Source organism: Caulobacter sp. CCUG 60055, assembly GCF_022750545.1.
In the GTDB taxonomy this organism is placed as follows: Bacteria; Pseudomonadota; Alphaproteobacteria; order Caulobacterales; family Caulobacteraceae; genus PUIC01.
The window spans coordinates 279850-337196 of record NZ_PUIC01000001.1; the positions used below are offsets into that span (position 1 = coordinate 279850).

The window sequence follows — 57347 nt, forward strand, 5'->3', positions numbered from 1 at the left end:
CGGGCCGGCCGAGCGGCTCGCCGTCGCTCTCGAACACTTCCGCGACAGCCTGGCCTTCTACGGCGAGAGGCTCGGCCTGAAGATGTTCCGCAAGCACCTGGGCTGGTACGTCGAGGCGGCGCCCTGGCCGGGCGACGCGGCTCGGCGCCGGGCCGCCAAGGCCGACCTCTGCCGCCTGGAGGCGCCGGCGGCCGTCGAGGCCGGCCTCACGGCGCTTTGGCTGGACGGCGACGCCGCCAGGCTGGCGGCGTGACCGAGCGGCGTCACCGCCCGGCCGAGGCCGACGCCGACAGGGGGCTGCGCGCGGCCGCATTCGACCTCAGCCCGGAACCGGCCCTGGTGGTCGGCGCCGACGGCGCCCTGACCGCCGCCAACGAGGCGGCCGAGGACCTGTTCGGCCAGGGGTTGGCCCTGCTCTCGCGGGGGAGCTTCCGCGACGCCCTGCCGCCGGGCTCCACCTTGGTCTCGCTGATCGACCGCGCCGTCGAGGCCGGGGCGCAGGTGCGCGAGCGCGGGCTGGAGATCAACCTCTTCGGCCATCCGGCCTTCGAGGCCGACGGCGCGGCCACGCCTCTGGCCGACGGCTGCGTGCTGCTGACCCTGCATGTGCGGGGCGGGGCCGGGCCCGGGTCGGAGCGCACGCCCGACGCCGCCGGCCTGCGTTCGGTGGTCGGCTTCGGCCGCATGTTGGCCCATGAGATCAAGAACCCCCTGGCCGGCATTCGCGGCGCGGCCCAACTGCTGAAGAGCGGCGCCAAGGCCGAGGATGCGCCGCTGGCCCAGCTCATCGTCGACGAGACCGACCGCATCCGCCGGCTGGTCGACCGCATGGAGGCGTTTTCCGACGACGCCGCGCCCGTCCGCCTGGCGGTCAACATCCACGAGGTGCTCGACCGGGTGCGCGCCCTGGCCGCCAACGGCGTCGCCGACGGCCTGATCCTGCGCGAGAGCTACGACCCGTCCTTGCCGCCCACCTATGGCGACGAGGACCAGCTGATCCAGATCTTCCTGAACCTGGTCAAGAACGCGGCCGAGGCGGCCCATTCCCGCGGGGACGGGCGCGGCGAGGTGACGGTGTCGACCGCCTACCGGCACGGCGTCCGCGTCCGCGCCGCCAGCGGCCAGGCCCTGCGCGGCGCGCCCCTGGAGGTTCGCGTCCAGGACAACGGCCCCGGTGTGGCGGCGCATCTGCGCGACCACCTGTTCGAGCCTTTTGTCACGTCGAAAACGTTCGGCGCGGGCCTTGGCCTGGCTCTTGTCGCGAAACTGGTCGGCGCCCACGGCGGGCTGATCGATTTCGAGTCAGCGCCCGGCCGGACGGTGTTCCGCGTGCTGCTGCCTATCGAACCCTGAGGCGATCCCGGAGTAACGGTCGGCCATGTCCTCGATCAATCGCAAGATCCTCATCGCCGACGACGACGCCTCTATCAGGCTGGTGCTCAGCCAGACGTTCACGCGGCTGGGCTATCAGGTGCGGGCCACGGGCAACGCCGCCACCCTGCTGAAATGGGTGTCGGAAGGCGAGGGAGACCTGGTCATCACCGACGTGGTGATGCCGGACGAGAACGTCTTCGACGTGCTGCCGCGCATCCGCAAGGAGCGGCCCAAGCTGCCGGTGATCGTGATGAGCGCGCAGAACACGCTGCTCACCGCCGTCAACGCCGCCGACGCCGGCGCCTTCGACTACGTCTCCAAGCCGTTCGACCTCGACGACATGACGGCGGCGGCCAAGCGGGCGCTGTCGCGGCCGGCCGACGGCGAGGCGGCCAAGGCCCAGGCGCGGGCCGTGCGCGACGAGCGCCTGCCGCTGATCGGCCGTTCGGCGCCGATGCAGGAGGTCTACCGCACCATCGCCCGGCTGGTCGGCACCGACCTGACCGTGCTGATCACCGGCGAATCCGGCACCGGCAAGGAGCTGGTCGCCCGCGCCCTGCACGACCTGGGCCGCCGCCGCGACGGCCGCTTCGTGGTCATCAACCTGGCGGCCACCCCGCGCGAGCGGGTCGAGACCGAGCTGTTCGGCTACCATCGGGGCCTGGGCGGCGACGGCGACGTCGGCAAGCTGGTCGAGGCGGACGGCGGGGCGCTGTTTCTCGACGAAATCGGCGACATGCCGCTGGACGCCCAGACCCGCCTGCTGCGGGTGATCGACGGCTCGGAGACGGCGGTCAATCCCCGGACCGGCCGCCGGCCCAATGTCCGCATTATCGCCGCCACCAACCGCGACCTGCGCGGCCTGATCCAGCAGGGCCTTTTCCGCGAGGACCTGTTCTTCCGCCTGAACGTGGCCCCGGTCCGCCTGCCGCCGTTGCGCGACCGTACCGAGGACATTCCCGATCTGGCGCGCTCGTTCCTGCTCAGGGCCAACCGCGAGGGCCTGCCGGCCAAGACCATCGACGCCGGGGCCCTGGAGCGCCTGAAGGCCCACGCCTGGCCGGGCAACGTCCGGGAGTTGGAAAACCTCGTCCGCCGGGTCTGCGCGCTCTATTCCGAGGAGCTGATCACCGCGCGCATCATCGAGCGCGAACTGCATGACCACGCGCCCCCCGCCGCGTCGGACGAGGGGCCGGTCACGCTGTCCCAGCTGGTCGAGCGGCATCTGGCCGTCTACTTCGCCGACCAGCCGGACGGCGCGCCGCCGCCAGGGCTCTACGACCGCATCCTCGCCGAGGTCGAGGTCCCGCTGATCCGGCTGACCCTGGCCGCCACGCGCGGCAACCAGGTGCGCGCCGCCGAGATTCTCGGCCTCAACCGCAACACCCTGCGCAAGAAGATCCACGATCTCGGCGTCGAAATGGTCAAGCCGAAGCGCTGAAGTTTTTACGCAACATCTCTGTTGCCTGGAGGGCTCAGTCTCCCCTAGTGTTCACGCCATGGTGAACGGGCGTCCGCGAATCGACGAAGCCGGATCGGATACGCCTCGCTGGCGGGTCTGGCTGGAGTCCCGTTACCTCCTCGGCGTCGGCTACGTGCTGGCGGCGGTGCTCACCGCCGGGGCGGTGTTCCTGGCCTCGTCGGCGCCGGGAACCGGACCGCTCGGACCGGCCAGCCGCACCGTCCTGATCATACTGTCGGCCAATCTGGTGCTGATCCTCGCCCTGGCCGGCCTCGTCGGCTGGCGGGTGTTCAAGCTGTTCGCCGCCAAGGCGCGCGACGCGGGCGCGCGGCTGCACCTGCGCTTCGTCACCCTGTTCGCGCTGGTGGCGGTGGTGCCGGCGGTGGTGGTCGCCTTCTTCTTCGGCCTGCTGGTCAACCAGGGCGTCGAGAGCTGGTTCACCAAGCGTGTGAGCACGGTGGTCGAGAACAGCGCCAAGGTGGCGCGCTCGTACTACAACGGCCAGATCTCCTCGATGCAGCACGACGTCGAGCTGATGTCGGGCGACCTGAACACCGCCGCTCCCGGCATCAGCCAGGCCCCGATCAAGTACGGCCAGTTCCTCGCCCTGCAGGCCTCGTACCACAGCTTCCCGGCCGCCTATGTGATCGACCGCGACGGCCGCATCCTGGCCCGGGCCGAGGTGGACGAGCCGCCGCCCTATCGCGCCCCGCCGGCCAAGACCATCGCCGGCGCCGACGCCGGCGAGCTGCGGATCGGGGCCATGGAATCGGCCGACCTGCTGCGGGCGGTGTTCCGGCTGCGGGCCTATCCCGACGCCTATCTCTATGTCGTCCGTCCGGTGGACAGCGGCATCTTCTCCTACCTTCGCCAGGCCGAGGGCGCGGTGACCGAGTACCGGGACACCGCCCAGAACCGCAAGCGCATCCAGATCGACTTCGCCCTCAGCTATCTGGAGACTGCGCTGCTGGTGCTGGTCGGCGCGGTCTGGCTGGGCATGTCGGCGGCCAACACCATATCGGCGCCGGTCGGACGGCTGGTGAAGGCGGCCGACCGCGTCGCCGCCGGCGACCTGACCGCGCGGGTGGAGACCCGCGACGACCCCGAGGAGATCGCCGTCCTCACCCGCGCCTTCAACCGCATGACCTACGACCTGCAGACCCAGCAGGAGGAGCTGCGGGCCGCCAGCGCCGATGCGGAATCCCGGCGGCAGTTCATCGAGACCGTGCTGGCCGGCGTCAGCGCCGGCGTGGTCGGCCTGGACTCCAACGGCCGCATCTCGGCGGCCAACCGCCAGGCGGCGGCGCTGCTGGGGCTGGACGGACCGGTCTACGGGCTGTCGCTGGCCGAGGCGGCGCCGGAGTTCGTCGCCGTGGCGGCGCGGGCCGCCGAGACGGGCGTCGACGCAGAGGAGGAGGTCGACCTCGTCCGCGACCGCGAGATGCGCCGCCTGCGCGTGCGGGCCAGCGGCCACTCGTCCGACGGCCTGGTGCTGACCTTCGACGACATCACCCGCCTGATCACCGCCCAGCGCAACGCCGCCTGGCGCGACGTGGCGCGGCGGATCGCCCACGAGATCAAGAACCCGCTGACGCCGATCCAGCTGTCGGCCGAGCGGCTGCGCCGCCGCTACCGCAAGGACATCCAGACCGACGTCGAGACCTTCGACCGCTGCACCGACACCATCATCCGCCAAGTGGGCGACATCGGCCGCATGGTCGACGAGTTCTCGTCCTTCGCGCGGATGCCGGCGCCGACCTTCGCCGAGTGCGACGCCGCCGAGATGCTGCGCCAGGCGGTGTTCGCCCAGCGCGTCGCCGTTCCCGAGGTGGCCTTCGACATCGTCGAGCCGCTGCAGGAGATGCGGATCGTCTGCGACAGCGGCATGATCGGCCAGGCCCTGACCAACGTGCTCAAGAACGCCGGCGAGGCGGTCGAGGCGCGCCGCGCCGCCGATCCCGGCGTGCAGGGGCGCGTCGCCGCCGCGCTGGTCGTCGACGACGGCGGCCTGCGCTACGAGATCGAGGACAACGGCGTCGGCCTGCCGGCCAAGGAGCGCCACCGGCTGACCGAACCTTATGTGACCACCCGCGAGAAGGGCACGGGCCTGGGCTTGGCCATCGTCAAGCGCATCCTGGAGGACCATGGCGGGGGACTGACTCTGCAGGATGCGGCGACGCCGCCGGGCGCGCGGGCCATCCTGCGCATCCCGACGGTCAGGCATGAGGATGGGGCGGCCGCCGGCCGCGACAGCGAAGAGACCGCGCGCGCCGCGGTCGAAGGGTGAGGGGATCGATGGCCGCAGACATTCTCGTGGTCGATGACGAAGCCGACATTCGCGAACTGGTCGGCGGCATCCTGTCGGACGAAGGCTATGCGGTGCGCACCGCCGAGCATTCGGAGGCCGCCCTGGCGGCGATCAAGGCGCGTAAGCCGGCGCTGTTGATCCTCGACATCTGGATGCAGGGCGGCGGCATGGACGGCCTGGAGCTGCTCGATCTGGTCAAGGAGCTCGACGGCGACCTGCCGGTGATCATGATCTCCGGCCACGGCAACATCGAGACCGCCGTCAGCGCCATCAAGCGCGGGGCCTACGACTTCCTGGAGAAGCCGTTCAAATCCGACCGGCTGCTGCTGATCGTCGAGCGGGCTCTGGAGGCGGCGACGCTGAAGCGCGAGAACCGGCGGCTGCGCCAGCAGGCGGTGGTGCCGGACGGCTTCGTCGGCCGCTCGGCCGCCGCCCAGCACCTGCGCCAACTGATCGGCCGCATCGCGCCGGCCAACAGCCGGGTGATGATCTCGGGGCCCCCGGGCTCGGGCAAGGAGCTGGTCGCCCGGCTGATCCACGGCGCCAGCCCGCGCGCCAAGGGCGAGTTCGTCGCCCTGGGCGCGGCCGACATGACCCCCGAACGCATGGACCTGGAGCTGTTCGGCGAGGAGGGCGACGGCGGCCGTCCGCGCAAGATCGGCGTGTTCGAACGGGCCCACGGCGGCACCCTCTATCTCGACAAGGTCGGCGACATGCCGCGCGAGACGCAGGGGCGCATCCTGCGCGTGCTGGTCGACCAGCGTTTCCGCCGGGTCGGCGGCGACCAGGACGTCCAGGTCGACGTGCGGGTGATCTCGTCCACCTCGCGCGACCTGCGCGAGGAGATCGTCGCCGGACGCTTCCGCGAGGACCTGTTCCATCGCCTGAACGTGGTGCCGATGCAGGTGCCGGGGCTTTCGGAGCGGCGCGAGGACATCGCCGAGCTGGTCGACTACTTCATCACCCGCATCAGCGAGGCCACCGGCCTGCCGCGCCGGCGGCTCAACGACGACGCCATCGCCACGCTGCAGGTCCACGCCTGGCCCGGCAACGTGCGCCAGCTGCGCAACAACATCGAGCGCCTGCTGATCCTGGCCACGGGCGATCCGTCCGAGGCGATCACCGCCGACATGCTGCCGGCCGAGGTGACCGGGGCCGGACCCGCCGCATCGGTGGGGCCGGATCGGGTCATCGCCCTGCCGCTGCGCGACGCGCGCGAGGTGTTCGAGCGCGAGTACCTCAACGCCCAGATCATGCGGTTCGGCGGCAACATCTCGCGCACCGCCAACTTCATCGGCATGGAGCGCTCGGCGCTCCATCGGAAGCTCAAGTCCCTGGGCGTGGCGCCGACCCGCGCGGACGAGGACGAGGATTGATGTCGCGTATCGCGTATGTGAACGGCCGCTATGTCCCGCACGGCCAGGCGGTCGTGCACATCGAGGATCGCGGCTACCAGCTCGCCGACGGGGTCTATGAGGTCTGGGCCCTGTTCGGCGGGCGGCTGGTCGACGCTGACGGGCATTTCGAACGGCTCGGGCGTTCGTTGACCGAGCTGCGCATCAGGCCGCCGATGACGCGCCGGGCGCTTGAGATCGTCCTGGCCGAGACGGTGCGGCGCAACCGCGTCCGGGAGGGGCTGGTCTATCTGCAGGTGACGCGGGGGACCGCGCGGCGCGACCACGCCTTCCCGAACCCGGCCCCGCCGCCCAGCGTGGTGGTCACCGCCAAGGCCGTCGACTGGGCGGCGGCCGACGCCCGCGCCGCCGTCGGGGCCAGCGTGGTCACCACGCCGGAGAACCGCTGGGGGCGTTGCGACATCAAGACCATCGGCCTTTTGCCCAATGTCCTGGCCAAGCAGGCGGCGCGCGAGCGGGGCGCCATCGAGGCGTGGTTCGTCGACGACCTGGGGCTGGTCACCGAGGGCGCCTCGTCCAACGCCTGGATCGTCGACAAGGACGGCGTGCTGCGCACCCGCGACACCAACGCCAACATCCTGCGCGGAGTCACCCGGCGGGCGGTGTTCGAGCTGGTCGCGCGCGAGGGCCTGACCCTGTCCGAGGCGCCGTTCTCGCCCGAGGACGCCAAGGCGGCGAGGGAGGCGTTCATCACCGGGGCCGGCTCGCTGGTCACCCCGATCGTCGCCATCGACGGCGTTCCGATCGGAAACGGGCGTCCGGGGCCTGTCGCGACGCGCCTTCGCGCTCTATATGTGCAAAACGCCCGGGCGCTTTGACGTGACCGGGCGGCGAGCCGGTGCGCGGTCGACGGCCATAGGGGACGCGGCGGGCATCAAGTTTGTGTGTGGAGGCGTTGTGCCTCCGATCAAGAACAAGAGAGGCGCAAGCCTATGTCGAACGACAAGAAACAGAATCTCCAGGACACCTTCCTCAACAGCGTCCGCAAGTCCAAGACGCCGCTGACCATCTTTCTGGTCAACGGGGTCAAGCTGCAGGGCGTGGTGAGCTGGTTCGACAACTTCTGCGTGCTGCTGCGCCGCGACGGGCAATCGCAGCTGGTCTACAAGCACGCCATCTCGACCATCATGCCCGCGCAACCGGTTCAGCTGTATGAACCGAGCGAAGACGGCGAAGATTGAGCGAAAAGTTCATAGATCGGCGTCCGGCGGTCCAGACCGCCCTCGTCGTCCATCCCGCCCGCGCCAGAGAGGCGGCCTTGCGCGATCCGCGTGCGCGGCTCGACGAGGCCGTCGGTCTGGCCCAGGCGCTCGACCTGAAGATCGAGGTGGCCGAGCTTGCGCCGCTGCGCGCCGCCATGCCGGCGACCCTGTTCGGCCGCGGCAAGGTCGAGGCCCTCGGCGCCTTGGCCGAACAGATCGGGGCCGACGTGGTGGTGGTCGACGACCAGTTGACGCCGGTGCAGCAGCGCAATCTCGAGAAGGCCTGGAGCGCCAAGGTCATCGACCGCACCGGCCTGATCCTCGAGATCTTCGCCCGGCGCGCCCGCACGCGGGAAGGGCGGCTGCAGGTCGAGCTGGCCAGGCTGGACTATGAACGCTCGCGCCTGGTGCGGACCTGGACCCACCTGGAGCGCCAGCGCGGCGGCCTGGGCAAGACCGGCGGTCCCGGCGAAACCCAGATCGAGCTCGACCGGCGCCTGATCGCCGAACGCATCGCCAAGCTCAAGCGCGAGCTGGTCGAGGTCCGGCGCACGCGCGGCCTGCATCGTTCGGCCCGCAAGAAGGCGCCTTATCCGACCATCGCGCTGGTGGGGTACACCAACGCCGGCAAGTCCACCCTGTTCAACCGCCTGACCGCCGCCGAGGTCGAGGCCAAGGACATGTTGTTCGCCACCCTCGACCCGACCCTGCGCACGGTGAGGCTGCCCGACGGGCGGCCCGCCATCCTGTCCGACACCGTCGGCTTCATCTCGGACCTGCCGCACGAGCTGGTCGAGGCTTTCCGCGCCACTCTGGAAGAGGTGCAGGAGGCCGACATCATCCTGCACGTGCGCGACATCGCCGGCCCCGACAGCCGCGCCCAGGCCGCCGATGTCGAGGCGGTGCTGGAGCAGATCGGCGCCGGCAAGGACAGCGGCCGCAAGATCGTCGAGGTCTGGAACAAGATCGACCTGCTGCCCGAGGAGGAGCAGGGCCCGACCATGGCCCGGGCGATCCGCACCCTGGACGCGGGCGACGCGCCGGCGATGGCGGTTTCGGCCGTCACCGGCGAGGGCGTCGAGCGCCTGCTGCGCCTGCTGGCCGGCATGGTCGATGACGATGCGGCGGTCGAGGCGCGGCTGTCGGCCGGCGACGGCCAGGCGCTGGCCTGGCTCTACCGCAACGGCCGCGTGGTCTCGCGCGGCGAGGACGAGGACGGCGGCGTGCTGGTGTCGGTGCGGCTGGACCGTCAGGCCCTGGGCCGCTTCGAGCGTCAGTTCCCGCAAGCCCTGCTGCGCGAAGCCGCCGAATAGCCGGCGACTGGCCGTCCGGTCAGGCCTTCTCGGCGACCTTGGCGGCGTCCCAGAGCCGGTCCATCTCGGCCAGGTCCGATTGGTCCGGCGAGCGGCCTTGCGCCGCCAGGCTGCGCTCGATGAAGGCGAAGCGGCGGGCGAACTTGGCGTTGGTCGCGCGCAGGGCGTCCTCGGGCTCGACGTCGAGCTTGCGGGCCAGGTTGGCGCACACGAACAAGAGGTCGCCAAGCTCCTCGCGGGCCTTGGCCCGATCGCCGGCGTCGATCTCGGCCTGCAGTTCGCCCAGCTCCTCGTGCAGCTTCTCGATGACCTTGGCCGGGGTCGGCCAGTCGAAGCCGACGCGGGCCGCCCGCTTGGTCAGCTTCACGGCGCGGGTGAGGGCGGGCAGGCCGGCGGGAACGTCGTCCAGCAGGCTGGCCGCGCGTCCCTTGGCGGCGCGCTCGTCAGCCTTGATGACTTCCCAGGCCTCGGTCTGCTCGGCGGAATCGCGGTGGACGGCGTCGCCGAACACGTGCGGGTGACGGCGGACCATCTTGTCGTTGATCGCCCGCGCCACGTCGGCGAAGTCGAACGCGCCCCGCTCCTCGGCCATGCGCGCGTGGAACACCACCTGCAGGAGCAGGTCGCCCAGCTCTTCCCTGAGGTCGCGCAGATCGTCGCGCTCGATGGCGTCGGCGACCTCGTATGCTTCCTCGATGGTGTAGGGCGCTATGGTGGCGAAGGTCTGCTCCAGGTCCCATGGGCAGCCGCCGGCCGGGTCGCGCAGCCGCGCCATGATCTCCAGGAGCTGGAACAGCGGGTGGTCATTCGGCGGGGGCGTTGAGGGCATCGGCGACCGGCGGCGGGACGGGTTTCTGGGACGGCGGAGCGGCGTCCCGCTCCGCCAGCCGCGCCCGGATCTCGGCGTGGCGCGCTTCGGTCAGGGGATAGCCCACCATGACCCACGCCGCCAAGAGGCCCAGCAGTCCGGGCGCGGCCGCGTACAGCACCTGCAAGCCCAGAAGGCCGGTCTGGGTGGTGGCGGCCGGGTTGTGGGAATCGAAGCCCATGGCGCCCAGGACGATGAAGCTGGCCACGGCCAGGGCCTGGCTGACCTTCACCGTGCCGGTGAGGATGGCGTAGAGCAGGCCGGTGCGGTCGACGCCCGTGCGCAGCCGCTCCTCGTCGCCGACGTCGGCCAGCATGGCCCGCAGCAGGAACGGCGCCGCCGAATAGGGCAGGCCGGCGAAGATCAGGAACGGCGTGGCCAGCCAGAAATCGTGCTGGGGCAGCACGACCACGGCGAACTGCGCCACGGCGTAGACCACCGACGAGGCGATCAGGACCACGTGCTTGCCGAACCGCTGGGAGAGCTTGACCCATATCGGGGCGCCGACGATGGCGGCGACGAAATAGACCAGCAGCAACGCCTCCGCCGTCCCCTTGGGGAAGCCCTTGGCCTGCTCGAAATAGAAGAAGAACAGCGAACCCGCCACCGCCGGCGCCAGGCCGAGCAGGAGGTCGGCGACCAGGATGCGCAGGACGGCCGGGCAGGCGAACAGGGCGAAATAGTCGCCCAGGCCGGCCTGCGCGCCATGGTCGGCCCGCGCTATGCGAGGCTCCGGCACGAAGCGCAGGGCGAGGGCCAGCATGACCGGCAGGGTGACGATGATGAACCAGCCCATGGCCTGGACGCCGCCCATCCGCCCCGTCAGGGCCGGGACGTGGTTGAGCAGCACGGGCAGCAGCAGCACCAGGATCATGCCGACGACGTTGCCGGTCTGCCAGAACGCGTAGACGCGCGAACGCTGGTTGTAGTCGGTGGAAAGGGTCGAGCCCCAGGCGATGTGGGACAGGACGCAGATCGAATAGCCGATATAGGCGGTGATCAGCCAGAACCACAGATAGGCCGGACCGACCCCGGGCTCGGCCATGAACAGCATGTAGACGGCGACCAGGACCAGCGGCGCGCCGATGGCCAGCCAGGGCTTGAAGCGGCCGATCCGCCAGTGCGTGCGGTCGAGGACCGCGCCGAACAGCGGGTCGAAGGCGATGTCGATCAGCCGGACCAGCAGGAACGCCCAGCCGACCATGCCGATGTCGAGGCCCAGCGTGGCCGTGTAGTGGTTGGGGAGATACACCACCAGGGGCAGGCCCAGGGCCGCCAGCGGCAGGGACGGACCGGCGAACGCGGCCAAGGTTGTTCGGCTGCGGCTGGTCGCCTGGGCCATGGGGTCGCCTCCACGCACTTTCTTACACGCCGTCCTGTCAGCCGGACGGTTTCCTCATCCTGCCCTGTCGCGCCCCGGCCTCGTCAAGTGAACAATGGTCAGAATCGTCAGCGCGTGGCCGGACGGTTCGGCAGCTCGCCCCGCGCAAGGCGCCCGGCGAACATGTCGAAGGCCTGTTCGGCGTCGGACCAGGTGGTGGTGGCGAACTGGTTTCGCAGGTCGGATTCGTACCAGCGATAGTTGATCGGGATGTCGCCGTTCGGCGTGACCAGACGTCCGGTGATGGTCGCCCCGCCGAGGCTGCGGCTCATCATCGACAGGCCCGCCTTGCGGCCGAGCTGGGCGAAGGTCGGGCGGCTCGGCTTGGCGTCGCTGATGACCAGCTCCAGCTTGCCGCCGTCGGGCGCGAGCCGGCCCGAGCGGTTCAGGGCGCCGGTCACCGACTTCTTCAGATCTTCGGACAGGTAGCCGAATTCGCGGGCGCCGTAGTCGTCGGCTTGCTTCTGCAGGCCGGGGCCGATGACGATGTCGATGCTCGAAACCGGCGGCGCGGGCGCGTCGGCGGCCGAGGCCGGCAGGACGCCGAGAGTGATCGCGCCCGCCGAGAAGGCGGCCGCGGCGAGGAGAGAAACAGTGCGGCGCATGGGAACCTCCATCCTTGTCGCCGCCTAAGATGGGGATCGCCGTCGCGTTCGTCCACGGGGATCGGACGGGTTCCGGGCGGCGCGACGCTTGACCTTGCGGCGCCTGAATTTGTCTTGGACTCGGGATTTGCGCCCGCCTATGCGTCGATGACCGCCACGCCGCGAGACCGAACATGAACGGCCGGACCGACCAGAGTTTTCCCGAGATCCGCGAAGCCGTCCGCAAGCTGTGCGCCGGCTTTCCGGGAGAGTACTGGCGGGCCCATGACCGTGACCGCGCCTATCCGGCCGAGTTCGTCCAGACCCTGACCCGCGAAGGGTTCCTGTCGGTCCTGATCCCGGAGGCCTATGGCGGTTCGGGCCTGGGCCTGGGCGCGGCGACGGCCGTGCTCGAGGAGATCCACCGGTCGGGCTGCAACGGCGGCGCCTGCCACGCGCAGATGTACACCATGGGCACCATCCTCAAGCACGGCTCGGCCGAGCAGAAGGCGCGCTACCTGCCGGCGGTGGCCAGCGGCGACCTGCGCCTGCAGGCGTTTGGGGTCACCGAGCCGACCAGCGGCACCGACACCTCCCGCATCCGCACCTTCGCCCGCCGCGACGGCGACGCCTATGTCGTCAACGGCCAGAAGATCTGGATCAGCCGGGCCGAGCATTCGGACCTGATGGTGCTGCTCTGCCGCACCACGCCGCGCGACGAGGCGGCCAAGCCCTCGGACGGGATGAGCGTGCTGCTGGTCGACATGCGCGAGGCGCTGGGGAACGGCCTGACCATCCGCCCGATCCGCACCATGCTGAACCACGCCACCACCGAGCTGTTCTTCGACAACCTGCGGGTGCCGGCCGAGAACCTGATCGGCGTCGAGGGCAAGGGCTTCAAGTACATCCTCGACGGCATGAACGCCGAGCGCATCCTGATCGCCGCCGAGTGCATCGGCGACGGCCGGTTCTTCATCGACCGCGCCAGCGCCTACGCCAGGGAGCGCGAGGTGTTCGGCCGGCCGATCGGCGAGAACCAGGGCGTGCAGTTCCCGATCGCCCGCGCCTACGCCCAGGTGACGGCGGCTTCGCTGATGGTCGACCACGCCGCGGCGCTGTTCGACGCCGGCCAGCCCTGCGGCTCGGAGGCGAACATGGCCAAGATGCTGGCCTCGGAGGCGTCGTGGGCGGCGGCGGACATGTGCGTCCAGACCCACGGCGGCTTCGGCTTCGCCGAGGAATACGACATCGAGCGCAAGTTCCGCGAGACGCGGCTCTATCAGGTGGCGCCGATCTCGACCAACCTGATCCTCAGCCACGTGGCCACCCACGTGCTTGGTCTGCCCAAATCGTTCTGAGCCGCGCTCAGGCGGCGCGCATCTTGCTGAGGAAGCGGCGCGCCCGTTCGGTGGACGGGGCGTCGAACAACGCCTTGGCCGGTCCCTGCTCGATGATCGCGCCGCTGTCCATGAACAGGGCCCGGTCGGCGACGTCGCGGGCGAAGTCCATCTGGTGGGTGACGATCATCAGGGTGCGCCGCTCGGCGGCCAGGTCGCGGATCACGCCCAGCACCTCGCCGACCAGTTCGGGGTCGAGGGCCGAGGTGGGCTCGTCGAACAGGATGACTTCCGGCTCCATCGCCAGGGCGCGGGCGATGGCGCAGCGCTGCTGCTGGCCGCCCGACAGCTCGCGCGGATAGGCGTCGGCGCGCTCGGCCAGCCCGACCTTGGCCAGCAGGGCCATGGCCTTCTCGCGCGCCGCGGCGGGGCGTTCGCGCCGCACCGTGACCGGCCCCTCCATGACGTTCTGCACCGCCGTGCGATGGGGGAAGAGGTTGAAGCCCTGGAAGACGAAGCCGACCCGGCCGCCGAGGGCGCGGGCCAGGGGCGTGCGGCCGCCGGCCTCGACGCCCGCCACCCGCAGCGCGCCGCCGTCCAGCGGCTCCAGCCCCGCGAGGCAGCGGAGCAGGGTGCTCTTGCCCGAGCCGCTGGGGCCGATCAGGGCGACGACCTCGCCCTCGGCGACGGACAGGTCGACGCCGTCGAGGATGACGGTCTCGCCGAAGCGCTTGATCAGGCCGCTGGCCTCGACGGCGTTCATCGGCGTCCCTCCGCCACGCGGCGCTCGACCAGTCCCTGCACGGCGGCGAGGGCGGTCGACAGCACCCAGTAGATCGCAGCCGCCGCCAGATACATGGCGAAGATCTCGAAGGTCCGCGCGGTGATCAACTGCGCCTGCCGGAACAGTTCGGGCACCTGGATGGTGGCGGCCAGCGAGGTGTCCTTGACCAGGCCGATGAAGCTGTTGCCCAGGGGCGGGGCCGCCGTGCGCAGGGCCTGGGGCAGGATGATCCGCAGCAGGGCCTGGCGCCGGCTCATGCCCAGCACCGCCGCCGCCTCCCATTGGCCCTTGTCGATGGCGCCGATGGCGCCGCGCAGGATTTCGGACGAATAGGCCGCCACGCTCAGCGTGAAGCCGATCACCGCCGAGACCAGCGGCCCGAGCTCGATCCCGAACTGCGGCAGGCCGTAATAGATCAGGAACAGTTGCACCAGCAGCGGCGTGCCGCGGATCGCCGAGACGTAGGCGCGGGCCGGCCAGCGCAGGGCGGCGAGGGGCGACAGCCGCATCAGCGCCAGGACGAAGCCGAAACCCAGCCCCAGCACCATCGCCGAGATGCTGATCAGCACGGTGTAGCCGCAACCCTTGAGCAGCAGCGGCGCGGACTGGCCGATCAGGCGGAGGGCGTCGTCCATCGGTCAGCGGGTCGCGTCGACGCCGAACCACTTGACCGACAGGGCGGGCAGTTCGCCCGAGCGGCGCATGGCCCAGATGGCCTGGTCGACGGCGGCCTTGAGGGCGGGGTCCTTGCGGAAGACCACGCCGGCGCCCTGGGCGGCGAACGGGACCCCGGCGGCGATGAACGGCTCGCCCGATCGCTTGACGAAATCGGCGGCCACGAGCCGGTCGTTCAGCACGGCGTCGATGCGCCCGGCCTTGAGGTCCTGGTACTTGGTGGGATCGTCGTCATAGGTGCGCACCACGACCTGCGGCGCATTGGCCCGCAGCCACTGCTCGTAATTGGTGCCGAGGCCGACGCCGACCTTCTTGCCGGCGAGGTCGGCGGGGCGGGAGATGTCGCGGCGGTCGTCGCGGGTGATGATCTGGATGCCCGACACCGTATAGGGCTCGGAGAAATCGTATTTCTTCCGCCGTTCGTCGGTGATGGTGATCTGGTTGATCACCACGTCGACGCGTCCCGCCTCCAGGGCGCCGAGCAGGCCGGCGAAGGGCGTGGGCTTGAATTCGGCCTCGACGCCCATCTGGCGGGCCAGGGCCCGGGCGAAATCGACCTCGAAGCCGTCGAGCCTGCCGGCGGCGTCCTGATAGCTGAACGGCGGATAGGTGCCCTCGATCCCGACCCGCAGCGCGCCCGACTTGCGGATGCGCTCCAGGGTCGAGGCCGGCTTGGCCTGGCAGGCGGCGACGAGGGCCGACAGGCCGATCAGGATTTCGCGACGGTCGGGAACGCGCATGATCTCTTCGTGAACTGCTTCGCGGAGCAGTTCTATACGTCCTGACCGCCGGCGCCAGCGCAACGGCGAAACAGCGGGCTCCGTCGTAATTCCGTCGTATCTTGCGGCGCAGCATGTTTCTGCCCGCCAGGTCTTGACAGCATCCGGCGGGCCGGTCATTTGGCCGACGTCGGCGGATCGCTGGTCGGCCGACGCCTTCACGGAAACTCAAGACCCATGCCTAGCGACAGTAGTCGACAGAGAGCGCCGCTGAGGGCGTCCGTTCGGGCCTAGTTTCCAAGGCTCGCGCGTGACGGCCGCAGCGGCTGGACACAAGGTGAGCCATGGTATTCCTCGCTGAGGACTCCAAAGGTGCGCGCCCGCTCGCCCGCTTCGTCGGGGCGGGGGCGGCGCCCTCTTGGGCCGACATCGTCGCCTTCATCCTGCTGGCGGGCGCGGCCGTGCTGGTCGTGCACGGCGCCGAGCAGATGGGCCAGCCGCTGGCGCAGCTGCAGACCGAGCCGGTGACGCTCGATCCCGCGCGCCTGCCGGAATACGCCCTGCGGACGACGCTGCGCATGTTCGCCGCCCTGGGAGCCTCGCTGCTGTTCACCTTCACGGTGGCGACGCTGGCGGCCAAGAGCCGCAAGGCCGAGCTGGTGATCGTGCCGGCCCTGGACATCCTGCAATCGGTGCCGGTGCTGGGCTTCCTGACCTTCACCGTGACCTTCTTCATGGGGCTGTTCCCCGGACGGCAGCTGGGGGTCGAGTGCGCGGCGATCTTCGCCATCTTCACCAGCCAGGCCTGGAACATGGCCTTCAGCTTCTACCAGGCCCTGCGCACCATTCCGGGCGACCTCGACGAGGTCTCGCGGCAGTTCCGCCTGTCGCCCTGGCGGCGGTTCGTGCGGCTGGAGCTGCCGTTCGCCATGCCCGGACTGGTGTGGAACACCATGATGTCGATGTCGGGCGGCTGGTTCTTCGTGGTCGCCTCCGAGGCCATCACCGTCGGCAACACCACCGTCACCCTGCCGGGCATCGGGTCGTGGCTGGCCATCGCCATCGGGCGGGGCGACTTCGGCGCCGTCGCCCTGGCGGTCGGGGCCATGGGCGTGGTGATCGTGCTTTACGACCAGTTCCTCTTCCGGCCGATCGTGGCCTGGGCCGACAAGTTCCGCTTCGAGCAGACGGCCTCCGCCGCGCAGCCGCGCTCCTGGCTCTACGATCTCGTGCGGCGCACCCACGCCATCCGCCAGCTGCTCGCGCCGCTGTCCTGGCCGGGGCGGTGGCTGGCGTCCATCGACTGGCCGCGGCCGCACGTTCCGGCGCTGCCGAGGCTGTCGCCGGCGGCGGTGCGGGTTCTCGACCTGGCCTGGATCGTCGCCGTGGGCGCGGCGGTCAGCGCGGCGGTCTGGCTGCTGGTGGTGTTCATCGCGCCGGTGCTGAGCTGGAGAGACCTGCTGTCGACTTTCGGCCTCGGCCTCGCCACCATGGCGCGGGTGGTGGTGCTGATCGCCATCGCCAGCCTGATCTGGGTGCCGATCGGCGTCTGGATCGGCCTGCGCCCGCAATGGTCGGAGCGCCTGCAGCCGGTGGCCCAGTTCCTCGCCGCGTTCCCGGCCAACGTGCTGTTTCCCTTCGCGGTCATGGCCATCGTCGGGTTGAAGCTGAGCCCGGACGTCTGGCTGTCGCCGCTGATGGTGCTCGGCACGCAGTGGTACATCCTGTTCAACGTCATCGCCGGGGCCAGCGCCATTCCCAGCGACATGCGCGAGGCGGCCTCGATCTTCGGCCTGCGCGGCTGGCAGTGGTGGCGGCAGGTGGGGCTGCCGGGGATATTCCCCTATTATGTCACCGGCGCGCTGACGGCCTCCGGCGGGTCGTGGAACGCCAGCATCGTCGCCGAGGCGGTGTCCTGGGGGAACCGCCACCTTGAGGCGGTCGGCCTGGGATCGTTCATAGCCAAGGCCACGGCGGCGGGCGACTATCCGCGCGTCGCCCTGGGCGTGGCGGTGATGTCGGTGTTCGTCATCGCTTTCAATCGTACGCTCTGGCGGCCGCTGTACCGCTTCGCCGAGCGCCGTCTCCGTCTCGACTAGAAGGGAGCCCCGTGATGAACGCGATCCCCAAGCTGCCGCTGGTGACCGTCCGCGGCGTGCGCCACCGCTACGGCAAGCCGCAGGGCGCCAGCCTGCTGGTGCTCGACAATGTCGACCTGACCCTGTCCGAGAACGAGATCGTCGGGCTGCTCGGGCGGTCCGGCTCGGGCAAGTCGACGCTGCTGCGTTCGATCGCCGGCCTGGTCAGCCCGACCGAGGGCGTGGTCGAGCTGCCGCGCCGCGCCGGCGAGGCCGACACCACGGTGAGCATGGTGTTCCAGAGCTTCGCGCTGTTCCCCTGGCTGACGGTCATGCAGAACGTCGAGATCGGCCTGGAGGCCAAGCGGGTCCCCAAGGACGAGCGGCGCAAGCGCGCCCTGGCGGCCATCGACCTGATCGGCCTCGACGGTTTCGAGAACGCCTATCCCAAGGAGCTGTCCGGCGGCATGCGCCAGCGGGTCGGCCTGGCGCGGGCCCTGGTGGTCAATCCCTCGGTGCTGCTGATGGACGAGCCGTTCTCGGCCCTGGACGTGCTGACGGCCGAGACCCTGCGCACCGACCTTCTCGACCTGTGGTCCGAGAAGAAGATGCCGATCAAGTCGATCCTGATGGTGACGCACAACATCGAGGAGGCGGTGCTGATGTGCGACCGCATCCTGGTGTTCTCGTCGAATCCGGGCCGGGTCGTCGCCGAGATCAAGGTCGAACTGCCGCAGCCGCGCAACCGGCTCGACCCGGCTTTCCGGGCCATGGTCGAGGACATCTATGTCCGCATGACCACCCGCGCCGGACCGGGCCAGCCGCGCGACAGCTCGATCCCCGGCGTCGGCCTGGGCATGGCGTTGCCGCGGGTTTCGACCAACACCATCGCCGGCCTGATGGAGACCATCGCCGCCGCCCCCTATGACGGCAAGGCCGACCTGCCGCAGCTGGCCAGCGAACTGCAATACGAGGCCGACGAGCTGTTCCCCATCGCCGAGGTGCTGCAACTGTTGCGCTTCGCCGAACTGGAAGGCGGCGACCTCAAGCTGCTGCCGGCGGCCCGGCGCTATGTCGAGGCCGAGGTCGACGTGCGCAAGCACCTGTTCGGCCAGCACCTGCTCAGCTTCGTGCCCCTGGCCGCCCACATCCGCCGGGTCCTCGACGAGCGGCCTTCGCACCAGGCGCCCGCCCGGCGGTTCCGCGACGAGCTGGAGGACAGCATGTCCGAGGACTACGCCGCCCAGACCCTGAAGGCGGTGATCCAGTGGGGCCGCTACGCCGAAGCCTTCGCCTATGACGAGGTCGCCGACCTGTTCAGCCTCGACAACCCGATCTGAGGCCGCGGCCGGTCTCGCCGTCGTGGCCGGCCGTCGTTAAGCTGCAGATTCGCGTATTCGAAGCGGCGGGGCGATGGCGGTGATCGGGCGGCGGCATGTATTGGGCCTGGGTTTGGCCGTGGGCGCGGGCGCGGCGCTGGGGCTTTCCTCCCGGCCGTCCTGGGCCGCCAAGCAAAGCGGCCTTTCGCCCATCACCGGCGGGGTCAAGCCGATCGGACAGGCCGAGCGCCTGGCGCGGGTCGCCAAGCTTCAGGGCCTGATGCGGGCGCGGGGCTTTTCGGCGGTGTTGATCGAGCCGGGCGCCTCGATGACCTATTTCACCGGCGTGCGCTGGCATCGCAGCGAGCGCCTGACCGCCGCCCTGATCCCCGTCGAGGGCGACGCCTGCATCGTCACGCCGCACTTCGAGGAGCCTTCGGTCCGCGAGACCCTGGCCATCCCCGGCGAGGTCCGCGTCTGGCAGGAGGACGAGAACCCGCTGGCCGTCGTCGCCGCCTGGCTGCGCGAGCGCAAGCTGGCCCAGGGCGTGGTCGGGGTCGAGGAGACGGTGCGCTATTTCGCGGTCGACGGGCTGCGCAAGGTCCTGCCGGACGTCGCCGTCCGCTCGGCCGCCGAGGTGGTTCGCCCCTGCCGGATGGTCAAGTCGCAGGCCGAGCTCGACCTGATGCAGGCCGCCACCGACGTGACCATCGCCGCCTACCGGCATACCGCCGCCCAGATCCGGCGCGGCATGACGCCGGCCGACATCGCCGAGATCATGAACGGCGCCACCGAGGCCTTGGGCGGCGAGCCCGAATTCGCGCTGATCCTGCTCGGCGAGGCCAGCGCCTATCCGCACGGTTCGGGCAAGCCCCAACAGGTGCGCGACGGCGAGGTGGTGCTGATGGACTGCGGCTGCAATGTCCAGGGCTATCAATCGGACGTCTCGCGGACTCTGGTGTTCGGCGAGCCGAACAAGCGCCAGCGCGAGGTGTGGGGCCAGGTGCGCCAGGGCCAGCAGGTCGCCCTGGAGGCCGCCAGGATCGGCGCCCCGGCCGGCTCGGTCGACGACGCCGTGCGGGCCTATTACGCCAAGCTCGGCTATGGCCCCGGCTATCGGCTGCCGGGCCTTTCGCACCGCACCGGCCACGGCATCGGCCTCGACGGCCATGAGCCGGTCAACCTGGTGCACGGAGAGACGACCGCGCTGGCGGCGGGGATGTGCTTCTCGAACGAGCCGGGCCTCTATATCCCGGGCGCGTTCGGCGTTCGGCTGGAGGACTGCTTCCACATGACCGAGGCCGGGCTGCGCTGGTTCTCGACGCCGCCGACCTCGATCGACCAGCCGTTCGGCTAGCCGTCGAGGCGCGCGGGGGCGGGCGCTATTCGCAGAACACCCGGACCTTGGTCTTTTCCTGGTCGACGTCGACGCTCAGGTCGTTGAGCTGCTGGATCAGGGCCTCGACGTTCTCGGGCTTGATCTGACCGACGTCGAAGTCGATCCCGTGCTCGTTGAGGGCGCGGTTGAGCGGCGCGCGGGCGTGCGTGGGGATCAGCGCGCCCAGGCGCACGCCGGCCCGCAGCAGCTGCATCGGGACGCGGATGTTGACCTTGGTCGGGCTCTCGGCGCTGTCGTCGTCGACCAGCACGCGCAGGTACTTCGGCTGGCGTTCGGAGATGGGGAAGGAGGCGTCGGCGCCGGCGGACGCCTCGCCGCCGATGGCGACGAGCAGGCGTTCGGCCTCGTCCGTGGTGATCTTGCCTTCGGCCAGCATCTGCAGGATGCGGCGACGTTCTTCGTTCATGGCGGCGGTCCTTTCTTAGAGTAAGCGGAGGGAGAAGCTGTCGGCTCCGGTGTGGACGGTGAGCAACGCGCCTCGCGAGGCGCTGACCACGCTCCAGACGCCGGCGGCGACGAGGAGCGGGCCGAAGATTCCCAGCAGGGCCAGGGCGATCAGCAGCGGGGCGGCGAGCAGGGCCAGCGGCGCCAGCAGCAGCCACAGCAGGAACAGCGGCAGCCACAGCCGGACCGGCCGTCTGCGCGGCCGCTCGACGCGGACCAGGGCGAGCATCGGCATCATCGGCCGCTCTCCAGTTCGCGCACGGCCTGATCGGCGTCGATCTCGCCCCGCGCCAGCCGGTCGAGCACGTCGCCGCGCGAGGGGCGCGGATCGGTCTCGACCGGGTCGAGGGCCGTGGCGAGGCGGCTCAGGCGGGCCTTGATGGTGGGGTAGCTGACCCCGAACACCTGCTCCATCTCCTTGATCGAGCCGTGGCTGCGCACGAACGCGGCGATGAACACCTGATCGTCGGCCGACAGCTGCGCCAACACGGGCGGCTCGAACGCCCCTTCGATGACGATGTCCTTGGCGGTCAGGCGCACGCGCTCGATCACCATCGCCGCGCCGTGGGTGAGCTCGGTCAGTTCCTGCCAGTCACGGGTCGGTCGAGGGGGGGGCGGCATGGTCATATCTCCAGACTTGACCTACCTATAAATTATAAAAATCAATTTTGGAATTCATTTTTTTAATTCCGCCCGCCGCGTCGCAGAAAGGACAGGCCAAACGGGCGTGCTTCGTCCGTCGGCCGATCGGCCGACCCCGCGCGGAAACGGTTTGAAGGAAGTTCATGGCTCCGGCCGGAGCGCGGGGCGACGCCTTGGCGTCCTGGCCTAATAGGCCCAGTTGAAGGCGAGGCCGACCGTCCTCGGGCGCAGGGGGGTCACCTGCTGGACGCTGCGCATGCTGAACGGGTTGCCGAAGGCGAAGGTGTCGGCGGCGGTGTTCGCCGGATTGTCGACGAAGAAGGTCAGGCGCATGCGCGGGCTTTCGAGGCCCATGGACAGCCGGCCGGTGAGATAGCCCCCCATCCGCGCCGACGAGGCCTGCTCGAAGGTCAGGTGCGAGGGGCCGACATAGGCGGCCTTGGCGCCGGCGACCACGGCCAGCGACCCGGTCAGGGGGCGTCGATAGTCGACGGCGGCGCTGGCGGAGACCCGCGGCACGCCCGGAAGCCCGACGTCGTCCGCCGTGGCGGCGGTCTCGTCGCGATGGGTCAGTTCGGGGTTGTTCAGCAGCATGGCGCCGCGCAGGGTCCAGCGATCGCCCAGCCGCCAGTCGCCCTCGGCCTCGAGGCCGGAGACGACGCCGTCGCCGACATTGGCCGTATAGGGCAGGCCGGACGGCAGGTACTGGTCGCTCTGGATATTGTACCAGGTGGCGTAATAGGCCGCGGTGCGCAGGCGGATGCGGCCCCCGTTCAGGACCAGCTTGGCCCCGACCTCGAAGCTCCACAGCTCGTCGGGGCTGTAGCGTCGATCGGGCTGCGGGCCCGCGCCCGTCTCCGGGAAGACCTGGCCCGCCGGGCCGCTGGTGTTGAAGCCGCCGATCCGGTGTCCCTCCGCCGCCTGTCCATAGACGATCAGGCGATCGGAGGCCTGGAAGCTGACCACCGCCTTGGGCGCGAGATTGTCGACGTCGAAGCGTCCGTCGAACCCGCGATCGGGCGCGAGGGCCGTGGCCACGGTCGAGGCCACCCGCCGCGACGCCTGCACCGCCCGCAGGCCGCCGGTGACGCTGAGGCGCGAGGTCAGGGCGTAGGTCGCTTCACCATAGACGGCGATCTCGCCGATCTCGTCGGTGCGCACCTCGCGATAGGCGGCGGCGCCCGCGCCGGGCGGCGACCGCAGGTCCGCGGTCAGGGTCTCCTCGCCGGTCGAGAAGAACAGGCCGGCCAGCCATTGCAGACGCCCCGGCCGCGTCGAGGACAGCGTCGCCTCGGTGACGAACAGCTCCATCTTGTCGTTTTCGTCATAGGCGGCCGCGCCGGCCGCGCCGGGCAGGAAGGCGGCCAGGGCCAGGGTGGCGTCGTACCGCGAGGTCAGGCTGTGATTGACCTGCGAGGCCGAGATCTTCAGGCGGCCCCAGGCGGTCTGGCCCTCGAGGGTGGCGAAGCCGTGGTTGAAGTCGTTGTCGTGCGGCTCGCGCACGCTGTTGTCCCGCTGATACCGGCTCAGCCCGCCCTGTGCGTACTGGGTGTCGGCCGAGCTGATCCCCTGATAGGCGAGGCCGAGGCTGAGGGTCCAGTTCGGGGTCGCGGCGTAGCGCAGCGCCATGCGGCCGCCGGCCCGCGAGGTGCGGTTGACGTTCTTGAGACCGAGCCCCGCGTCGTCGATGTAGCCGCCCTGGATCTCGCTGTAGCCGACGGCCCGCACGGCCAGCCGGCCGCGGACGATGGGAATGTTGAGCATCCAGTCGACGGCGTGGCTGGGGCTTCCGGACTGGGTGAGCTGGCCCTGGGCGCCGATCGCCGCGGCCCAGCCGTCGAGATCCGGCTTGCGGGTGACCATGTGGATCACCCCGCCGATGGAGCCGGCCCCGTAGAGCGTGCCCTGAGGCCCGCGCAGGACCTCGATGCGATCCATGTCCACCAGGCGCAGGTCGGGGTCGGGTGCGTTGTAGGTGATCGGCACGTCGTCGAGATAGAGGCCGACGGTCGACTGCGTGCGGCCGGTGAAGGCGCCGTCCGACAGGCCGCGGATCAGGATCTTGTCGCGACCGGACCCCAGGTTGGTCAGGGTGATCCCGGCCAGCTGCGAGGCGAGGTCCGACAGGTCGGCCGCCCCCTGGCGCTCGAGGTCGCGCCGGCTGAGCGAGCTCAGGGCGTAGGGCGATCTGTCGATCAGCACCTCGCGCTTGGTGGCGGTGACGACCAATTCGTCCACCGGCGGCCCGGCGGCGTCCGGCCGTGGCGGCGGCGCGGGCGCGGGGCGGTCATGGCGCGGCTGCACGCGGAAGGTCCTGGCGTCGATGACCACGAAGGTGCAGCGGCCGCCGGCCAACAGCTGCGCCAACGCCGCCTCGGGCGTGAACCGGCCGCGAACCGCCCGGCTGCGGCCGCCGCAGCCGCCGGCGGCGCCGGTGTCGATGGAGACGGCGGCCTGGACCGCGAAATCGATCAGCGCCTCGCCGGTCGGCTTGGCGGGAATGTCGAAGGCGCGCGGCGGCGCGGCGGCGTGGGCCAGGGCGGGAGAACAGACGGCGACGCCGGCCAGCAGCGCCGCGCTCAGCGATCTCGGCAAGGCGTCACGGCGCCGTCGATCGTTCGCGGAGCACGATCTCGCCAGGCCGACGCTCGGCGGACACCGGGAGGAACGCCTCCAGCCGTCGGACAACCGCATCCTCCCCGTCGACCATCAGCACGCCCGAAAACTTCAGCGCCGTCACCGATCCTTCCACGCGGATAGGAGTGGCGAAATAGCGGTTCAGGTCCTCGACGATCAGGCCCAGGCTTTGGCCCTGATAGATCAACCGCCGCTCGCGCCAGGCGAAGGCTATATCGGGATCGACGGTGCGCACAACCGAAACGCCGCCGCCGTCGCGGCTCAGCTGCTGGCCGGCGGCGAGGCGGACGGGCTGGGCCGCGCCGTCGTCGGCCGGGCCGACCTCGACCACGCCGCGCCGGACGGTGACGACGAAGCGGCCGCCGTGGTTGAGGACGTCGAACTCGGTTCCCACCACCCGGATCGTCCGGTCGCCGGCGGCGATCAGGAACGGCCGTCCAGGGTCCTTGGCGACGTCGAACGCCGCCTCGGCGTCGCCCATGGTCACCCGACGGGCGTCGCGGTCGAGGCGGACCTGGATGCGCGAGCCGCTGTTGAGGCGGACCTTGCTGCCGTCGGCCAGCGCGACCAGCTGCATCTCGCCCTTGGCGGTGGCGTAGTCCACGGCCGCGCCCGTCGGTTGCTGGGCCGGGACGACGAAGACCGCCACGGCGATCCCGGCGGCGAGGGCGCCCGCCGTCGCTAGGATCGGCCAGAGGGGCCGCGAGCGCCGGGCGCGGGGCCGCAACGGCGTCGCCGGCGGCGGCGCGAGCCGCGCGCGGACATCGACGGCCTGTTCGTCGAGCTCGATCCACAGCGCCTCGACGGATTCATAGGCCGGCTGGTGCAAGGGATCGGCTTCCAGCCATTGGTGGAACGCCCGCCAGTCGGCCTCGTTCGCCTCGTCGGCCTGCAGGCGCGCGAACCAGTCGGCGGCGGCTTCCCGCGCCGCCCGCATCCCTTCGATGTCCCTCTCGCCGTTCATGATTCAGCCCGGACCTTCGCGCCGATCGGAAATCTCCGCTTGAATGACGCCGCCGCGACGACAGCGTCCGCGCAGGAATTTCGGGGGTGAGGCATTTCTGTCACGCTCATTCGCCCAGGCTCTGCACGAGATGCTTGAGGGCGGCGCTGACGTGCTTCTCGACGGCGCTGCGCGAGATCCTCAATGCGGCGGCGGTTTCGGCGTGGCTGAGCCCCTCGAACTTGTGCAGGCGGAAGGCGGCCCTGACCTGCGGCGGCAAGGCCTGGAGGGCGTCGACGATCTGTTCCAGGCGCTGCTTCGCCGCCGCCGCGTCGTCGGCGCGGGGCAGGCGGGCGACGTCCTGGCCGGCGACCACGTCGACCTCGTGCCGGCGCCAGTCGCTGTCGCGGGCGAGCGCGCGGCGGCCGGCCCGCAGATTGTCGAGCATCAGGTTGGAGCCGAGGCGGTAGAGATAGGCGCCGGGATTGCGCACCGGCGCGTCCGGCGACGTGGCGGCGACCTTGAGGAAGATGTCCTGGACAAGGTCCTCGGCCGCCGCCGTCGAGCCGAGACGGGTCGTGAAGAACCGCGTCAGTTCGTCGCGCTTCTCCAGATAGGCCCTCATCAGCGGCGTAGGCGCAGTGTCGTCCAAGGCTACCGTTCCCGGCGGTTCCGCGCGGCTGAGCGAGGCGAATCCGCGTTTCGGACCTGATCTACGACATTCCTCACGCCAGCGGCAGTCGAGCGCGGCGCGGCGCGCGTTTGAGGGGCCGCGCGGCCGGCGGCGTCATGCAAGCGGGACGCCGGGAAGGCGGTTGCGCCGCCAGGGAGCCATCGTTGATCGAAGCCAGTTTTCCGGCCGTTCTGGAGCCGCCTCGCTTCGCCGAGGCGCGCGCCGCGCTCCGGCCCTGCGAGCTGACCGTGGTGGTGCCGACCTTCAACGAGGGCCGCAACGTCGAGCGCCTCGTGGAGAAGTTGAAGGCCTGCCTCGGCGACACCGCGTGGCAGGCGATCTTCGTGGACGACGATTCCCCCGACGGGACCTCGGACATCGTCAAGCGGCTCGCCGCCGGAGACAACCGCATCCAGTGTCTGCGCCGAATCCGGCGCCGGGGCCTGGCCGGGGCGGTGATCGAGGGCGCGATGGCCAGCGCCGCGCCCTATGTGGCGGTGATCGACGGCGACCTCCAGCACGACGAGACCCTGCTGCCGGCCATGCTCGACGCGCTGCGCGAGGGCCGCGCCGATCTGGTGATCGGCAGCCGGTACCTGGACGGCGCCGGTCCCGTCGACGGCCTGCCCCCTCTGCGCCGGCTGGGCAGTCAGGCCGCGTCCTGGTTCGGCCGGCTGGCCCTGACCGCCCCCGTCACCGATCCGGTCAGCGGCTTCTTCATGATCCGCCGCACGGCGATCGAGGCGGTGGCGCCCAGGCTGTCGCCCGACGGGTTCAAGATCTTGTTCGACATCATCGCCTCGCAGCCGTCGCCGCTGCGCATCGTCGAGCTGCCCTACGGCTTTCGCGAGCGCGCCGACGGGGCCAGCAAGATGGATGGGAGGGTGGCGCTCGACTATCTCGGGCTGGTCCTGGCCAAGCGGACCCACGATCTGATCTCCCCGCGCATGCTGGTGTTCGGGCTGGTCGGCGCCAGCGGCCTGGTCGTCCATCTCGCCGTGCTGCACGGGCTGTTCGACGCCGGGCTCGGCTTCGCCTGGGCGCAATTGGCGGCGGCTCTGACCGCGATGACCTCGAACTACCTGATCAACAACGCCATCACCTATCGCGACCGCTGCAAGAAGGGCGCGGCCCTGATCCTCGGCTACCTTAAATTCTGCGCCCTGTGCTCGGTCGGTCTGGCCGCCAACGTCGCCGTCGCGGCCATGCTGCACGAGCATGTGCCCGTCTGGTGGCTGGCCGGAGCGAGCGGCGCGGCGGTCGGCTCCCTGTGGAACTATGTCAGCACTTCCGTCGCGGTTTGGTGAGGTCGCCGGCCGGGCGACGCCGGCCTCCTGGCGTCTGACGGCGCTGCTCGGCGCGGCGGTCGTGCTGCGGCTGGCGGCCGCCTGGGCGATCCCGCTGACCGAGGACGAGGCCTATTACCGCCTGTGGGCGGGGCACCTCCAGGCGGGCTATTACGACCATCCGCCGATGATCGCCTGGTGGATCCGGGTCGGGACGCTGGTCGCCGGCGACGGCCCCCTCGGCGTTCGCCTGCTGCCGGCCCTGGCCAGCGTCGCGGTCACCGCCGTCGTCTACGACCTCGCCCGGCGCCTGGGCGGCGAGCGGGCGACCGCCGAGCGGGCGGCGGTCTGGTACAACGCCGCCCTGTTGATCGGCGTCGGCGGCCAGATGGCGACGCCGGACGCGCCGGCCACCCTGTTCTGGGCGATCACCCTGGCCTGTCTCGTCCGCGTCGGCGAGCGGCCCGCGTGGTGGGGCGCGGCCGGGCTCGCCGCCGGACTGGCCTGCCTGTCGAAATATTCCGCCCTGTTCCTGGGGCCCGGCGTTCTGTTGTGGCTGGCCTCGAGCGGGCAGGGGCGACGGTGGCTGGCGCGGCCCTGGCCCTGGATCGCGGCGGCGGTCGCGGGCGCGGTGTTCGCCGTGAACGTCGTCTGGAACGCCGAGCACGGCTGGCTGTCCTTCGCCAAGCAGTTCGGCCGCGTCGCGCCCGAAGGTTTCGCCCCCGCGCATCTGTTGGAGTTTTTGAGCGTCCAGTTCGTCCTGCTCAATCCGCTGTTGGCGATCTACGCCGCGCCGGGGTTGCTCAAGGCCTGGCGCGAACGCGAGGCGGCGCAGCCGAACCTCTTCCTGGTTGTGGCGACCGGCGCGCCGTTCGCCGCCTATCTGCTGCTGCACGCCCTGCACGACCGGGTTCAGGCCCATTGGCCGGCGCCGCTCTATCCCGGTCTCGCACTTTGCGCGGCCTTCGCGGCGGCCGCCCGCGAGCCGGGGAGGCGCGAACGGGCGCTGCGGATCGGCGGCGCGGCGGCCGGACTGGTCCTGGCGGCCCTGGCGGCGGCGCATATGGCCTGGCCGGCGACCGATGTGTTCGGCCCGGGCGATCCGGCCTTGGCGATGCGGGACTGGCCAGGGTTCGCGAGCCGGCTGGCGGGCGTCGCCGACCGGCGTGACGCGGCCTGGATCGGCACCGTCAGCTACGGCCTCGCGGCCCAGCTCGACGACCAGCCCGCCACGGGGCGGCCGGTCGCGCAGCTGGCCGAGCGCGCGCGTTACGGCCCGACCGACCGGTCGTGGCGGGCCGACCTCTCCAGGCCGGGCCTGGTGGTCGATCTGAGCCGCCGCCTCGACGCCTCCGATCTCGCCGAATGTTTCGGAAGCATCCGGCCGCTGGGCCGTCTCCAGCGCGGACCGGAGGGCGCCAGGAACGGCGACTACGCCGTATTCCTCGTCTCGCGTCCGCTCAAGGACGTGCTGGATCAGGGTTGCTGGACGTCGAAACGCAAGGACGCCGGCTGACCGCGGCCGCGCCATGGCGCATTACGTATCCGTAATGTTTCCGCAGCCATCCGCGAAGGCGGAGGGCGATAGGGTCGACGGATCGGGATGGCCTGGGCGCGATGAAGATTCTGCTGATCGAAGACGACGCCGACACCTCGGCCTATGTCCGCCGCGGGCTGCGCGAGGCGGGGCATGTCGTCGAGGTCGCCGCGACGGCCGACGACGGCGCCTTCCTGGCCTCCCAGGGCAGCCACGACGTGATGATCGTCGACCGCATGATCCCCGGGGGCGACGGCCTGACGCTGGTCAAGACCTTGCGCGGCGGCGGAACGACCACGCCGGTGCTGTTCCTCACCGCCCTCGACGGGGTCAATGATCGGGTCGAGGGTCTGGAGGCCGGCGCCGACGACTATCTGGTCAAGCCCTTCGCCTTCAGCGAGCTGCTGGCGCGCGTCAACGCCCTGGGCCGTCGGCCGCCGCTCAGCCGTCCCCGGGGCACGGTGGCCGTCGCCGACCTCGAGATGGACGTGGCCCGCCGGACGGTGACGCGCGGCGGCCGCCGCATCGACCTGACGCCGCAGGAGTTCCGCCTGCTGGAGTACATGCTCGGCCACGCCGGCCAGGTGGTCACCCGCTCCATGCTGCTGGAGAAGGTCTGGGATTTCCATTTCGACCCGCAGACCAACATCGTCGACGCCCATGTCAGCCGCCTGAGGGCCAAGATCGATCGCGGCTTCGCGACCGAACTGATCCGCACGGTCCGCGGCTCCGGATACATCATCGATGTCGCCCGTTAGGTTGTTCCGCACCGCGACGGTCCGGCTGGCGGTCGGCTTCTCCGTGGTCTTCGCGACCGGCGGGCTGGTGCTGCTGATCGCGTTCTCCTGGATGGTCTCGACCTTCGTCCAGCATACGGCCGCGGACGCCCTGCGCACCGAAATGGCCGTGCTGCAGGCCGAGGCGGCCCGGCCGAACGGCGACAGCCTGGCGCGCCAGATCCGCGAGCGCGAGCAGACCCCCGCCGTCGACGCCTTCCTCTACCGCATGGAGGACGTCTCGGGCCGCCTGGTCGAGGGCGACGCCCGGCTGGCGGGACTGAGGCCCGGACCCGGAACGGTTGATCTGGTCGAGGGCGGCCTCCACGGCGCCCATGGGCGCGAGCACGAGCGCGAGACCGTCAAGATCAGGACCCTCGGCGAGCGGCTGCCCGACGGCGGCCTCTTGATCATCGGCCACAACGACCGGGCCGCCGAGGAGGTCCGCGAATGGATGTGGAAGGCCGCGCTGTGGGGCGGCGTCGGCGTGGTGCTCCTGGCGCTGGCCGGCGGCGCCGTGGCTGGCTGGGTCTTCCTTCAGCGTCTGGAGCGGTTGAATGCCGCCGCCGCCCGCATCATGGACGGCCGCCTGGACGAGCGCATGCCGCAGGTGGGCCTGGGCGACGAGTTCGACCGGCTGTCGGTCAACCTCAACGCCATGCTCGACCGCATCCAGGCCCTGATGGAGGGCTTCCGGCAGGTGTCGAGCGACGTCGCCCACGACCTGCGCACGCCGTTGGCGCGCCTGCGGCAGAAATTGGAGCAGGCCCGCCAGACGGCGACCTCGACGACCGACTACGAGGCCGCCGTGGATGCGGCCATGGCCGAGATGGACCAGCTGCTGGCCACCTTCGGCGCCGTGCTGCGGATCAGCCAGATCGAGGCTGGCGACGGCCGCGATCATTTCGGCGACGTCGACCTGTCGGCCGTCCTGGAGCGCCTGCGCCAGGCCTACGAGCCGGCGGCCGAGGACAGCGGCCGCGCTCTGCTCGGCGAGATCGCGCCGGGGCTCGTCGTCAGGGGCGATGGCGACCTGCTGGTCCAGGCCTTCGCCAATCTGGTCGAGAACGCGCTGAAGCATGCGCCGCCTGGCTCAAAGGTGACCGTCGGCCTGCGCCGGGGCGAGGACGGGGCGGCGACGGCCTTCGTCGCCGACGACGGTCCGGGCGTTCCAGAGGAAGAGCGCGAGCGGGTGGTGCGGCGCTTCTACCGGCTCGACCGCAGCCGCAGCACGCCGGGGGCCGGGCTGGGGCTGTCGCTGGTGGCGGCGGTCGCCGGCCTGCATGGCTTGGCCTGGCGCCTGACCGACAACCATCCCGGACTTCGGGTCGAACTGGTCTTTTCTGTGATTGGAGATGCGGCGCGTGGCTGAACACCGACGGCGAATCCCGCGGCCGGGCCGCGCGGCGATCTTGGGCGGCCTTTGCCTGACCGCGCTGGCCGGCTGCGTGCATTACGCGCCGAAGCCGATCGACCACGCCGCCTTTCCGACCGCGCTGGAGGCCCGCAAGCTGACGCCTCCGGCCGAGGGGGCCTGGACGCAGGCCGACCTGGTTCAGGCCGCCCTGGCCGGATCACCCCAGGTGACCGAGGCCGCCGCCAGCTACCGGCTGGCCCAGGCGACGGCGCGCAAGGCCCGCGTCGGCCCGCCGATGACCATGTCGCTGACCGTTCAGTATGCGTACGATTCCGGTCCGGTCTCGCCCTGGCTCTATGGCTTCACCAGCGACATCCCGCTCGATGTCGGGGCGCGGCGCTCCAGCCGGTTGACCACCGCCGACCTCGTCGCACTGCAGGCGTTCTACGACTACGCCGAGGCGATCTGGACGACGCGGACCGGTCTGCGGCGCGCCGTCGTCGAACGGATGTCGGCCGACCGCGAGGCGGCGCTGCTCGAACGCCTCGTCGAACTGCGCCGGGGCAGGGCGGCGCGGCTCGTCGACCGGGTGACGACCGGCGAGGACGCGCGGCCGGCCGGGCTCGCCGCCGAGGCCGATCTCGCCGCCGCCGAGCGCCGGCTGGACGAGGCCCACGCCCGGCGGACGGCGGCCGACATCGCGCTGGCCAAGGCGCTGGGCGTCACGCCGGCCGTGGCCGCGAGCCAGGCCCTGAAGCTTGTGGAGGCGGCCCCGCCGTCGGGCCCGGCGCTGGCCGAGGCGCGTCGTGGCGCGGTGCTCGGCCGCTGGGACGTGCTGCGGGCGATCGCCGACTACGACCAGGCCGAGGCCGCCCTGCGGCTGGAGGTGGCCCGGCAGTATCCGGAAGTCCACCTGGGGCCGGCCTACAACTGGGACCAGGGCGTGACCAAGCTGCCCTTCAACCTCAACCTGATCCTGCCGCCGTCCGACCTCAACCGTTCGGCGATCGCCGAGGCCGAGGCGCGTCGCGCCCAGGCCGGGCGCAAGCTTGAGACCGCGCAGGCGACCGTGCTGAACGGCGTCGACGCCGCCGTCGCCGGGCTCAAGGCGGCGACGGCGGCCAGCCGTCGCGCCGAGACCCAGGACCTGCCGGTCGCCCGGCGAACGGCGGCCTCCGCCGCCAGGGCGGTCAAGGCCGGGGAACTGGACGGTGTCGACCTGCTGGCGGCCCAGGCCGCCGAGGTGGAGGCCGAGCTGACGGCGCTGGGCTATGCGCGCGGCGTCATGACGGCCGAGATCGATCTTGAAGACGCGTTGCGACGTCCGGCGGACGACCGCGAGGCGGCGGCGTTGCGCGCCGCTCTGCAACAGACAGGAGCTCAATCATGATCCCCGCGCCGCGATATCGCGCGCTGCTCGCCGCGCTCGCCTGCATGACGGCCGGCGCCGCGGCGGCGGCCGAGCCGTCCGCCCTCGAGCTCGACGCGGCCGCCCAGCACCGCCTGGGCGTGGCGGTCAGTCCGTTAGCCGCGGCGACGCGCAGCGCCAGGGCCGACGGCTTGGCCCGCGTGCTGGACGCCGGTCCCCTGGCCGTGCTGGACGCCGACATCGCCGCCGCGTCCGCCGCCGCGAGCGCCTCCAGGGCCGAGGCCGACCGGACCCGCGCCCTGCACGCGGCCGACGCCGCCATGTCCGCCAAGGCCATGGAGGCCGCCGCCCAGGCCCGCGCCGACGCCGCCAAGCTGACCCTGCTGCGTCGTCGCCTGGACCTGGAGTGGGGGCCGGCGATCGGCCGCCTGTCCGACGCCCGGCGCGGCGCCCTGATCGGCGACCTCGCGGCCGGTCGCGCCGCCCTGGTGCGCATCGACAGCGCCCGGGGCGAGGGGCAGGGCGCGTCAGGTCCGGTCGAGATCGACCTCGGCCCGCTCGGGCGGGCGACGGCCGTGGTGCTGGGACCGGCCCGCGCCGCCGAGGCCCGGCTGCAGTCTCCCGGCGTGATCGGCAAGGTGACCGGTCCGCAGGCCTCCCGGCTGGCGGCCGGCCTGACCGCGCCAGCCCGCCTGTCGGGCGGCAAGGCCGCCGGCGGCGTGATGTTGCCGCGCGGCGCGCTGCTGCGGGCGGAAGGAACGGTCTTCGTCTATGTCCGCACCGCGCCGACGCGGTTCGAACGCCGCGTGGTCGAGGGCGGGACGCCCGATCCCGCCGGACTGTTCGTGACCTCCGGCTTTCGGCCCGGCGAGGCGGTCGCCGTCTCCGGCGGCGCGGCCCTGCTGACCGCCGAACACAAGGCGGCCGACAAGGCCGCCGAGAAGGGCGCGGACTGATGCTCAGCGCCGTCGTCCGCTGGTCGCTGCAGCGACCCCGTCTCATCGCCGTCGCGGCCGTGCTGCTGGCGGCCTACGGCGCGCTGGTGCTGCATCGCGCCAAGTTCGACGTCTTCCCGGATTTCGTGCCCGCCCAGGTCGAGGTCCAGACCGAAGCGCCCGGCCTCGCCGCCGAGCAGGTGGAGCAACTGGTCACCCGGCCAGTCGAGCAGGCGGTCAACGGCGCCTCCGGCGTGGCGGCCGTCCGCTCGCAGTCCATGCAAGGGCTGTCCGTGGTGTCGGTGACCTTCGCCGACGGCGCCGACCCCTACCGGGCCCGGCAGATCGTCTCGGAAAGCCTCGGCGAGGCGGCGAGCGGCCTGCCGGCCGGCGTCAAGTCGCCCAAGGTCGCGCCGCTGACCTCGTCGACCATGGACCTGCTGAAGATCGGGTTCACCAGCGACAAGCTGAGCCCGGCCCAGTTGCGCGACCTGGTGCAGTGGACGATCCGGCCGCGCCTGATGTCGACGCCGGGCGTGGCGCGGGCCACCGTCTACGGCGGCGAGGTGCGGCGCATCGAGGCCCGGGTCCGCCCGGCCGATCTCGCCGCCCACGATCTCAGCCTCGCCGACGTGGCCGCGGCGGTGCGGCGTTCGACGGGCGTCAGCGGCGGCGGCTTCATCGACACGCCGCAGCAACGGGTGCTGATCGAGCCGCGCGGCCAGGCGGTCACCGCCGCCGACGTCGCCGCCGGCCTGATCCCCGGGGCCGCCGGGCCGCCGGTCCGCATCGGCGACGTCGCCGACGTCGCCGAGGGACCGTCGCCGGACGTGGGCGGGGCCCTGATCATGGGCAAGCCCGGCGTGCTGATCAGCTTGTCCAGCCAGTACGGGGCCAACACCCTGGCCGCCACCCGCGCCGTCGAGGCCGCCCTGGCCGAGCTCAAGCCCGCCCTGGACGCCCAGGGCGTCAAGATGGACGCCAATCTTCATCGGCCGGCGAACTTCATCGAGTCCGCCCTTGGCGGCATCGGCGAGGACCTCGTCGTCGGCATGGCGTTCATCGCCCTGGTGCTGTTCCTGTTCATGCGCGACCTGCGCACCGTGCTGGTGTCCTTCGTCAGCATTCCCCTGTCGCTGCTGACGGCGGTGATCGTCCTCGACGCCATGGGCTGGACCATCAACACCATGACCCTGGGCGGTCTGGCGGTGGCGTTGGGCGTGGTGGTCGACGACGCCGTCATCGACGTCGAGAACATCGTCCGCCGCCTGCGGGCGTCGGCCGGCGGCGGGCTCGACCCCGCCGAGGTGGTTCTGGCCGCCGCCGTCGAGGTGCGCGCGCCGGTGATCTACGCCACCTTCGTGGTGGCCCTGACCCTGGCGCCGGTGCTGTTGCTGCATGGCCTGCAAGGCGCCTTCTTCGCGCCGATGGCCGCGTCGTTCATCGTCGCCACCCTGGCGTCGCTGGCGGTGGCGATCATGGTCACGCCGCCGCTGACCCTGCTGCTCCTGCGCAACACCCGCGTGCACGCCGAACCGGCCTTCATCGTTCGCGCCAAGACTTGGCACGAGGGCCTGCTGCGCCGCATCTGCGGACGGCCGTTGATCGCGGTCGGCGCCGGCGTCGCGGCCTTGGCCGTGGCGGCCGGCGGACTGGCGCTGTTCAAGTCCGAACTGCTACCGTCGTTCCGCGAAGGGCATTTCGTCCTGGGCGTTTCGGCCGAACCCGGCTCGTCGCTGGCGGTGATGCGCCAGTACGGCCAGAACATCAGCCGCGACCTGCTGGCCATTCCCGGCGTCCAGAGCGTCGAGCAGCAGGTCGGCCGCGCCGAGGGCGGCGAGGACAATTTCGGCACCGAGCGCAGCGAGTTCCATGTCGAACTGGCCCCCGGCCTGTCGGGCGCCCGCCAGGACGAGATCCAGAAGCAGATCCACGAGGTCCTCGACAGTTATCCGGGACTGGAGGCCGAGGTGCTGACCTTCCTCGGCGACCGCATCGGCGAGTCGATCTCCGGCGAGACCGCCTCCCTGGCGATCAGCATCTTCGGCGACGACCTCGACGCGCTCGACCGCGCCGCCAAGGATGTCGCTGGCGTGCTGGGCTCGGTTCCGGGCGCGGTGGGCGTCAAGCTCCAGACCCCGCCCCAGACCCCCGTGGTCCGCGTCGATCTCGACTTCTCGCGACTGGCCTATTTCGGCCTGTCGTCGGCCGACGTGCTGGAGGCGATCCGGGCGGCCTATCAGGGCGAGGCGGCGGCGCAGATCTACAGCCAGAGCCGCACGCTCGACATCGCCGTGACCACCGCCCCCGAGCTTCGGCAGGACCCCGAGGCGGTCGGCGACCTGCTGATCCGCGGCGCCAACGGCGCGACCACGCCGCTTCGCCAGGTGGCCAAGGTCTATCTGACCGACGGCCGCACGGTCATCTCCCATGACGGGGGACGCCGGCGCCAGGTGGTCACCGCCAATCCGCCGCCGGGCGAGGCTGCGCGCGTGGCCAAGCTGGCGCGGGCCGCCATCGCCGAAAAGGTCAAGCTGCCCCCGGGCGTCTATCTCGAATACGCCGGGGCGGCCGAGGGCATGAAGGCCGCGCAGCAGGAGTTGACGTTCAACGTGCTCCTGGCCGCGGGGGGCATCGTCGCCCTGTTGCTGATCGCCTTCGGCGGCGGCCGCGCCGTGGCCCTGATCCTCGGGTCGGCGCCGTTCGCCATGGTCGGCGGGGTGGTGGCGGTGGCGGTCAGCGGCGCCAGCCTGTCGCTGGGATCGCTGGTCGGGTTCGTCACCCTGTTCGGCGTGGCGGCGCGCAACGCCATCCTGCTGGTCTCGCACGTCGAACATCTGGTCGAGGTCGAGGGCTGCGACTGGTCGTTGGAGACGGTGCTGCGGGCGACCCGCGAGCGGGTGACGCCGATCCTGATGACCGCCCTGGTCACGGCCCTCGGCCTCGCGCCGCTGGCGGTGCAGACAGGCCAGGCCGGGCGGGAGATCCAGGGGCCGATGGCCGTGGTCATCCTGGGCGGACTGCTGACTTCGACGGCGATGAGCCTGCTGCTCGCGCCGGCGCTGATCTGGCGCTTCTGGCGACCCAAGCCGCCGAAGCGACAGGCGACGGGCGGCGTGCTGGCCGTGCCCGCCGGTTCCTGAACTTCGACCCCCCAAAGACAAGATCGCAAAAGGAGAGGCTCCATGCGGAATGGTTTGATCTGGACGATGGCGAGCGCGCTGGCCCTGGCCGCCGCGGCGAGCGCGCAGGCGGCGCCCGCCGCCAAGCCCGCCGGCAAGCACAGGGTGCTGGCGCGCATCGCAGGCCCGGACGGCGGCTGGGACTATGCTGCGGTCGACGCCGTCAACGGCCGGGTGCTGGTCAGCCGCGGCGACGGCGTCACGGCCGTCGACCTGAAGACCGGCGCGGTGACCCCCAAGCTGGTTTCCGGCTCGCGGGTCCACACCAGCCTGCCGGTGAACGATGGCGCCGAGATCATGCTGACCAACGGCGCGACCAACGAGGTGGCGTTCGTGAACGCCAAGACCGGCGCGCCGGCGGCGACGGTGGCGGTCGGCAAGAACCCGGACGCGGCGGCCGTGGACGCCAAGTCGGGCCTCGTCCTGGTCATGAACCACACCGGCGGCGACATCACCCTGATCGATCCCAAGGCTCACAAGGCGGTGGGCGTCATCCCCGTCGGCGGCAAGCTCGAAGCGGCGGCGACGGACGGCGAGGGCAGGGCCTATGTCAACGTCGAGGACAAGGGCGAGGTCGCGGTCGTCGACATCGCCAAGCGCGCCGTGGTGGCCCGCTATAAGCCGGCCGGCTGCGAAGGCCCGACCGGGATCGTCTACGTCCCCGCCGGCGGGCGGCTGATCACGGCCTGCGACGGCGCGGCGGTCGTGCTGTCGGCCAAGACCGGCCGCGTGCTGCAGACGGTGAAGACCGGCGGCGGCGTCGACAGCCTGGCCTATGACAAGGCGCGCGGCCTGGTCTTCGCTCCAGCCGGCGACGACGGCTCGCTGACGATCATGGCGATCGGCCCCAAGGTGACCGTGGCTGAGACCGTGGCGACGCAGAAGAGCGCGCGGACCATCGCCCTGGACGAACAGAGCGGCCGCGTCTACCTGCCCGCCGCCGAGCATCTGCCGGCGGCCGGCGGCGAGCGGCCCCAGGTCAAGCCGGGCAGCTTCGTGGTCCTGGTGGTCGGCCGCTGATGGAGATCGACCCGGCCGGCGCCGTTCAGGCGTGGGCCGGGTCGACGTCCGCCGTCAGGTTGATGGTCAACACCCGGCAAACCCCGGGGCTGGCGGCGATGTAGGCGTGGCCCATGGTGCTGTCGAAATAGATCGAGTCGCCTTCCTCCAGCCGGGTCGGGGCGTAGTACTCGGTGTGAAGGTCGACCGAGCCCTTGAGCACGATGGCGAACTCCTCGCCCGGGTGGCGGGCCAGTTCGCCGAACTCCTCGATCGACCGGGCCCGCAGGTCGGCGACGACCGGGACGAACTGCTTCCGCAAAAGGTCGGCGGCTGGATAGAGGTGGAAATAGTTGTCCGTGGTGATGCTGGCGCCTTCGCCGGCGCGGGTGATGCTGCGCCGCCCGGCTCCGCCGCCGCCGCTGCTCGGCGCCGCCTGGTTGGGCGCGGCCGAGAACAGGTCGGCGAGGTCGAGCCCCAGTCCCCGGCTGATCTTGACCAGCTTGTCGTAGGTCAGGGCGACCTTGTTGTTCTCGATCTTGGACAGCAGCGGCACCGCCAGCCCGGTCCTCTGCGACACCTCGGCCAGGGTCCAGTCGCGCTCGCGGCGGACGGCGCGCAGCGTGGCGCCCATGTTCGCGGAGGCGGCGACGTCGGCCGGGGGCTTGGTTCGGGAGCGGGAGGATACGGTCTTCATGGATCGATTCAGGGCCTTTCTTCCGTGTCAGCCTAGTCCGCCGGGGTGGTCAAGGGACCGGCGGCGGTCCGGACGGCCTGCCGCCGGGCCTCGGCCCGACGATCCGCCGTCCGGGCGGCGAACAAGAACAGCGCGATCCCGGCGACGACGGCCGGGACGATGACGGTGACCAGGGCGGGCCCGAGAGCCTGCTCGCTATGATAGAGCCGGTCGGTGGCCAGCGCGACAAGCGTGGGGGCGAGGCCGAGGCCGAGAAAGCCGCCGAAGAAATAGACCAGCGACACGCCGAAGGCCCGCAGGCGGCTGGGCAGCAGGTCCTGGAGCACGGTGGCGAAGGTCAGTTCGGCGGTGAGCAGGGCGAGGCCGAGCACGGCGGAGCCTGCGACCGTGACGCCGACGAGCTTGCCGAGCAGCAGCAGCACGGCCGGCAGGGCCACGAGCAGGGGCAGGGCCGGCGCGGCCAGCCGGCGGGCGTCGGTTCCCCGCCGGGCCATGGCGGCGATCCGCACCGCCGCCAGCGGGGCGACCAGGCCGACGCCGATGGCGACCGCCCCGAACAGGTTCGCCGCTCCCGGCGCGTCCATTCCGAGGGAGCGGATGAACAGGGTCGGCGTCCACGACAGCTGCGCCCAGTCGGCGATCATGACGAAGGCGATGGCGGCGTAGCCGAGGACCAGGGCCGGCAGGTTGAGGCGCGCGCCGGCGCCGGCGCCGTCGTCCTCAGGGCGCGAGGCGGCGTCGTCGCGTCGGCGCTGCGGGCGGCCCAGGACCAGCAGGAGCAGCAGGGCGATCAGGAAGGCGGGCGCTCCGGCCAGCACCAGCGTCATCCGCCAGGGCGCCAGAGCGGTCAGTCCGAGCGCGTGGACGAGGCGCAGCAGCTCGCCGCCGATGAGCAGCCCGGCGCCGGGGCCGACCCCCACGCCGACGAACAGCATGGCGGTCGGGGCCGCCCGCCGCTCGGCCGGGAAGAGGTCCGAGATCAGGGCCAGGGCCGACGGCAGCAGCGCCGCTTCGCCGAACCCGATCAGCGCCCGCGCCGCGGCGAGGCCGCCGTAGCTGGACGCCAGGCCGCCGGCGATGGTGGCCGCCCCCCAGACGACCATGCCGCCGACCAGCACCGCGCGGCGCGACACCCGGTCGCTGAGCCAGGCCAGCGGCGGGCTGGCGCAGGCGTAGACCAGGGCGAAGGCCGCGCCTTGCAGCAGGCTGAACTGGGTGTCGCTGAGGCCGAGGTCCTGGCGGATCGGCTGCACCAGCAGGTTCAGGATCAGGCGGTCCGTATAGGACAGCAGCACCGCCGCCGTGAGCAGGACCGCCGCCGTCCAGGCGGCGAGATCGGGCTTGGCGCCGCCGTGGGCCGCTTGGTCGCGCTGCATGTTCGTGCCTCCCCGGAGCGCGCGTCCCGCCGGCGGGACGGCGACGCGCCGCCAAATAGTTATAGATATTTTCTTCTAAGGAAATATTTTTTGCATTCAGGCGTCGGCGCGAGGGGCGGCGACCCGGGGCCAGTAGCGCAGCGGGCGTCTTTGGAACGGGATCGCCCGGGCGTCGGTGACCAGCGACCCCGGGCCGGCGATCGACAGAATGCGGCTGGCGACGGGGGCGTAGCCGGCGCGGAAGTGGTTGAAGGACTTGACCACGACCAGCCGCTGGCCGGCGACGTCCAGACCCAGCTCGGCGAACATGGCCGGATCGAGCGCCTGCATCCGCAGCGAGGTGAGCAGGACATGCACGCCGGCGCCGTCGATCTCGACCAGGGCCGAGGCGCCGTAACGGGCGGCGTCGCCCCACAGGCCGGGGGTCTTGAGGTCCTCGCTCAGGCCCTTGACCGTGATCTCCAGGTCGACCGGCGCGCCGGAATGGACCCCGCACTTGCCGCCCACCCGCAGGGGCAGCCGCGCCCCGAGGCCGGCGGCGCGGCAGATCGCGACGGCCATCGGGTCCCACAACGGCCCCAGCGCCGCGTCCCGCACCCCGCGCTCGATCAGTCGCCGCAGGACATAGGTCGAATCGCCGGGGGCGCCGCCGCCGGTGTTGTCGGCGGCGTCGGCGACGACGACCGGTCCGGCCGGCGAGGCGAGAGCCTGGTCGAGCGCCTCGTCAAGGCCGAGGCCGGCGTCCTCGGTGTCCTCGCGGATCTCCCACAGGGCGTCGGCGAGTTCCTCGGCCATGCGCGCGGCCGCGCCGGCGTCGCCGTCGGCGTAGACCAGCATCCTGGCGCCGTTGTCGGGCACGTCGCCCCAGGGAAAGCCGTGGATGAAGCTGACCGAGACGGCCTGGCCGCGCTCAAGGTCGAGGCAGCGGCCGACCAGGCCGCGGACGCTGTCGCGCTGGGTGAAGTAGTTGCCGACCATGCGGCAGTCGTGGACGGCGGGGCGCGGGTCGATCCGGCCGTCCACGACGTCGATCATCAGCCGGTAGAGGTCGGCCGCCCGCTCCTGGATGTCGGTGTGAGGGTATTCCTTGTAGGCGATCAGCAGGTCGGCGCCCGCGACCATGGCCTCGCTGAGGTGGGCGTGCGGGTCGAGCTCGACCCCGATGCGGACCCGGGGACCAAGGGCTCGTCGCAGATGGGCCAGCAGGTCGCCCTCGCAGTCGTCATAGCCGTCGGCGACCATGGCGCCGTGGAGGTGCAGCAGGCACAGATCGAACGGGCCGCGCGCGACCGCGTCGCGGACGATCTCGTCGCGCAGGGTCTCGTAGACGCTCCTGGCCGTCAGTCCGGCTGGAGCGGCGAAGGCGATGACGCTGTGGACGAACTCGTGGCCGTCCCGTTCGGCCAGGTCCTTCCACAACAGGGCGGGCCCCGCCCACAGCGACGGCTGCAGCGGCGCGTCGGCGCGCTGGAGGCCGAAGGCCTCGAACTCCGCCCAGCCGGTGGGCAGGGGCGAGAAGGTGTTGGTCTCGGTGGCGAGACCGGCCGTGAAGATGCGCATGGGGCCGCCTTGATTCGAGCCGCAGTCAGGAACGCGAAGCGTCGGCGTCGCGACGGCGCGGCATGCTGACCACGCCCTGCGCCAGAAGCTGCACGCCGCCGCGCAAGGTGTACATGCCGTCGTCGACATCGACGTGGAGGACCGCGCCGCTGGGCTGCCTGACCCTCAAGGGGCGGCTGTCGGCGCCGGAGGCGTGCAGCGCGACGGCGCCCGAGCCGCACGAGGTCTCCATCACCGTGGTGCCGGAGGCGACGACGTGGACCAGCGGGGTCAGGCGCGCCTCGTCGGGCGCTTCCGGGCGATAGCGCATCAGGCCGAACGCCTCGGCGCGCTCTCCCGCGGCGATCGCTTCGGCCATCAGCGTCGACAGGCGCTCGGCGTCGGCGGCCGGATCGCTGGGCGAATCCCCGGCCGCCTCGACGAAGTGCACGATGCCGGGCAGCCGGACCGTCGCCAGGTCCGGGGACGGGCGGCGCACATGCGGTCGAAGCGGCAGGCGGACGACGACCTCGGCGTCGTGCGCGTCTCCTCGCGCCGCCGCCGTGACCTCGACCATCGATTCGGCGCCGCTGGTCTCGACCAGGAAGGGCGTGGCGGCCGCCTCGTCGGACCCGTCGAGCCCCAGCAGCAGGCCGTAGGCCCTCAGCGCGTTCAGGCACAGCTCGCCGCCCATCATCACCATGCGGCCTTGCGCGTCGGGCGAGCGCGGCGTCTCGATGAAGCCGACCTGTTCGCCGCCCAGATAGGGCTCGCTCATCAGGGCCGCGCCGAGAAATCCGTACTGTTCCGGGCTGATCAGGCGCTCGCGATTGTCGATCAGGATCGTCGGATTGCCCTCCGGAAAGAGCTTGTGGAAGGGAAGGCGGGTCATGGCGGTTCCGGTTCACGCGTCGACGGGACCGACCCTCGGTCGCGTCGTCAGGCTCGAATGCATATCGAGACGTGAAAAATTGGCAATATATTTTCTGAATGAGAAAATTTATTGACGCGAGCTTCAGCGTGTGCGCGCCATAGGGGGAAGCTTGAACGTCGCGCCAAGAACGCGAGAGGGGAAACACAATGCACCACCGTCACGGGCGCGCGCGCCTGGTTCGCACCGGCTCATACTTGGTTCTGGCCGCGGCGGCGCTGCTCGCCGCGCCGCCGGCGGGCGCCGAGGAGGCGGCCCCGAAGGCCGCCGGGGCGGCGGCTCCGGCCAGCGTGGAGGAGGTGGTGGTGACCAGCCGGCGCATGTTCCTCAGCGCCGACACCAGCGGCGCGACCAACCTGCCCATTCCGATCGAAAAGGTGCCGCAGTCGATCAGCCTGGTCAGCGCCGACTTCCTCGACGTCGCCGACCTGAAGACGCTGGGCCAGGTGGCGGACTACACGCCAGGCGCCATCCAGGCGGGGAACCCCGAGGGTTTCGCCTCGGTCGTCAAACTGCGCGGCTTCGCCGCGGGCAAGTCGATCGACGGGCTGAACATCTCGACCGGCAGCTATGAGCACGACTACGCGATCTACGACCGCATGGAGTTCGTCAAAGGACCGTCCTCGGTGATCTACGGCGTCTCCAGTCCAGGCGGCCTGGTGAATTTCGTCACCAAGGGCGCCGGCGCCAGCACGCCCGACTACGTGTCCGCCCAGATCGGCAGCTGGAGCAACTACCGGCTGGAGGGGCAGGCGGCTCGCGCCCTCGATTCCGAAGGGCGGACGCGAGCGATCGTCAACCTGGTCCGCGACGCCGGCGACGGCTTCATCAACAAGACCGAGCACGAAGTCACCTCGATCTACGGCGGCCTCGACACCGTGCTGACCGACACGGTCACCGCCTACGCCCACGGCGGCTACGTGCACAACGTCCGCACCGCCTTCGACGGCATCCCGACCCTGCCCGACGGCTCCCCGGCGCCGGTGTCGCGCTCGTTCTTCATCGGCAGCCCCGACGCCAAGCTGACCACCGACGTCTATTATCTGAGCAGCGGGGTGAACTGGCGCGCGACGCCCATGCTCGACGTCAACCTGAAGGCCAACTATCAGGATACGCGTTCGGACGGCCTCGCCCCGTACGCCCTGGCCCTGCAGCCGAACGGCGATCTGCTGATGACCGCCCAGGCCTACAAGCGCCACGACACCCGCGACATCGGCCTGTCGGCCACCTCGGTCTACCGGCTGGACGATCTGGGCCTGACCGGCAGCTTCGTCTCGCTGGCGGCGCTCTATCAGGAAACCCAGTTGCGCGATCAGCAACAGCCTTACCTGTTCAACGGTCAGGTGGCGGCGCGCGGCAACATCTTCGCCGGTGAAGACGCCCTGTCCCGGCTGTTCGAAAGCGGAGTCTACGGGACGCCCGACCCGCTCAATCAGAACACCACCCGCACCCTGACCCTGTCGGGCCAGTCGGTGATCAAGCTGACGGACAAGCTGTCGGCGCTGGTGGGGGCTTCGTGGTCGCGGCCGAGAGCCGTCGTCGCCGTCGGCAGCGTGGAGACCAAGTACAACTTCGAATCCCAGACCAGCTACCGCGTCGGCCTGACCTACGAGGTCACGCCGCAGACCAACGCCTATCTGTCCTTCAGCCAGTCGTTCAATCCGCAGCAATTCCAGGACGTCAACGGCGCGGTGCTGCCGCCGCTGATCGGCGAGCAGTACGAGGCCGGGGTGAAGTACCGCACGGCGAACGGCCGTCTGCTGCTGTCGGGCGCGGTCTACCAGATCACCCAGGAGAACGAGGCTCAGTACGCCGCCACCGTCAATAACTTCGACCGTTTCCGCGCCTTGGGCGAAGTCAGGCACCGCGGCGTCGAACTACAGGCGCTGGGCCGCTTGACGCCGCAATGGGAGATCAGCGCCGGCTACGCCTATCTCGACGCCGAGGTCACCCGCGACGCCAACCAGGCCATCGTCGGAGCGCAGCGCCTGTTCCTGCCGGAGCATACCGCCAGCCTGTTCACCACCTACGCCTTCGACGGCGGCCGGCTCGACGGCTGGTCCTTCGGCGGCGGCGGCCGCTATGTCAGCGCCGAGCGAACCTCTTACGACCGCTCGACCCGCGACATTCCTGGCTATTTCCTGGTCGACGCCGTGGTCAGCTACCGGATCGACGACGTGACCGTGCAGCTCAATGTCCGGAATTTGTTCGACAAGCGCTACTTCACCAACAACTACAATACGCTGGTGTATGGCAACACGCCGGGAGAGCCGACCAATGTCAGCCTGTCGGTGAAGTGGGCCTTCGGGCCGAGGAAGTCGAGCCGGTGAATCTCAGCGCCGGCGAGGGAGGGGGCGTGATGCGGAGCTTGCGGACCTGGCTGGCGCGGGTCGCCGCCGTGGCGGCCCTCGCCGGGGCGTGGGCGGGGGCGGCTTTGGCCGAACCCGCCGACGGCGCGGCGCGGCTGGACCGGGCCTTCGAGGCCATCGAGCGGCAGATGGCGCGCTCGCCGTCTCCGGGCCTGGTGGTGGCGGTCTCCGACCGCGCCCGCACGCTCAAGGTGATGGCTCGCGGCTACGCCGACCTCAAGGCCGGCAAGCCGATGACGCCGCAAGCGCTGTTCCCGATCGGATCGCTGTCGAAGTCGTTCACGGCGGCGGCGTTGATGGCCGACTACGACGAAGGCCGGTTCGATCCCAACCGTCCTTTCCAGGCCTATCTGCCCTGGTTCTCCCTTCAGTCGAAGACCGAGGCGGTGACCGGGGCGCGGCTGATGTCGCACACCGCCGGCCTGCCCTATTACCGGCCAGACCTGGCCTCGGCGCCCTATGCGGCCTACGCCATGCGCGAGGTCGAGCCCGCCTATGAGCCTGGCGCGCGCTTCTGGTATTCGAACATCGGCTACCAGGTCCTGGGCTACGCCCTGGAGCGCATCGACGGCCAGCCCTATCCCGACATCGTCGCCCGCCGGCTGTTCCGGCCGCTGGGCATGGCGGCCAGCGCGGCGGCGGTCGACGACGCGCTGCGGGCGCGGCTGCCGGTTAGCTACGCCTCGGCGGCCGGGGGCGGCTATGTCGAGCAGCCCTGGTTCGAATACACCTCGGCGGACGGCTCCATCGTCTCGACGGCCGACGATCTGGAAGCCTACGCCAGGATGGTCCTGAACAAGGGGGCGGGCCCGGCCGGGCGGATATTGTCGCCCCGCGCCTTCGCCCTGATGACCACGCCGGTTCTCGACGGCTACGCCTTCGGCTGGATGGTCCGCCAGGAGGCGGGCGGGACCGTGGTCAGCCATCCCGGCGGCATCGCCGGCTTCTCCAGCCTGCTCGAAGCCCACATGGACGACGGCTTCGCCCTGGTGATCCTGCGCAACGGCGGCGAGGACCCGGCCTTCGACCGCTGGGCGGCGGCGGCCGTCAGGGCGGCGCTGCGCGGCGAGCCCCAGCCCGATCCGCCTGCGCCGCCCGCGCCGATGGATGTCGCGCCCTTCGCCGGCCGCTATGTCGCCGAGACTGGCGAGGCGGCGACCTTCGCGGCGGCGGACGGGGCGCTCCTGCTGAAACAGGGCGGAAGGGAAACCCGCCTGACGCCGGCTGGTCCCGACCGCTTCGTCCCGACCGGCGCGGTCGGGGCGGTCGCGCCCTATGTCTTCACCCGAGGCGACGGCGGCGTGACCGAGGTCCGCCACGGCGGCGAGTGGTTCGCGTCGGATCGCTACAGCGGCCCGCGGGCCTTCCAGACCCCCAAGGCCTACGCGGCCTATGTCGGCCGTTACGTGAACCACAATCCAGAGCTGACCGGCGTGCGCATCTTCACCCGCAAGGGGCGGCTGATGCTCAGCATGGAATCCTGGGTGCGCAACGGCACGGAGGACGGGATGGAGCTGGTCGAGGCCGCGCCGGGAACATTCCGCCTGGCCCAGCCGGACTACAGCCCCGAGCGCTACCGCTTCGACACCGTCGTGGACGGCCGCGCCCTGCGCATGACCCTGTCGGGCATGCCGCTCTACCGCGTGGAGGACGGCGTCACTTCGGGCCGCTGACGGCGGCGGCCCGTTCCTTGGCGATGCGCGCGTCGAGGACGGCTTCATACTTGTCGGCGTAGGTCCGGCAGGCCGCCGGATCGATGAAGGGGTTGGGCGAGCGGCTCTCGGCCAGCCGCCTCAGCTTGTCGTCGACGCCGGAATGGTCCGGGTGCGCCGAGATCAGCACGTCGCATGGCAGGGCGGCGAAGGCGCGGATGGACCGGCGATAGGCCGCGGTCAGGTCGCCGTGCCGGGAATCGGCCAGGAAATGGAAACCCTCGGCCGACACCGGGTTGAGGCTGGCGGCGAAGACCATGTCCAGGCACCGGCCGCCCTCGCAGGACTTCCAGGTCCAGCTGGTGCTGCCCGGCGTGTGGCCGGGCGTGAAGCGGGCGGTGACGGCCACGCCGCCCAGGCGCAGGACCTCGCCGTCGCGGACCTCCCTGATCTTGGCGATCGCCGGGAAGCCGGCGATGTCCCCGGCCTGGGGGTCGTCTGCGACCACGCGTCCCGCGCGCAGCGCCGCCGCCGACGCCGGGCTGGCGACCACGGTTGCGCCGCTGTCGCGCGCCAGGGCCGCCACGCCGCCGGCGTGGTCGTAGTGCGCCTCGGTGTTGAGGATGTAGCGGATGTCCTCGACGCGGAAGCCCAGGCTCCTGACGTGCGCCTCCACCGCCGCCGCCGACTGCGGCAGCGCGCCGTCGATCAGGATCAGACCCTCGGCGGTTTGGATCAGCACGAGGCTCAGCCCGCCGAAACCGACATAGTAGCTGTCGCCATAGATGCGCGCCGGCGCCTGCGGCCGCAGCCATTTCTCGGCGAAGGGGGTTTCGATGGGCCGGGTCAACAGATCGGGCGAGGCCGCCCCGGCGGCGGACGCCGCCAGCGTCGTGGCGAGCAAAAGGCCGGCGCCGGCGAAGCGCCGCGCCGGACTGCGGCGAAGGCGGTCGAACACTGTGAAACTCCTTGCATGAGGCGAAGGCCGGCGGCGCGCGAGCGCCCGGTCAGGACGGCGCGCCGAAAACCCCGAGGCGCGGCGTGGCTTCCAGGTCGAAACTCGGCTGGCCGTATCTGGAGCTTAACGCGGCCTGGAGCGCCGCAAAATGGCCGGCTCCATACACGACGCCGACCTCGCTGTACTCGGCCATCAGCCCGTCGATAAGGGTCAGCAGCCGCCGATTGATGTATCGCGTCTCGCTTCGAGCCACGCTGGCCGTGATGTCGTCGCCGCAGGGACTGCCGCGTGTCGACAGCAGCGGGTCTTCCAGGGGCCAGACGTGGAAGGTCCGCCGATACCAGGCTGCGGCGTCGAACTGTCGGACGCCGAGCAGTCCGCCAATTCTCCGCAGGGTGCTCTCCTGGATTTCGGGGATGAGGGCGGAGACCGGCCTCGGGTCCTTCATGATTACGTAGCCCCTCAGGTCGCGAAAGACGTAGGCGCCCAGGACATCCTCGGCGGCGACGCCGTCGGCGCGATGCTGTTTCAGCAGTTCGGCGCCGCCGGGCTGGCCGCCGATCACGCCGAGTCGAGCCCGGTCCGCCGCGCTCGCGGCGTAGATCATTTCACTATCGAACCGGCCTTGCCGGCGTTGCCGCCTCGCCTCGTCGAGCAGGGCGGGCGGATTGAAGCCGTCTGCGGTGGGGACGCCTTAGAGCACCATGACCTTTGGGGCGTAGATCGAAATCATCTCGTCGATCTTCGCGAAGGTCGGATGGCTGCTGCCCTGCGCATGGGCGCTGGCCACGAAGCAAAGCGTGCCGGCGTTGCGTTGCACCGAAAGGAAAGGCGGTCTGCGCGGCATGGGCGTTCGGCAGGGATCGTCCGGCCCGACGGTCGCGCCGTCGGCCATGGCCAATCCCGGCCACGCCAGTGCGGCGACGGCGACGCTGCGCCGGGTGGGGCCGACCCCCGGGTTCCGTTCCACCCACCGTAGTCGTCGGATCATGACCGCCTCGGTTGCAGGCCTTGTTGCTCAATTCAGAGGCGATCCAGCAGTGTCGTCAAGCGCCGCATGGCGCGCGTCTAACGTGCGGCGTCGCCGGCCTTGACCGCGTAGGGCAGGGCGTCCTGGACAAGGTGGACCAGGACGCGGCCTGGTTCTTCGCCATACATCATATGGGCGGAGTTCTCGAACCAGACGAAGCGCTTGCCCGGCGCCTGGACCTGGTCGAACCAGCGCTTCACCGGCTCTGACGGCGTGGTGTAGTCGTGGCGGCCGGCGAAGATCACCACGGGACAGCCGAGGCGCTTCAAGCCGTCGAAATTCACCGCCGCCATCTGCGGCAGCAGCCTAGGAAACGAAAGGCCGCTGCCCTGGTCGATGGCCTTGAAGTCGGCCTCGGAATAGTCGGGCGAGATCCTTTCGGCGTTCTCCCAGTAGTCGTAGCTGCTGCGGCCGTAGGTCAGGCCGCCGAAACGCACCGACCATTTGCGCTCGGTGTCGATCTTCTCCAGCGGGATGGTCCCGTCATGCTCCGGGTAAGGCGCGATGGCGGCGAGCTCCTTGATCGCCTGGGCGTCGCCGGCCTTGCGCGCCTGGTCCGTCACCCAGGCGTAGTTGATGCGCTCGGCCTCGCGCATGTTGATGATCTGTCCGGCGCCGATATAGGCGTAGAGCAGGTCGGGCCGCCGTTCGGCCAGCTTCAGCCCGACCACGGTGCCCCACGAGTGGGCCATGACGAAAATCTTCGGCTTGGCGTAGGTCTTGCGCAGATAGTTGGTCAGGTCCTCGGCGTCCTGGACGATCCGCTCGGCGCGCAGCGTCGGCGCCGCCTTCTGGGGGTCGTTCAGCAGGTAGGTCTTGCCGGCGCCGCGCTGATCCCATTCGACGACGGTGAAGTAGTCCGTCAACGGAGCTTCATACAGATAGCGGGCCGGCAGGTCCGGCGCGGCCGGGCCGCCGTGGATCATCAGCAGGATGGGATTGCGCCGGTCGCGGCCGCGCACGGTGATCCACTGGCGGACCCCGCCGATCTCCACGGCCCTGGCCTCGTCGATTCCGTTCGGCGAGACGACCTTGCCGAATTCGGCGAGGATCGCGCGCGGGTCCGCAGGCGGGGCGGCTTGGGCCGACGCCGGCGCGGCGGTCGTCAGGGCCAGGGCGCAGATCAGGCCCGGGACGATCGGTTTCATGGGAGCCCCTCTCTCTTTCAGCCTGAAGCCTAGGACGCCGCCGGTCGTCCGTGCACGTTAAATTGCGCTAACGCCGCCCCGGGGAGCGCCGGCATCCCCCCGATGCTTCCCGCCCGGAGTCTAGGTCTGAAAGGGCCTCGGCCGACGGCCCGAAAGCAAGTTGGGAGGCGTGGCCATGAGATTTGTCGCAGCCGTTATGGCGGGCGTCGTGTTGAGCGCCGCGAGCGCGGCGTCGGCGTTCACCCCGGGCGGCGCGTTCACCGCGACCGGACCGCTCACCATCCTCAAGGGGCCGCTCGCGCTGCAGTGCAACGCGTCCGCTCAGATCGTCGGCGTTCCCGGCGCCGGCGGCACGGTGGTCTCTGTGACCTTCTCGGGAACGCCCGCCTGTTCGGCCACGGGGCCGACGGGCTTGCCCTGGCCGATCACGCCGACCTCGACGACGGCGGCGACCCTGAGTTCGGTCGGCATCGGCGGCTGCGGCGCCGGAACGCTGAACGCCGGCTGGAGCAATACGCCGCCAGGAAGCTTCTCGCTCAGCCCGCAACCTCTGGGCGGCTGCACGGTGTCGGGTTCGCTTTCGGTCTCGCCGCCGCAGACCTTGCCCTAGCCGCCGGCGGCCGGCGCCATCTCCTGGCCCGGCCGGTACATGCGCTCCGGCTTGACGCCGGCCGACTGGCCGCCGTCGATCGGCAGCACCGCGCCGGTCACGAAGCTGCTGGCGTCCGACGCCAGCCACAGCACCGCGCGCGCCACCTCGTCGGCCAGGCCGATGCGGCGCATGGGCGTGGCCTTGGCCGCCTGGCTGCGGGCCGCTTCGCCCGCCGCTTCCAGGTGGTGCGTGAGGATGGGGCCGGGGGCCAGGGCGTTCACGCGGACGCCGCGGTCGGCGTAGTCGAGGGCCGCGACCTTGGTCAGAGCGATGACAGCCGCCTTGCCCGCCACATAGCCGGCCAGGTTGGCCACGCCCTGCGCCCCCGCCAGCGAGGCCATGTTGACGATAGAGCCTCCGCCGGAAGCGAGCATGGCCGGTATCTGAAGCTTCATGCCGAGGAACGTCCCCCGGGCGTTGGTCCGCAGGGCGCGGTCGAAGTCCTCGACGGCCATGTCGGCCAGGGGCTTTGGCTGGGTCCCGTCGGTGGCGTTGTTGAAGGCGAGGTCGAGGCGACCGTACCGGTCGAGGACGTGATCGACGAGGCGGGTCATCGACGTCTCGTCGCCGACGTCCACGGTGAAGCTGTTGGCTTCGAACCCTTCGGCCCGAAGCGGGCCGACCACGGCGTCGAGCGCGGCGGCGTCGCGGGCCGCCGCCATCACCCTGGCTCCCGCCTCGGCCAGAACCCTGGCCGTTACCGCGCCGATGCCGCGGCTGGCTCCGATCAGCAGGGCCGTTCTCCCGGCGAGTTCACCAGGGACGCCGGCGTTCGTCGCGGCCGCGGTTGTCGATAGGATCGGCATGGTCGGCGATTCCAGATTGGCGATAAATTGAATATACTATCTGTATAATAAATTGGAAGGGACGGGATGACCCCACGCCGCTATGTGAGCTCTGTGCGCGCCGCCGCCGCCGAGAAGAAGCGCGCCGAGGTGGTGCAGGCGGCTCGCGACCTGCTCGGCGCCGGGGGCGGGGCCGGGGCGTTCTCGCTCGAGGCCGCGGCCCGTCAGGCCGGCGTCACCCGCCTGACGGTGTACAATCAGTTCGGCTCGCGGCGGGGGCTGCTGGAGGCGGTGTTCGACGATTGCGCCCGGCGCGCGGGTCTGGAGCGCATCCGCGAGGCCATGGCGACCCCCGACGCGCTGGCGGGGCTGGACCGTCTGGTCGAGATTTTCTGCGAGTTCTGGAGCGACGCCGCCGTCATCGCTCTGCAGGACGCCGCCCTGCTCGACGCCGAGTTGAGCCAGGCGCTCGAGGCCCGCGGCGAGCGCCGGCGCAGGGCGGTGGCGACGCTGGCCGACCGCATCGCCCCCGGCGCCGGCGCCGAGGCGCGGCGGGACGCGGTCGATCTGGTCTTCGGCCTGACCAGCGCCGGCATGTTCCGCACGCTGCGCCAGGGCCGGTCGCCGCAGGCGACGGCCGAAATCCTCAAGTCCGCCTGCCGGCGGGCGATGGTCGGCCTGATCCCGGCCGGAGGCTGAGCGGGCGGCTCAGGCGGGCGTCGCGCCCGCCTTGCCGTTCTCGACCGCCCAGCGACGCAGGGTGGCGACGGACGCCTTGGGGTCGCGCACGTCGGAGATCGCCTGGTAGCGGGCGTCGATCCCGGCGGCGGTGATGTCGAGCGTCATGTAGCCGCGCGAGCGGCTGTCGAAGAACTTCACCTGCGGATTGTCGGGCATGACCGCGCTCAGCGCCTCATGGCTCGGGCCGGTCGAGGTGATGGATGTGCCGACGAACTCGGTGGCCACGGTCGGCGAGCCGGGGTCGCGGCTGTCGAGCTTGACGTCGTTGGTCCAGAACGAGTGGTAGTCGCCGCTGAGGACGACCGGATTGCGCGGCTTCAACTGCGACAGGGCGCGGGTGAGGCGGTCGCGGGCGGCGGGAAAGCCGTCCCAGGTGTCGGTCCAATAGGTGTCGTCGCCGCCCGGGCGGGCGAAGCGCAGGCCGGCCATCACCAGATCCTGGCCCAGGATGTTCCATTGCGCCGAGGCTCGCGCCAGGCCGTCATAGAGCCAGCGCTCCTGGTCGAAGCCGAGGAAGGTCCGCGACGGATCGAGCCGGTCCGGGCAGGCCCCGTCGGCGACGATACGGCCCTTGCCGCCCTCGGGGCCGCCGGGGCAGGGCTGGCGCGACCGGTACTGGCGTCCGTCCAGCATGAAGAACTCGGCCAGGGCGCCATACCGCACCTGCTTGTAGATCGGCATCTCGCCGGCGGCCGACAGCCGCGTGCGGCGGATGGGCATGGCCTCGTAGAAGGCCTGGTAGGCGGCGGCCCGGCGGCGAAGGAAGTCGCGGGGCGAGGTCGCGGCGACCTTGGACCAGATCCCCGAATAGTCGTCCTGCACCTCGTGGTCGTCCCAGACGGCCAGGCACGGCGCGGCGGCGTGCAGGCGCTGCAGGTGGGCGTCGGTGCGGTGCAGGGCGTAGCGGTTGCGGTAGCCGGCGAGGGTGGTGGCCTCCTCCAGGCCGTAGGCGCGCACCTTCTGGTCGGCGCGGTCGGGGCCGAGGCTGTATTCATAGATGTAGTCGCCCAGGAACAGGGTCAGGTCCGGGCCCTCGTCGGCCATGTGGCCGTAGGCGGTGAAGTAGCCGCGCTCCCAGTGCGAGCAGGACGCCACGGCCAGCCGCAGCCGATCCGCCTGGGCGTTCGGCGCCGGGGTGGTGCGCGACAGGCCGGCCGGGCTTTGCTGGCCGAGGGCGGTGAAGCGGTACCAGTACGGGCGGCCAGGCCTGAGGCCGGCGGCCTCGACATGGACAGCGTGGGCCTCCTCGGCGACGGCCGTGGCCTCGCCGGCGGCGACGATGCGGCGGAACCCTTCGTCGGCGGCGATCTCCCAACGCACGGGGACCGGCGCGGACAGGCCGCCCTGGCCGTCGGCGGCGAAGGGATCGACCGCCAGGCGGGTCCAGATGACGAAGCCGTCCGGCGCGGGGTCGCCGCTGGCCACGCCGAGGGGAAAGGCGTAGGCGCCGCCGGCCCTGGCGCGGCCAAAGGCGAGGACGGCCGGCGCGGCGACGAGGCCGGCGACCAGGCTTCTGCGGGTGAAGGGGGCGGCTGGGCGCATCGGAGGGCCTGCTTCGGGATCGATCTGTGAAGGAGAAAGGGAGCGGAGCGGCCTGCGCCGTTCCGCTCCCCGTGGGCCCGTGGGGTTCAGCGAGGGGATCCGCCGAACCCACAACAGGAAGCGGGCCCGGTTCGAAGGATCAGAGGGTCACCTTGAGGCGCACGCCGACGGTGCGGCCCACGTGCGGCGAGGTGGTCGGCCGGGCCGAGCCGTTGAAGCCGTTGCGGGTCTCTTCGTAGTACTGGTTGAAGATGTTGCGGCCCCAGAGGCCCACCGACCAGCGGCCGCTTTCCGGCCCCATGCTCAGATTGGCGTTCCACAGCCAGTAGGCCGGGATGATCGAGCTGGAGCTCGTCGAATAGAGCTCGTCGCGATAGTTGTAGTTGGTCTCGGCGCGCCAGACATAGCCCAGCTGGCCCCATTCGTAGCTGACCGCCCCGCCGTAGTTCATGCGCGGGAAGGCCAGCCGCTCGCCGGAGCGGTCGTTGGTGACGATCACTGTCCAGGGGCCTTCCGGCGGGTTGGCCTTGTCGGTCGCCGCGCCGTCGATGGCGTTGTACTCGTCGTACTTGCCGGTCTTGTAGCCGAGGTTCTGGGTGATGTTCAGGCCGCGCAGGGGCGTCCAGGCCATCTCGATCTCGCCGCCGTAGATGTGCGACTTGGGCACGTTGGTGATCTTGCCCAGGCGGCCGGTGTCGCGGCTGTATTCCAGCCCCTGCACCTGCTGGTTCTTGTAGTCGTAGTAGAACAGCGCGCCGTTGAAGCGCAGGCGGCGGTTGAAGAACTCGGACTTCACGCCGGTCTCGTAGGCGATCACCGCCTCCGGCTTGAACGGCGTGGCGGAGGTGGCGTTGTAGGTGGTGAAGCCGCCCGATTTCACGCCGCGCGAGATGTTGGCGTAGAGCAGCACGTCGTCGGCGAGTTTGTATTCCGCGCCGATCTTGCCCGAGATCTGCGACATGCCGGTCTCATAGGTGCGGAGCGCCGGGACCGGGTCGCCCATGCGGTAGGTGCCGGCGCTGGTCAGGGTGCGGCGCTCGTGCTCGTAGCGCAGGCCGCCGATCAGGGTCAGCCGGTCGGTCAGCCGGAACGTGTTGTGGGTGAACACCCCCTGGGCCTCGACGCTCTGGTGGTAGCCGGTGTTGATGATCTGCGCGACGCCGCGAAACTGGGTGTAGAAGCCGCCGTCGTTCTGCTCGTCGGCGACGTGGGCGCCGACCATCCAGTTGAGCCGCTGGTCGCCCTTGGAGTTCAGGCGCAGCTCCTGCGAGCGCACGGTGATCTTATTGTAGAACAGGACGTCTGACTCGTAATACTTGGTGCCGTCCCAGTCGTTGTATTCCTTGCGCCGGAAGGTCTCGTAGGCGCTGATCGAGGTCAGGTCGGCCCAGCCGAGATCGGCCTTGACCCGGGCGTTGAAGTTCGACCCCTCGTTGTCGCGGAACGGCTTGGCGTCGGTCGAGACGCCGGCGATGGCCGCCATCTGCGGCGAGATGCGCCAGCCGGTGATGCGCCAGGCGGTGTCGGCGGGGATGACCGGGCCGTTGAGCACGTTGTACGGCCCTAGCAGGCGGAAGCCGAGGCCGTCGGACTGGTCGCGCACGTACTCGCCGGTCAGGTCGACGGTGATGCGGTCGGTGGCGTCCCAGCTCAGCCGGCCGCGCAGGGCGGTCTTGTCGAGGTCGCCCAGCTTCTCGCCGGTGTCGCGGTTGTATTGCCAGGCGCCGCCCTGTTCGGTGATCGCGGCGAAGCGGCCGCGCAGGCCCTTGGCCAGCGGGCCCGAGACATAGCCTTCCAGCTTGGCGCCGTCGTAGGAGCCGTACTCGGCGCTCAGGCCGGCGCGGAAGTCTTCCGTCGGGGCGTTGGTGATGATGTTGACCGCGCCGCCCGTGGTGTTGCGGCCGTAGAGCGTGCCCTGCGGGCCGCGCAGCACCTCCATGCGGGCGACGTCCAGCAGCGCGCCCTGGGTGGTGACGGTGTAGGGGTGGGCCACCTCGTCGACATAGATGCCGACGGTCGAGGCGTTGTTGCTGGAGTATTCGCGCGCGCCGATGCCGCGGATGCGGAACTGCGGCTGGCCGCCGCCGAACTGGCTGTCGACCTCCATGTTGGGCACGGCGTTCTCGAGGTCGTTGACGATCGATATGGCCTTTTCGTCGAGCTGGTCGCCGCCGACGACGCTGAGCGAGGCGCCGACCGATTGGCTCGACTGAGCCCGTCGCTGGGCGGTGACGACGATGTCCTCCAGAACGGTGGCTTCGCCCGCGGCCGCGGTCCGGGCGGGGGCGTCCTCGGCGTGGGCCGCAGGCGCGGCCGCCAGGAGCAGCGCCAGGCTGGAGGCGGTGAGGAGCAGGTCTCGGGTCATGGCGTGGTTCTCGGTCAGGGCGCGCAGGGGCGCAGGATCGGTCGCGCCGCGCCGCCCTCGGGGCGACGTCGGCGAGCGGCTGCCGACCGCGCGCCATGCGTGGACGAGCCGAGCGCCCGCGCCCGCCGGGGCCTCCCCGGCGCGCCTAAAGGATTGCGCCCCCGCTCGTCGTTTGAAATAGCACTCGTTCGACAGGGGCGGCGTTTAACGTCGAGCTGTGACGCTTTGATGATAAAAGAATTATCTTAGAAATACTGCCGTTACGCCAAGCGGCAGCTTTCGGCGAAAGGGCTTGAAAAATCAGTTGTTCGATTCGTCAGGCGACCGGAACCAAGGCGTCGGCGGCGCGGCGCAGGACGGCGGGCCGGTCCGGGTCGGCGCTGAGCGGCTGGGCGGAATCAAGCAGGGCTTGCCCCTTGATCCACAGGGCGAAGCGGGTCGCGCCCAGCCGCGTCAGCCGATGGCTGGGCGGCCAGACGGCCTCGCGCCGGGCGTAGGTGCCGCCGCCCTCGGGGCCGCGCAGCAGCATGGCCAGCTCCGCGAAGACCTTGTCGCGGCGGGCCAGCAGGCAGATCTGGGAGATCAGCCTGGCGTACTTGACGTAGAAGCCGGCGCGGCGGCCGTCGCCCTCGGCGTCCAGGGCCATGGTCGGGGCGAGCAGGTCGGCCCAGCCTGAAATGTCGTCTGGCCGGCTGGTCTCGGCCGGACGGCGCGCGTCGAGGTAGCGTGGGATTTCCCGGAACACGCTGTGCCATACGGCCTCGACCAGGAAGCGCCGCATGTCGCCGAAATGGTAAGGGATGCTGGAGGTGGAGGTCTCGGCCTGCTGGCTGACCGAGCGGTTGGTCACCGCCTCGACGCCGCCCTCCAGGATCTGGTCGGCGGCGATATCCAGCAGCTTGAGCTTGAGCGAGCCGTCGTCGAGGCCCTGGGCGGGCGCCACCGGGCGCGCGATGTTCTCCGCGAACCAGTCGGATATCGGGGCGGTCGCCGGATCGGCGCCGCCGGCCATGTCGAGAAGAGCCTCGAGGCTTTCCTGCAACAGCAGCTCGTAGTCGGCCCGCCCGGCCAGGGCGTTGGCGTAGATTTCCTCCATGACCACGTACTGGAAGTAGACCGGCTCCAAGCGGGAAAAGGCCGCCGAGGCCTCCAGCACCCGCGTCCAGCAGGCGCGCCGCATGGCGGTCCAGCGGGCGACGACGTCGCGAAGGCCAGGATCGGCGCGGCCGGCCAAGGCCGCCTCGATCCACAGCCGGGCGAACCGCCGCTCGGGCTCGGCCCGCAGCAGCACGTAGCGGGTGGTCAGGGTGCGCAGGACGGTGCGGTTGAGCGCAAGCCCTTCGACCGCCGCGAAGAAATCCTGGTGGAACGCCTCGTCCGCGGCCATCGCCCGTTCGGCCAGGGCCGACAGCACCCCGGCCTTGGTGTGAAAGGTGTTGAAGATCACCGTCGTGCTGCGGCCGATGGCCTGGGCGAGGTCGCGTAGGGAAAAGGCGTCCAGTCCGTCGGCGGCGATCATGCCGAGGGCGGTGTCGAGCATCTGCGCCTGGGGCGCGGTCGCGCCGGGGGCGGGCGGGCGGCCTGCGTCGGCGCTCATGGCCATGCGGCGGGTCCTTGGAACGTTCGGGAAAAGGGGAGGCGGGCCTCCCACTCAACCTAGCGTCCGGGCCGGCGCGACGGAAGCCGGGCCCGTCGCGACCCTCGCGCCTGCGACGTTCAGTCCACCAGTTCGTAGGCCGGCAGGGTCAGGAACTCCTCCAGGGTGTCGCCGAGCGCCATGCGGCTGAACAGGTGGGCGGCGTCCTCGAGCCGGTCCGAACCGAAGCTGCGCCGCAGGTCGGTCATCTCCTGGGTGAACAGGCTGACGAACAGTTCGGGCGTGACGACGCGGCCGTCCTCCAGCTCCGCGCCCAGGCGTATCCATTGCCAGAGCTGGGTGCGGCAGATCTCGGCGGTGGCGGCGTCCTCCATCAGGTTGTAGAGCGGCACCGCCCCGCGCCCCTCGATCCAGGCCTGGGTGTAGCGCACGCCCACGCGGATGTTCTCGCGCACCCCCGCCTCGGTGCGGGCGCCCTGATGCAGCTCCAGCATCTGTTCGCGCGTGATGGACAGGTCCTCCAGCCGGCGATGGAGCTGGTTGGGCGTCGGCATCAGGCGGTCGAACACCTCCATCGCCACGGGAACCAGATCCGGGTGGGCGACCCAGGTGCCATCGTGGCCGGCGCCGGCCTCGCGCTCCTTGTCCGCCCGCACCTTGGCGAAGGCTGCCTGGTTGGCGGCCTCGTCGCCCTTGACCGGGATCTGGGCGGCCATGCCGCCCATGGCGAAGGCGCCGCGACGGTGGCAGGTCTGGATCAGCTTCAGTGAATAGGCGCCGAGGAAGGCCTTGCCCATGACCATGGCCGAGCGGTCCGGCGTCAGGAACTCAGGGCGGCGGCCGAGCCGCTTGATGAACGAGAAGATGTAGTCCCAGCGGCCGCAGTTCAGGCCGGCCATGTGGTCGCGCAGTTCATAGATGATCTCGTCCATCTCGAACGCGGCCGGGATGGTCTCGATCAGCACGG

49 protein-coding genes (2 of these 49 only partly in view) are annotated in these 57347 nt (G+C 70.9%); 24 read left to right on the forward strand and 25 right to left on the reverse strand.

Going from position 1 to position 57347, the window contains the following annotated elements; genetic code table 11:
* The 8 genes from dusB to hflX form a co-directional block, all read left to right on the forward strand.
* Positions 1-253, forward strand: the 3' end of a protein-coding gene (dusB, locus tag C5708_RS01285; protein WP_242917000.1) for a tRNA dihydrouridine synthase DusB. The gene continues 758 nt to the left of window position 1, outside the view; only the last 253 of its 1011 coding nucleotides appear in the window; its start codon lies beyond the left edge, outside the window; the stop codon is at positions 251-253.
* Positions 250-1353, forward strand: a complete 1104-nt coding sequence (locus C5708_RS01290) for an ATP-binding protein (protein ID WP_242917002.1) — start codon at positions 250-252, stop codon at positions 1351-1353. Before dusB ends, C5708_RS01290 begins: the two co-directional genes overlap by 4 nt.
* A 25-nt stretch (positions 1354-1378) precedes the next feature.
* A complete protein-coding gene (gene ntrC / locus C5708_RS01295; RefSeq protein ID WP_242917003.1) occupies positions 1379-2815 on the forward strand; it encodes a nitrogen regulation protein NR(I) in 1437 nt (478 codons plus the stop codon).
* 58 nt (positions 2816-2873) lie between these two features.
* Positions 2874-5123, forward strand: coding sequence for a PAS domain-containing sensor histidine kinase (locus tag C5708_RS01300; RefSeq protein ID WP_242917005.1), 2250 nt, complete (start codon positions 2874-2876; stop codon positions 5121-5123).
* Positions 5124-5131: 8 nt separating this feature from the next.
* Positions 5132-6520 (forward strand): sigma-54 dependent transcriptional regulator, encoded by a 1389-nt coding sequence (locus C5708_RS01305; protein WP_242917007.1) that lies wholly within the window; start codon positions 5132-5134, stop codon positions 6518-6520.
* Complete coding sequence (locus C5708_RS01310; protein ID WP_242917009.1) at positions 6520-7377, forward strand: D-amino-acid transaminase; 858 nt, start codon at positions 6520-6522, stop codon at positions 7375-7377. Before C5708_RS01305 ends, C5708_RS01310 begins: the two co-directional genes overlap by 1 nt.
* A gap of 114 nt (positions 7378-7491) precedes the next feature.
* Positions 7492-7740 carry an RNA chaperone Hfq gene (gene hfq / locus C5708_RS01315; protein ID WP_242917011.1) on the forward strand — a complete coding sequence of 83 codons (249 nt, stop codon included), beginning with the start codon at positions 7492-7494 and terminating at the stop codon, positions 7738-7740.
* Entirely contained in the window at positions 7737-9074 is a 1338-nt protein-coding gene (gene hflX / locus C5708_RS01320; protein WP_278253687.1) for a GTPase HflX, read from the forward strand. The genes hfq and hflX overlap by 4 nt, the downstream gene beginning before the upstream one ends.
* Before the next feature lie 19 nt (positions 9075-9093).
* Here hflX and mazG read toward each other — a convergent pair whose 3' ends face one another.
* The 3 genes from mazG to C5708_RS01335 all read right to left on the reverse strand — a co-directional run bounded on the left by mazG (position 9094) and on the right by C5708_RS01335 (position 11928).
* Positions 9094-9903 carry a nucleoside triphosphate pyrophosphohydrolase gene (mazG, locus tag C5708_RS01325; protein ID WP_242917015.1) on the reverse strand — a complete coding sequence of 270 codons (810 nt, stop codon included), beginning with the start codon at positions 9901-9903 and terminating at the stop codon, positions 9094-9096.
* Complete coding sequence (locus C5708_RS01330) at positions 9878-11284, reverse strand: MFS transporter (protein ID WP_242917017.1); 1407 nt, start codon at positions 11282-11284, stop codon at positions 9878-9880. Before C5708_RS01330 ends, mazG begins: the two co-directional genes overlap by 26 nt.
* A 107-nt stretch (positions 11285-11391) precedes the next feature.
* Positions 11392-11928 (reverse strand): hypothetical protein, encoded by a 537-nt coding sequence (locus tag C5708_RS01335; protein WP_242917019.1) that lies wholly within the window; start codon positions 11926-11928, stop codon positions 11392-11394.
* Between the two features lie 173 nt (positions 11929-12101).
* On the opposite strand from C5708_RS01335, the gene C5708_RS01340 reads away from it, so the two are divergent.
* Positions 12102-13265 (forward strand): acyl-CoA dehydrogenase family protein, encoded by a 1164-nt coding sequence (locus tag C5708_RS01340; RefSeq protein ID WP_242917021.1) that lies wholly within the window; start codon positions 12102-12104, stop codon positions 13263-13265.
* 7 nt (positions 13266-13272) lie between these two features.
* On the opposite strand, the gene C5708_RS01345 is transcribed toward C5708_RS01340, so the two are convergent.
* Genes C5708_RS01345 through tcyJ form a run of 3 tightly spaced genes read right to left on the reverse strand, consistent with a single transcriptional unit; the run spans position 13273 to position 15443 of the window.
* Positions 13273-14007, reverse strand: a complete 735-nt coding sequence (locus C5708_RS01345; RefSeq protein WP_242917023.1) for an amino acid ABC transporter ATP-binding protein — start codon at positions 14005-14007, stop codon at positions 13273-13275.
* Positions 14004-14663: a cystine ABC transporter permease gene (gene tcyL / locus C5708_RS01350; RefSeq protein ID WP_242917025.1), complete on the reverse strand. Its 660-nt coding sequence runs from the start codon at positions 14661-14663 to the stop codon at positions 14004-14006. Before tcyL ends, C5708_RS01345 begins: the two co-directional genes overlap by 4 nt.
* 3 nt (positions 14664-14666) lie before the next feature.
* Entirely contained in the window at positions 14667-15443 is a 777-nt protein-coding gene (gene tcyJ, locus C5708_RS01355) for a cystine ABC transporter substrate-binding protein (RefSeq protein WP_242917027.1), read from the reverse strand.
* A gap of 323 nt (positions 15444-15766) precedes the next feature.
* On the opposite strand from tcyJ, the gene C5708_RS01360 reads away from it, so the two are divergent.
* From C5708_RS01360 to C5708_RS01370, 3 genes are all read left to right on the forward strand, one after another.
* A complete protein-coding gene (locus tag C5708_RS01360; protein ID WP_242917029.1) occupies positions 15767-17521 on the forward strand; it encodes an ABC transporter permease subunit in 1755 nt (584 codons plus the stop codon).
* 14 nt (positions 17522-17535) lie between these two features.
* Entirely contained in the window at positions 17536-18840 is a 1305-nt protein-coding gene (locus C5708_RS01365) for a nitrate/sulfonate/bicarbonate ABC transporter ATP-binding protein (protein WP_242917031.1), read from the forward strand.
* A gap of 100 nt (positions 18841-18940) precedes the next feature.
* Entirely contained in the window at positions 18941-20176 is a 1236-nt protein-coding gene (locus tag C5708_RS01370; protein WP_242917033.1) for a Xaa-Pro peptidase family protein, read from the forward strand.
* A gap of 25 nt (positions 20177-20201) precedes the next feature.
* Here C5708_RS01370 and C5708_RS01375 read toward each other — a convergent pair whose 3' ends face one another.
* From C5708_RS01375 to C5708_RS01400, 6 genes are all read right to left on the reverse strand, one after another.
* Positions 20202-20624, reverse strand: coding sequence for a hypothetical protein (locus C5708_RS01375; protein WP_242917035.1), 423 nt, complete (start codon positions 20622-20624; stop codon positions 20202-20204).
* Between the two features lie 15 nt (positions 20625-20639).
* The gene (locus C5708_RS01380) at positions 20640-20900 is read right to left on the reverse strand and encodes a hypothetical protein (RefSeq protein ID WP_242917037.1); all 261 of its coding nucleotides are present in this window, start codon (positions 20898-20900) and stop codon (positions 20640-20642) included.
* Complete coding sequence (locus tag C5708_RS01385) at positions 20897-21283, reverse strand: DUF2089 domain-containing protein (RefSeq protein ID WP_242917039.1); 387 nt, start codon at positions 21281-21283, stop codon at positions 20897-20899. The genes C5708_RS01380 and C5708_RS01385 overlap by 4 nt, the downstream gene beginning before the upstream one ends.
* A 207-nt stretch (positions 21284-21490) precedes the next feature.
* On the reverse strand, positions 21491-23899 hold the full coding sequence (locus tag C5708_RS01390; protein ID WP_242917042.1) for a TonB-dependent receptor: 2409 nt from the start codon (positions 23897-23899) through the stop codon (positions 21491-21493).
* 4 nt (positions 23900-23903) lie between these two features.
* On the reverse strand, positions 23904-24905 hold the full coding sequence (locus tag C5708_RS01395; protein WP_242917043.1) for a FecR domain-containing protein: 1002 nt from the start codon (positions 24903-24905) through the stop codon (positions 23904-23906).
* A 106-nt stretch (positions 24906-25011) separates the two neighbouring features.
* A complete protein-coding gene (locus C5708_RS01400; protein WP_242917045.1) occupies positions 25012-25536 on the reverse strand; it encodes a sigma-70 family RNA polymerase sigma factor in 525 nt (174 codons plus the stop codon).
* Between the two features lie 185 nt (positions 25537-25721).
* Here C5708_RS01400 and C5708_RS01405 point away from each other — a divergent pair, with 185 nt between their 5' ends.
* The 8 genes from C5708_RS01405 to C5708_RS01440 all read left to right on the forward strand — a co-directional run bounded on the left by C5708_RS01405 (position 25722) and on the right by C5708_RS01440 (position 37019).
* Entirely contained in the window at positions 25722-26864 is a 1143-nt protein-coding gene (locus C5708_RS01405) for a glycosyltransferase family 2 protein (RefSeq protein ID WP_242917047.1), read from the forward strand.
* Complete coding sequence (locus C5708_RS01410) at positions 26836-28359, forward strand: glycosyltransferase family 39 protein (protein WP_242917049.1); 1524 nt, start codon at positions 26836-26838, stop codon at positions 28357-28359. Before C5708_RS01405 ends, C5708_RS01410 begins: the two co-directional genes overlap by 29 nt.
* Before the next feature lie 101 nt (positions 28360-28460).
* Positions 28461-29138 (forward strand): response regulator transcription factor, encoded by a 678-nt coding sequence (locus C5708_RS01415; RefSeq protein ID WP_242917051.1) that lies wholly within the window; start codon positions 28461-28463, stop codon positions 29136-29138.
* Positions 29125-30528, forward strand: a complete 1404-nt coding sequence (locus C5708_RS01420; RefSeq protein ID WP_242917053.1) for an ATP-binding protein — start codon at positions 29125-29127, stop codon at positions 30526-30528. Before C5708_RS01415 ends, C5708_RS01420 begins: the two co-directional genes overlap by 14 nt.
* Positions 30521-31903: a TolC family protein gene (locus C5708_RS01425; RefSeq protein ID WP_242917054.1), complete on the forward strand. Its 1383-nt coding sequence runs from the start codon at positions 30521-30523 to the stop codon at positions 31901-31903. The genes C5708_RS01420 and C5708_RS01425 overlap by 8 nt, the downstream gene beginning before the upstream one ends.
* Positions 31900-32838, forward strand: a complete 939-nt coding sequence (locus tag C5708_RS01430) for a hypothetical protein (protein WP_242917056.1) — start codon at positions 31900-31902, stop codon at positions 32836-32838. Before C5708_RS01425 ends, C5708_RS01430 begins: the two co-directional genes overlap by 4 nt.
* Positions 32838-35960, forward strand: coding sequence for an efflux RND transporter permease subunit (locus tag C5708_RS01435; protein ID WP_242917058.1), 3123 nt, complete (start codon positions 32838-32840; stop codon positions 35958-35960). The genes C5708_RS01430 and C5708_RS01435 overlap by 1 nt, the downstream gene beginning before the upstream one ends.
* A gap of 42 nt (positions 35961-36002) precedes the next feature.
* Positions 36003-37019 (forward strand): YncE family protein, encoded by a 1017-nt coding sequence (locus C5708_RS01440; protein ID WP_242917060.1) that lies wholly within the window; start codon positions 36003-36005, stop codon positions 37017-37019.
* Positions 37020-37044: 25 nt separating this feature from the next.
* Here the strand turns inward: C5708_RS01440 and C5708_RS01445 are convergent, their stop codons facing one another.
* The 4 genes from C5708_RS01445 to C5708_RS01460 all read right to left on the reverse strand — a co-directional run bounded on the left by C5708_RS01445 (position 37045) and on the right by C5708_RS01460 (position 41502).
* Complete coding sequence (locus tag C5708_RS01445; RefSeq protein WP_242917062.1) at positions 37045-37695, reverse strand: XRE family transcriptional regulator; 651 nt, start codon at positions 37693-37695, stop codon at positions 37045-37047.
* 32 nt (positions 37696-37727) lie between these two features.
* Positions 37728-39071: an MFS transporter gene (locus C5708_RS01450; RefSeq protein WP_242917064.1), complete on the reverse strand. Its 1344-nt coding sequence runs from the start codon at positions 39069-39071 to the stop codon at positions 37728-37730.
* Between the two features lie 96 nt (positions 39072-39167).
* A complete protein-coding gene (locus tag C5708_RS01455) occupies positions 39168-40631 on the reverse strand; it encodes a M81 family metallopeptidase (protein WP_242917066.1) in 1464 nt (487 codons plus the stop codon).
* A 25-nt stretch (positions 40632-40656) separates the two neighbouring features.
* A complete protein-coding gene (locus C5708_RS01460; RefSeq protein WP_242917068.1) occupies positions 40657-41502 on the reverse strand; it encodes a hypothetical protein in 846 nt (281 codons plus the stop codon).
* Positions 41503-41690: 188 nt separating this feature from the next.
* On the opposite strand from C5708_RS01460, the gene C5708_RS01465 reads away from it, so the two are divergent.
* The gene (locus C5708_RS01465; protein WP_242917069.1) at positions 41691-43871 is read left to right on the forward strand and encodes a TonB-dependent siderophore receptor; all 2181 of its coding nucleotides are present in this window, start codon (positions 41691-41693) and stop codon (positions 43869-43871) included.
* Positions 43872-43900: 29 nt separating this feature from the next.
* Positions 43901-45583, forward strand: coding sequence for a serine hydrolase domain-containing protein (locus C5708_RS01470; protein ID WP_242917071.1), 1683 nt, complete (start codon positions 43901-43903; stop codon positions 45581-45583).
* Here the strand turns inward: C5708_RS01470 and bla are convergent.
* The 4 genes from bla to C5708_RS01490 all read right to left on the reverse strand — a co-directional run bounded on the left by bla (position 45567) and on the right by C5708_RS01490 (position 48698).
* Complete coding sequence (gene bla / locus C5708_RS01475) at positions 45567-46520, reverse strand: subclass B3 metallo-beta-lactamase (RefSeq protein WP_242917073.1); 954 nt, start codon at positions 46518-46520, stop codon at positions 45567-45569. The two genes, C5708_RS01470 and bla, sit on opposite strands and share 17 nt — an antisense overlap.
* Positions 46521-46569: 49 nt before the next feature.
* A complete protein-coding gene (locus C5708_RS01480) occupies positions 46570-47127 on the reverse strand; it encodes a hypothetical protein (RefSeq protein ID WP_242917074.1) in 558 nt (185 codons plus the stop codon).
* 87 nt (positions 47128-47214) lie between these two features.
* On the reverse strand, positions 47215-47415 hold the full coding sequence (locus C5708_RS01485; protein WP_242917076.1) for a hypothetical protein: 201 nt from the start codon (positions 47413-47415) through the stop codon (positions 47215-47217).
* 173 nt (positions 47416-47588) lie between these two features.
* Positions 47589-48698 (reverse strand): alpha/beta hydrolase, encoded by a 1110-nt coding sequence (locus C5708_RS01490; RefSeq protein WP_242917078.1) that lies wholly within the window; start codon positions 48696-48698, stop codon positions 47589-47591.
* 208 nt (positions 48699-48906) lie between these two features.
* Here C5708_RS01490 and C5708_RS01495 point away from each other — a divergent pair, with 208 nt between their 5' ends.
* Entirely contained in the window at positions 48907-49308 is a 402-nt protein-coding gene (locus C5708_RS01495) for a hypothetical protein (RefSeq protein ID WP_242917080.1), read from the forward strand.
* Here the strand turns inward: C5708_RS01495 and C5708_RS01500 are convergent.
* The gene (locus tag C5708_RS01500) at positions 49305-50156 is read right to left on the reverse strand and encodes an SDR family NAD(P)-dependent oxidoreductase (protein ID WP_242917082.1); all 852 of its coding nucleotides are present in this window, start codon (positions 50154-50156) and stop codon (positions 49305-49307) included. The genes C5708_RS01495 and C5708_RS01500 overlap by 4 nt on opposite strands.
* 66 nt (positions 50157-50222) lie before the next feature.
* On the opposite strand from C5708_RS01500, the gene C5708_RS01505 reads away from it, so the two are divergent.
* Entirely contained in the window at positions 50223-50834 is a 612-nt protein-coding gene (locus C5708_RS01505; protein WP_242917084.1) for a TetR/AcrR family transcriptional regulator, read from the forward strand.
* A gap of 9 nt (positions 50835-50843) precedes the next feature.
* On the opposite strand, the gene C5708_RS01510 is transcribed toward C5708_RS01505, so the two are convergent.
* The 4 genes from C5708_RS01510 to aceB form a co-directional block, all read right to left on the reverse strand.
* Positions 50844-52418 (reverse strand): alkaline phosphatase D family protein, encoded by a 1575-nt coding sequence (locus C5708_RS01510; protein WP_242917086.1) that lies wholly within the window; start codon positions 52416-52418, stop codon positions 50844-50846.
* A 139-nt stretch (positions 52419-52557) separates the two neighbouring features.
* A complete protein-coding gene (locus C5708_RS01515) occupies positions 52558-54783 on the reverse strand; it encodes a TonB-dependent receptor (protein WP_242917088.1) in 2226 nt (741 codons plus the stop codon).
* Positions 54784-55099: 316 nt separating this feature from the next.
* On the reverse strand, positions 55100-56380 hold the full coding sequence (locus C5708_RS01520) for a TetR family transcriptional regulator (protein ID WP_242917090.1): 1281 nt from the start codon (positions 56378-56380) through the stop codon (positions 55100-55102).
* Positions 56381-56499: 119 nt separating this feature from the next.
* Positions 56500-57347 carry the 3' portion of a malate synthase A gene (gene aceB, locus C5708_RS01525; RefSeq protein WP_242917092.1) on the reverse strand. It continues 733 nt past the right edge of the window, so 848 of the gene's 1581 nt are visible here — the last part of the coding sequence; its start codon lies off the right edge, out of view; its stop codon occupies positions 56500-56502.

Coding starts and splice junctions, on each gene's coding strand:
- C5708_RS01455 (WP_242917066.1), bottom strand. CDS start 40,631: ATGCGCATCTTCACGGCCGGTCTCGCCACCGAGACCAACACCTTCTCG.
- C5708_RS01380 (WP_242917037.1), bottom strand. CDS start 20,900: ATGATGCCGATGCTCGCCCTGGTCCGCGTCGAGCGGCCGCGCAGACGG.
- C5708_RS01430 (WP_242917056.1), top strand. CDS start 31,900: ATGATCCCCGCGCCGCGATATCGCGCGCTGCTCGCCGCGCTCGCCTGC.
- C5708_RS01345 (WP_242917023.1), bottom strand. CDS start 14,007: ATGAACGCCGTCGAGGCCAGCGGCCTGATCAAGCGCTTCGGCGAGACC.
- C5708_RS01435 (WP_242917058.1), top strand. CDS start 32,838: ATGCTCAGCGCCGTCGTCCGCTGGTCGCTGCAGCGACCCCGTCTCATC.
- tcyJ (WP_242917027.1), bottom strand. CDS start 15,443: ATGCGCGTTCCCGACCGTCGCGAAATCCTGATCGGCCTGTCGGCCCTC.
- C5708_RS01470 (WP_242917071.1), top strand. CDS start 43,901: ATGCGGAGCTTGCGGACCTGGCTGGCGCGGGTCGCCGCCGTGGCGGCC.
- C5708_RS01365 (WP_242917031.1), top strand. CDS start 17,536: ATGAACGCGATCCCCAAGCTGCCGCTGGTGACCGTCCGCGGCGTGCGC.
- C5708_RS01415 (WP_242917051.1), top strand. CDS start 28,461: ATGAAGATTCTGCTGATCGAAGACGACGCCGACACCTCGGCCTATGTC.
- C5708_RS01420 (WP_242917053.1), top strand. CDS start 29,125: ATGTCGCCCGTTAGGTTGTTCCGCACCGCGACGGTCCGGCTGGCGGTC.
- C5708_RS01460 (WP_242917068.1), bottom strand. CDS start 41,502: ATGACCCGCCTTCCCTTCCACAAGCTCTTTCCGGAGGGCAATCCGACG.
- C5708_RS01505 (WP_242917084.1), top strand. CDS start 50,223: ATGACCCCACGCCGCTATGTGAGCTCTGTGCGCGCCGCCGCCGCCGAG.
- C5708_RS01375 (WP_242917035.1), bottom strand. CDS start 20,624: ATGAACGAAGAACGTCGCCGCATCCTGCAGATGCTGGCCGAAGGCAAG.
- C5708_RS01465 (WP_242917069.1), top strand. CDS start 41,691: ATGCACCACCGTCACGGGCGCGCGCGCCTGGTTCGCACCGGCTCATAC.
- C5708_RS01515 (WP_242917088.1), bottom strand. CDS start 54,783: ATGACCCGAGACCTGCTCCTCACCGCCTCCAGCCTGGCGCTGCTCCTG.
- C5708_RS01500 (WP_242917082.1), bottom strand. CDS start 50,156: ATGCCGATCCTATCGACAACCGCGGCCGCGACGAACGCCGGCGTCCCT.
- C5708_RS01440 (WP_242917060.1), top strand. CDS start 36,003: ATGCGGAATGGTTTGATCTGGACGATGGCGAGCGCGCTGGCCCTGGCC.
- mazG (WP_242917015.1), bottom strand. CDS start 9,903: ATGCCCTCAACGCCCCCGCCGAATGACCACCCGCTGTTCCAGCTCCTG.
- hfq (WP_242917011.1), top strand. CDS start 7,492: ATGTCGAACGACAAGAAACAGAATCTCCAGGACACCTTCCTCAACAGC.
- C5708_RS01385 (WP_242917039.1), bottom strand. CDS start 21,283: ATGCCGCCCCCCCCTCGACCGACCCGTGACTGGCAGGAACTGACCGAG.
- C5708_RS01410 (WP_242917049.1), top strand. CDS start 26,836: ATGTCAGCACTTCCGTCGCGGTTTGGTGAGGTCGCCGGCCGGGCGACG.
- C5708_RS01490 (WP_242917078.1), bottom strand. CDS start 48,698: ATGAAACCGATCGTCCCGGGCCTGATCTGCGCCCTGGCCCTGACGACC.
- C5708_RS01340 (WP_242917021.1), top strand. CDS start 12,102: ATGAACGGCCGGACCGACCAGAGTTTTCCCGAGATCCGCGAAGCCGTC.
- C5708_RS01335 (WP_242917019.1), bottom strand. CDS start 11,928: ATGCGCCGCACTGTTTCTCTCCTCGCCGCGGCCGCCTTCTCGGCGGGC.
- tcyL (WP_242917025.1), bottom strand. CDS start 14,663: ATGGACGACGCCCTCCGCCTGATCGGCCAGTCCGCGCCGCTGCTGCTC.
- C5708_RS01395 (WP_242917043.1), bottom strand. CDS start 24,905: ATGAACGGCGAGAGGGACATCGAAGGGATGCGGGCGGCGCGGGAAGCC.
- ntrC (WP_242917003.1), top strand. CDS start 1,379: ATGTCCTCGATCAATCGCAAGATCCTCATCGCCGACGACGACGCCTCT.
- C5708_RS01360 (WP_242917029.1), top strand. CDS start 15,767: ATGGTATTCCTCGCTGAGGACTCCAAAGGTGCGCGCCCGCTCGCCCGC.
- C5708_RS01330 (WP_242917017.1), bottom strand. CDS start 11,284: ATGGCCCAGGCGACCAGCCGCAGCCGAACAACCTTGGCCGCGTTCGCC.
- C5708_RS01445 (WP_242917062.1), bottom strand. CDS start 37,695: ATGAAGACCGTATCCTCCCGCTCCCGAACCAAGCCCCCGGCCGACGTC.
- C5708_RS01485 (WP_242917076.1), bottom strand. CDS start 47,415: ATGGCCGACGGCGCGACCGTCGGGCCGGACGATCCCTGCCGAACGCCC.
- C5708_RS01305 (WP_242917007.1), top strand. CDS start 5,132: ATGGCCGCAGACATTCTCGTGGTCGATGACGAAGCCGACATTCGCGAA.
- C5708_RS01520 (WP_242917090.1), bottom strand. CDS start 56,380: ATGAGCGCCGACGCAGGCCGCCCGCCCGCCCCCGGCGCGACCGCGCCC.
- C5708_RS01480 (WP_242917074.1), bottom strand. CDS start 47,127: ATGATCTACGCCGCGAGCGCGGCGGACCGGGCTCGACTCGGCGTGATC.
- C5708_RS01300 (WP_242917005.1), top strand. CDS start 2,874: ATGGTGAACGGGCGTCCGCGAATCGACGAAGCCGGATCGGATACGCCT.
- C5708_RS01450 (WP_242917064.1), bottom strand. CDS start 39,071: ATGCAGCGCGACCAAGCGGCCCACGGCGGCGCCAAGCCCGATCTCGCC.
- C5708_RS01510 (WP_242917086.1), bottom strand. CDS start 52,418: ATGCGCCCAGCCGCCCCCTTCACCCGCAGAAGCCTGGTCGCCGGCCTC.
- C5708_RS01310 (WP_242917009.1), top strand. CDS start 6,520: ATGTCGCGTATCGCGTATGTGAACGGCCGCTATGTCCCGCACGGCCAG.